This window comes from Mesorhizobium sp. 113-3-9 (assembly GCF_016756515.1).
Classification (GTDB): Bacteria; Pseudomonadota; Alphaproteobacteria; order Rhizobiales; family Rhizobiaceae; genus Mesorhizobium.
Window position 1 is genome coordinate 3,868,852 of record NZ_AP023246.1, and the last position, 56,544, is coordinate 3,925,395.

53 protein-coding genes, 1 tRNA gene and 1 riboswitch (2 of these 55 cut by a window edge) are annotated in these 56,544 nt (G+C 63.5%); of the genes, 31 read left to right on the forward strand and 23 right to left on the reverse strand.

Annotated elements, in window-relative coordinates; genetic code table 11:
• Nucleotides 1-253: the beginning of a precorrin-6y C5,15-methyltransferase (decarboxylating) subunit CbiE gene (cbiE, locus tag MesoLj_RS18760; RefSeq protein WP_202321702.1), read on the reverse strand. 989 nt of this gene lie to the left of the window's left edge; 253 of the gene's 1,242 nt are visible here — the first part of the coding sequence; it begins with the start codon at nt 251-253; its stop codon lies off the left edge, out of view.
• A 1-nt stretch (nt 254) separates the two neighbouring features.
• On the opposite strand from cbiE, the gene MesoLj_RS18765 reads away from it, so the two are divergent.
• Nucleotides 255-1,031, forward strand: a complete 777-nt coding sequence (locus MesoLj_RS18765) for a cobalt-precorrin-6A reductase (RefSeq protein WP_202321704.1) — start codon at nt 255-257, stop codon at nt 1,029-1,031.
• Here MesoLj_RS18765 and MesoLj_RS18770 read toward each other — a convergent pair.
• The 8 genes from MesoLj_RS18770 to MesoLj_RS18805 form a co-directional block, all read right to left on the reverse strand.
• A complete protein-coding gene (locus tag MesoLj_RS18770) occupies nt 995-1,759 on the reverse strand; it encodes a precorrin-3B C(17)-methyltransferase (RefSeq protein WP_140775913.1) in 765 nt (254 codons plus the stop codon). The genes MesoLj_RS18765 and MesoLj_RS18770 overlap by 37 nt on opposite strands.
• Nucleotides 1,756-2,514 carry a precorrin-2 C(20)-methyltransferase gene (locus MesoLj_RS18775; protein ID WP_202321706.1) on the reverse strand — a complete coding sequence of 253 codons (759 nt, stop codon included), beginning with the start codon at nt 2,512-2,514 and terminating at the stop codon, nt 1,756-1,758. Before MesoLj_RS18775 ends, MesoLj_RS18770 begins: the two co-directional genes overlap by 4 nt.
• Nucleotides 2,511-3,143, reverse strand: coding sequence for a precorrin-8X methylmutase (locus MesoLj_RS18780; RefSeq protein WP_202321708.1), 633 nt, complete (start codon nt 3,141-3,143; stop codon nt 2,511-2,513). The genes MesoLj_RS18775 and MesoLj_RS18780 overlap by 4 nt, the downstream gene beginning before the upstream one ends.
• Before the next feature lie 2 nt (nt 3,144-3,145).
• On the reverse strand, nt 3,146-4,633 hold the full coding sequence (gene cobG / locus MesoLj_RS18785; RefSeq protein WP_202321718.1) for a precorrin-3B synthase: 1,488 nt from the start codon (nt 4,631-4,633) through the stop codon (nt 3,146-3,148).
• The gene (locus tag MesoLj_RS18790; protein ID WP_202321727.1) at nt 4,630-8,388 is read right to left on the reverse strand and encodes a cobaltochelatase subunit CobN; all 3,759 of its coding nucleotides are present in this window, start codon (nt 8,386-8,388) and stop codon (nt 4,630-4,632) included. The genes cobG and MesoLj_RS18790 overlap by 4 nt, the downstream gene beginning before the upstream one ends.
• Before the next feature lie 18 nt (nt 8,389-8,406).
• Entirely contained in the window at nt 8,407-9,444 is a 1,038-nt protein-coding gene (gene cobW / locus MesoLj_RS18795; protein WP_202321729.1) for a cobalamin biosynthesis protein CobW, read from the reverse strand.
• Between the two features lie 2 nt (nt 9,445-9,446).
• Entirely contained in the window at nt 9,447-9,875 is a 429-nt protein-coding gene (locus MesoLj_RS18800) for a DUF1636 family protein (protein ID WP_202321731.1), read from the reverse strand.
• 40 nt (nt 9,876-9,915) lie between these two features.
• Nucleotides 9,916-10,120, reverse strand: a riboswitch (cobalamin riboswitch).
• Between the two features lie 29 nt (nt 10,121-10,149).
• On the reverse strand, nt 10,150-11,349 hold the full coding sequence (locus MesoLj_RS18805; protein ID WP_202321733.1) for a winged helix-turn-helix domain-containing protein: 1,200 nt from the start codon (nt 11,347-11,349) through the stop codon (nt 10,150-10,152).
• Between the two features lie 389 nt (nt 11,350-11,738).
• Here MesoLj_RS18805 and MesoLj_RS18810 point away from each other — a divergent pair, with 389 nt between their 5' ends.
• From MesoLj_RS18810 to MesoLj_RS18905, 20 genes are all read left to right on the forward strand, one after another.
• Nucleotides 11,739-12,104, forward strand: coding sequence for an NADH-quinone oxidoreductase subunit A (locus MesoLj_RS18810; protein ID WP_010910112.1), 366 nt, complete (start codon nt 11,739-11,741; stop codon nt 12,102-12,104).
• Complete coding sequence (locus MesoLj_RS18815; protein ID WP_202321734.1) at nt 12,095-12,676, forward strand: NuoB/complex I 20 kDa subunit family protein; 582 nt, start codon at nt 12,095-12,097, stop codon at nt 12,674-12,676. The genes MesoLj_RS18810 and MesoLj_RS18815 overlap by 10 nt, the downstream gene beginning before the upstream one ends.
• A gap of 4 nt (nt 12,677-12,680) precedes the next feature.
• The gene (locus tag MesoLj_RS18820; protein ID WP_140775921.1) at nt 12,681-13,283 is read left to right on the forward strand and encodes an NADH-quinone oxidoreductase subunit C; all 603 of its coding nucleotides are present in this window, start codon (nt 12,681-12,683) and stop codon (nt 13,281-13,283) included.
• 85 nt (nt 13,284-13,368) lie between these two features.
• A complete protein-coding gene (locus MesoLj_RS18825; RefSeq protein ID WP_446720331.1) occupies nt 13,369-13,695 on the forward strand; it encodes a four helix bundle protein in 327 nt (108 codons plus the stop codon).
• A gap of 66 nt (nt 13,696-13,761) precedes the next feature.
• Entirely contained in the window at nt 13,762-14,952 is a 1,191-nt protein-coding gene (locus tag MesoLj_RS18830) for an NADH-quinone oxidoreductase subunit D (protein WP_140775922.1), read from the forward strand.
• Nucleotides 14,953-16,233 carry an NADH-quinone oxidoreductase subunit E gene (locus MesoLj_RS18835; RefSeq protein WP_202321738.1) on the forward strand — a complete coding sequence of 427 codons (1,281 nt, stop codon included), beginning with the start codon at nt 14,953-14,955 and terminating at the stop codon, nt 16,231-16,233.
• Between the two features lie 10 nt (nt 16,234-16,243).
• Nucleotides 16,244-17,548 carry an NADH-quinone oxidoreductase subunit NuoF gene (gene nuoF, locus MesoLj_RS18840; RefSeq protein WP_202321740.1) on the forward strand — a complete coding sequence of 435 codons (1,305 nt, stop codon included), beginning with the start codon at nt 16,244-16,246 and terminating at the stop codon, nt 17,546-17,548.
• A gap of 59 nt (nt 17,549-17,607) precedes the next feature.
• Nucleotides 17,608-18,303, forward strand: a complete 696-nt coding sequence (locus MesoLj_RS18845) for an NADH-ubiquinone dehydrogenase (RefSeq protein ID WP_202321742.1) — start codon at nt 17,608-17,610, stop codon at nt 18,301-18,303.
• 73 nt (nt 18,304-18,376) lie between these two features.
• A complete protein-coding gene (gene nuoG, locus MesoLj_RS18850; RefSeq protein WP_202321744.1) occupies nt 18,377-20,458 on the forward strand; it encodes an NADH-quinone oxidoreductase subunit NuoG in 2,082 nt (693 codons plus the stop codon).
• A gap of 2 nt (nt 20,459-20,460) precedes the next feature.
• The gene (gene nuoH, locus MesoLj_RS18855) at nt 20,461-21,504 is read left to right on the forward strand and encodes an NADH-quinone oxidoreductase subunit NuoH (protein ID WP_140775927.1); all 1,044 of its coding nucleotides are present in this window, start codon (nt 20,461-20,463) and stop codon (nt 21,502-21,504) included.
• Complete coding sequence (gene nuoI, locus MesoLj_RS18860) at nt 21,504-21,995, forward strand: NADH-quinone oxidoreductase subunit NuoI (protein ID WP_023815530.1); 492 nt, start codon at nt 21,504-21,506, stop codon at nt 21,993-21,995. Before nuoH ends, nuoI begins: the two co-directional genes overlap by 1 nt.
• A gap of 129 nt (nt 21,996-22,124) precedes the next feature.
• Nucleotides 22,125-22,745: an NADH-quinone oxidoreductase subunit J gene (locus MesoLj_RS18865; protein WP_202321746.1), complete on the forward strand. Its 621-nt coding sequence runs from the start codon at nt 22,125-22,127 to the stop codon at nt 22,743-22,745.
• A gap of 1 nt (nt 22,746) precedes the next feature.
• Nucleotides 22,747-23,055: an NADH-quinone oxidoreductase subunit NuoK gene (nuoK, locus tag MesoLj_RS18870; protein ID WP_019858930.1), complete on the forward strand. Its 309-nt coding sequence runs from the start codon at nt 22,747-22,749 to the stop codon at nt 23,053-23,055.
• A gap of 10 nt (nt 23,056-23,065) precedes the next feature.
• The gene (nuoL, locus tag MesoLj_RS18875) at nt 23,066-25,039 is read left to right on the forward strand and encodes an NADH-quinone oxidoreductase subunit L (protein WP_140775929.1); all 1,974 of its coding nucleotides are present in this window, start codon (nt 23,066-23,068) and stop codon (nt 25,037-25,039) included.
• Nucleotides 25,039-26,544 carry an NADH-quinone oxidoreductase subunit M gene (locus MesoLj_RS18880; protein ID WP_140775930.1) on the forward strand — a complete coding sequence of 502 codons (1,506 nt, stop codon included), beginning with the start codon at nt 25,039-25,041 and terminating at the stop codon, nt 26,542-26,544. Before nuoL ends, MesoLj_RS18880 begins: the two co-directional genes overlap by 1 nt.
• Before the next feature lie 19 nt (nt 26,545-26,563).
• Complete coding sequence (gene nuoN / locus MesoLj_RS18885) at nt 26,564-28,000, forward strand: NADH-quinone oxidoreductase subunit NuoN (RefSeq protein ID WP_140775931.1); 1,437 nt, start codon at nt 26,564-26,566, stop codon at nt 27,998-28,000.
• Nucleotides 28,001-28,004: 4 nt separating this feature from the next.
• Nucleotides 28,005-28,826, forward strand: a complete 822-nt coding sequence (locus MesoLj_RS18890; protein ID WP_202321748.1) for a biotin--[acetyl-CoA-carboxylase] ligase — start codon at nt 28,005-28,007, stop codon at nt 28,824-28,826.
• Between the two features lie 93 nt (nt 28,827-28,919).
• Nucleotides 28,920-30,590 (forward strand): ribonuclease J, encoded by a 1,671-nt coding sequence (locus MesoLj_RS18895; protein ID WP_202321750.1) that lies wholly within the window; start codon nt 28,920-28,922, stop codon nt 30,588-30,590.
• Between the two features lie 103 nt (nt 30,591-30,693).
• A complete protein-coding gene (gene mce, locus MesoLj_RS18900) occupies nt 30,694-31,098 on the forward strand; it encodes a methylmalonyl-CoA epimerase (protein ID WP_202321752.1) in 405 nt (134 codons plus the stop codon).
• Nucleotides 31,095-31,379, forward strand: a complete 285-nt coding sequence (locus tag MesoLj_RS18905; RefSeq protein WP_010910093.1) for a DUF1467 family protein — start codon at nt 31,095-31,097, stop codon at nt 31,377-31,379. The genes mce and MesoLj_RS18905 overlap by 4 nt, the downstream gene beginning before the upstream one ends.
• 504 nt (nt 31,380-31,883) lie before the next feature.
• On the opposite strand, the gene MesoLj_RS18910 is transcribed toward MesoLj_RS18905, so the two are convergent.
• Nucleotides 31,884-34,397, reverse strand: coding sequence for a caspase family protein (locus tag MesoLj_RS18910; RefSeq protein WP_202321754.1), 2,514 nt, complete (start codon nt 34,395-34,397; stop codon nt 31,884-31,886).
• A 217-nt stretch (nt 34,398-34,614) separates the two neighbouring features.
• On the opposite strand from MesoLj_RS18910, the gene proS reads away from it, so the two are divergent.
• The 3 genes from proS to MesoLj_RS18925 are packed head-to-tail and all read left to right on the forward strand — an operon-like array spanning nt 34,615 to nt 37,915.
• Nucleotides 34,615-35,943, forward strand: a complete 1,329-nt coding sequence (gene proS, locus MesoLj_RS18915; protein ID WP_140775936.1) for a proline--tRNA ligase — start codon at nt 34,615-34,617, stop codon at nt 35,941-35,943.
• A complete protein-coding gene (locus tag MesoLj_RS18920; protein ID WP_202321755.1) occupies nt 35,940-37,226 on the forward strand; it encodes a lipoprotein-releasing ABC transporter permease subunit in 1,287 nt (428 codons plus the stop codon). The genes proS and MesoLj_RS18920 overlap by 4 nt, the downstream gene beginning before the upstream one ends.
• Nucleotides 37,226-37,915: an ABC transporter ATP-binding protein gene (locus MesoLj_RS18925; protein WP_202321756.1), complete on the forward strand. Its 690-nt coding sequence runs from the start codon at nt 37,226-37,228 to the stop codon at nt 37,913-37,915. Before MesoLj_RS18920 ends, MesoLj_RS18925 begins: the two co-directional genes overlap by 1 nt.
• 115 nt (nt 37,916-38,030) lie before the next feature.
• Here the strand turns inward: MesoLj_RS18925 and MesoLj_RS18930 are convergent, their stop codons facing one another.
• Entirely contained in the window at nt 38,031-38,243 is a 213-nt protein-coding gene (locus MesoLj_RS18930; protein WP_140775938.1) for a hypothetical protein, read from the reverse strand.
• Between the two features lie 372 nt (nt 38,244-38,615).
• Here MesoLj_RS18930 and MesoLj_RS18935 point away from each other — a divergent pair, with 372 nt between their 5' ends.
• The 3 genes from MesoLj_RS18935 (at nt 38,616) to MesoLj_RS36315 (ending at nt 41,066) form a co-directional block, all read left to right on the forward strand.
• Nucleotides 38,616-39,149 carry an STM3941 family protein gene (locus tag MesoLj_RS18935; RefSeq protein WP_202321757.1) on the forward strand — a complete coding sequence of 178 codons (534 nt, stop codon included), beginning with the start codon at nt 38,616-38,618 and terminating at the stop codon, nt 39,147-39,149.
• Nucleotides 39,150-39,919: 770 nt separating this feature from the next.
• Nucleotides 39,920-40,219: a hypothetical protein gene (locus MesoLj_RS36310; RefSeq protein WP_244735099.1), complete on the forward strand. Its 300-nt coding sequence runs from the start codon at nt 39,920-39,922 to the stop codon at nt 40,217-40,219.
• A gap of 172 nt (nt 40,220-40,391) precedes the next feature.
• On the forward strand, nt 40,392-41,066 hold the full coding sequence (locus MesoLj_RS36315; RefSeq protein ID WP_244735100.1) for a hypothetical protein: 675 nt from the start codon (nt 40,392-40,394) through the stop codon (nt 41,064-41,066).
• A 21-nt stretch (nt 41,067-41,087) separates the two neighbouring features.
• Here MesoLj_RS36315 and lipB read toward each other — a convergent pair whose 3' ends face one another.
• Nucleotides 41,088-41,831 carry a lipoyl(octanoyl) transferase LipB gene (gene lipB / locus MesoLj_RS18945; protein ID WP_202321758.1) on the reverse strand — a complete coding sequence of 248 codons (744 nt, stop codon included), beginning with the start codon at nt 41,829-41,831 and terminating at the stop codon, nt 41,088-41,090.
• Between the two features lie 226 nt (nt 41,832-42,057).
• Between lipB and MesoLj_RS18950 the strand changes: the two genes are divergently transcribed.
• Nucleotides 42,058-42,142, forward strand: a tRNA-Leu gene (locus tag MesoLj_RS18950).
• An 86-nt stretch (nt 42,143-42,228) separates the two neighbouring features.
• On the opposite strand, the gene MesoLj_RS18955 is transcribed toward MesoLj_RS18950, so the two are convergent.
• The 8 genes from MesoLj_RS18955 to MesoLj_RS18990 form a co-directional block, all read right to left on the reverse strand.
• Nucleotides 42,229-43,554, reverse strand: a complete 1,326-nt coding sequence (locus MesoLj_RS18955; protein ID WP_140772851.1) for a sensor histidine kinase — start codon at nt 43,552-43,554, stop codon at nt 42,229-42,231.
• A complete protein-coding gene (locus MesoLj_RS18960; protein WP_202327344.1) occupies nt 43,551-44,318 on the reverse strand; it encodes a response regulator in 768 nt (255 codons plus the stop codon). Before MesoLj_RS18960 ends, MesoLj_RS18955 begins: the two co-directional genes overlap by 4 nt.
• Before the next feature lie 17 nt (nt 44,319-44,335).
• Nucleotides 44,336-45,205: a MipA/OmpV family protein gene (locus MesoLj_RS18965; RefSeq protein ID WP_202321760.1), complete on the reverse strand. Its 870-nt coding sequence runs from the start codon at nt 45,203-45,205 to the stop codon at nt 44,336-44,338.
• A 651-nt stretch (nt 45,206-45,856) separates the two neighbouring features.
• Entirely contained in the window at nt 45,857-46,756 is a 900-nt protein-coding gene (gene sucD / locus MesoLj_RS18970; protein WP_202321762.1) for a succinate--CoA ligase subunit alpha, read from the reverse strand.
• Nucleotides 46,757-46,884: 128 nt separating this feature from the next.
• On the reverse strand, nt 46,885-48,069 hold the full coding sequence (locus tag MesoLj_RS18975) for a malate--CoA ligase subunit beta (protein ID WP_202321764.1): 1,185 nt from the start codon (nt 48,067-48,069) through the stop codon (nt 46,885-46,887).
• A gap of 38 nt (nt 48,070-48,107) precedes the next feature.
• On the reverse strand, nt 48,108-49,061 hold the full coding sequence (locus MesoLj_RS18980; protein WP_202321765.1) for an HpcH/HpaI aldolase/citrate lyase family protein: 954 nt from the start codon (nt 49,059-49,061) through the stop codon (nt 48,108-48,110).
• Nucleotides 49,062-49,072: 11 nt separating this feature from the next.
• On the reverse strand, nt 49,073-50,263 hold the full coding sequence (locus MesoLj_RS18985) for an aminotransferase class V-fold PLP-dependent enzyme (protein WP_202321766.1): 1,191 nt from the start codon (nt 50,261-50,263) through the stop codon (nt 49,073-49,075).
• 123 nt (nt 50,264-50,386) lie between these two features.
• Nucleotides 50,387-51,007 carry a response regulator transcription factor gene (locus MesoLj_RS18990; RefSeq protein ID WP_202321767.1) on the reverse strand — a complete coding sequence of 207 codons (621 nt, stop codon included), beginning with the start codon at nt 51,005-51,007 and terminating at the stop codon, nt 50,387-50,389.
• A 415-nt stretch (nt 51,008-51,422) separates the two neighbouring features.
• Between MesoLj_RS18990 and mgtE the strand changes: the two genes are divergently transcribed.
• Both mgtE and MesoLj_RS19000 read left to right on the forward strand, forming a co-directional pair.
• Nucleotides 51,423-52,835 (forward strand): magnesium transporter, encoded by a 1,413-nt coding sequence (mgtE, locus tag MesoLj_RS18995; RefSeq protein WP_140772865.1) that lies wholly within the window; start codon nt 51,423-51,425, stop codon nt 52,833-52,835.
• 137 nt (nt 52,836-52,972) lie between these two features.
• The gene (locus MesoLj_RS19000; protein ID WP_006203215.1) at nt 52,973-53,359 is read left to right on the forward strand and encodes a MerR family transcriptional regulator; all 387 of its coding nucleotides are present in this window, start codon (nt 52,973-52,975) and stop codon (nt 53,357-53,359) included.
• Between the two features lie 6 nt (nt 53,360-53,365).
• Here the strand turns inward: MesoLj_RS19000 and MesoLj_RS19005 are convergent, their stop codons facing one another.
• Nucleotides 53,366-53,842, reverse strand: coding sequence for a methyltransferase family protein (locus tag MesoLj_RS19005; RefSeq protein WP_202321768.1), 477 nt, complete (start codon nt 53,840-53,842; stop codon nt 53,366-53,368).
• Nucleotides 53,839-54,837 carry a heparan-alpha-glucosaminide N-acetyltransferase gene (locus MesoLj_RS19010; RefSeq protein WP_202321769.1) on the reverse strand — a complete coding sequence of 333 codons (999 nt, stop codon included), beginning with the start codon at nt 54,835-54,837 and terminating at the stop codon, nt 53,839-53,841. Before MesoLj_RS19010 ends, MesoLj_RS19005 begins: the two co-directional genes overlap by 4 nt.
• A gap of 209 nt (nt 54,838-55,046) precedes the next feature.
• Between MesoLj_RS19010 and MesoLj_RS19015 the strand changes: the two genes are divergently transcribed.
• Nucleotides 55,047-56,246 carry an MFS transporter gene (locus MesoLj_RS19015; RefSeq protein WP_140772871.1) on the forward strand — a complete coding sequence of 400 codons (1,200 nt, stop codon included), beginning with the start codon at nt 55,047-55,049 and terminating at the stop codon, nt 56,244-56,246.
• Between the two features lie 3 nt (nt 56,247-56,249).
• Here the strand turns inward: MesoLj_RS19015 and MesoLj_RS19020 are convergent, their stop codons facing one another.
• Nucleotides 56,250-56,544 carry the end of an aromatic ring-hydroxylating oxygenase subunit alpha gene (locus tag MesoLj_RS19020; RefSeq protein WP_202321770.1) on the reverse strand. It continues 875 nt past the right edge of the window, so 295 of the gene's 1,170 nt are visible here — the last part of the coding sequence; its start codon lies off the right edge, out of view — the gene reads right to left on this strand; its stop codon occupies nt 56,250-56,252.

A 56,544-nucleotide genomic window follows, 5' to 3' on the forward strand; every position in this document is an offset into this window, starting at 1 on the left:
CGCAGACTTTGCTGCCCACCAGCGCCAGCACGTCAGCCATCCCGGCATCAAAGGGCATCGGCCAGGGGCGCGGCTCGCCCTTGGCGAAGGACGCGACCAGCGCCAGATGACGCTTGCCACCGAAGATGAACTCCGCGTCGGCGATCCGCTGCTTGGCCTCGTCGCCGAGACCCGCTAAACCGTCCTCGCCGATGCCGATGATTGTAAGCCATTTTGGCGTATGGCCGGCTTCGCGCTGACTTTCAGCAGGCATGATGACCCACCGTATCCTGATCCTCGGCGGCACCACGGAAGCCCGGCAACTGGCCGGAAAGCTGGCGGTACGCGCTTCGGTCACGCTGTCGCTGGCCGGACGTACCGAAAGCCCGGTCGCGCAGGGCGTGCCGGTGCGCAGCGGCGGCTTTGGCGGCGCCGAGGGTCTGGCCGCCTACCTCAAGGAGACCAGCACCGACCTGCTGATCGACGCCACGCATCCCTATGCGGCGCGAATCTCCGCCAATGCCGCGCAAGCGGCGCGAGCGGCCGGCGTGCCGATCCTGGCTTTGCGCCGTCCCGGCTGGGAGCCCATCGAAGGCGACCGCTGGACTGAGGTCGATAGCGTCACCGATGCCGTGCGAGCGCTTGGACCGGCACCGCGCCGCGTCTTCCTGGCGCTTGGCCGGCAAGAGGTTGCCGCGTTCGAAGCCGCGCCCCAGCACCATTACCTCATCCGCAGCGTCGATCCGGTCGAGCCGAGGCTCGCCGTGCCCGACGCTGACTACCTGCTGGCGCGCGGTCCGTTCCGCGAAGCTGACGAGCGCGCGCTGCTGGAGAGACACAGCATCGATGTCGTGGTGTCCAAGAACAGCGGCGGCGCCGCCACCTACGGCAAGATTGCCGCCGCGCGGGCGCTTGGTGTCGAGGTGATCATGATCCGCAGGCCAATGTTGCCGGAGGTGCCTTCGGCTGAAACCGTCGAAGCGCTGGCCGCGATTGTCAACCAATTCGGGGCCGATCATTTTGCCGAACCTGATGCCGAACGCGGCGTGTAGACCAGCGCCGGCTTGTCTGCGCGCTTGATGATCCGGGTTTCCGGCGACCCGATGATGATGCAGGTCGCCATGTCGGCCTTTTGCGCGTCGACGTCGGCCAGCAGATAAACCTCGATGCGCTCGTCCGGACGGCCGGCGGCGCGGCCGAAAATGACCGGCGTGGTGCCGGGCAGGATCGCGGTCAGGCATTCGAAGGCGCGGCCAAGCTGCCAGGGGCGCGCCTTGCTGATGGGGTTGTAGAGCGCGATGACGAAACCCGCGCCGGCGGCAGCAAGCAGGCGCAGTTCGATCAGGTCCCACGGCTTCAGATTGTCGGACAGCGAGATGGCGCAGAAATCATGGCCGAGCGGTGCGCCGATGCGGGCGGCGACCGCCAGCATGGCGGTGACGCCGGGCACCACGGCAACGTCGACAGCCCGCCATTCAGCCGGGCCGGCCTCGATCGCCTCGCAAACCGCGGCCGCCATGGCAAAGACGCCGGGATCGCCGCCGGAAACCACGGCGACGTCGTGGCCTTCGGCGGCCTTGATCAAGGCGTCCTTGGAGCGGGCGAGTTCCTCGCGGTTGTCGGAGGCGACACGGATCTGATCCGGGCGCAGGTCCAGCCGGTCGAGATAAGGTTTGTAGCCGTAAAAGAACTTCGCTTCAGCCACGGCCCGGCTTGCTTGCGGCGTGACCTGATCGGCATTGCCGGGCCCGAGGCCGATGACGGTGAGGCGGCCGCTCATGCCTGTGCTCCCAATGCACCCGGCCGGCCGGACCAGCCGGCGACCAGCACGATGGCGAAATAGGGGGCCTTGTCGTCCTGCTTGTCGGCGAGCTTCATCGAAACGCTGCCGGCCATGGTGCCGCGCTCGACATAGACGGCGCGCGTCAGCTTGCCGGTGGCTTCGAGCGCCCGCCTGATCTTGGGCAGGTTGCGGCCGACCTTCATGATGACGGCGGCATCGGTATCGGCCAGCCGGCGCGTCAGTTCGAACTCGCTCATCGTGCCGGGCAAAACCGTCAGCACGTCATCGCCTTGGACGATCGGCACACCGGTCTGCGACCAGCAGCCGGACATTGCGGTGACGCCTGGAATGACCTCGGTCGGGAAGCGATGGGCGAGGCGGACATGCAGATGCATGTAGGAGCCGTAGAACAGCGGGTCGCCCTCGGATAACACGGCAACCATCCTGCCGGCTTCGAGGTGTTCTGCGACCTTTTCGGCGGACTCCTCGTAGAAACCGGTGATCTGCGAGCGGTAATCGTCGTGATCCTTGTCGATCTCGGTGGTCACGGGATAGAGCAACGGCAGTTCCAGCATGTCCGGCCGGAAGCGCGCCTCGACAATGGCGCGCGCATTGCTGTTGTTGCCGCGCTTGGCGAAATAGGCGACGACATCGGCCTCGGCCAGGGCGCGCGCGGCCTTCAACGTCAACAGTTCTGGATCGCCGGGACCGGTGCCGACGCCGACAAGTCGGCCTTTGGGGAGCGCGTTCACAGGCCGGGCCTCGCCAATGAATTGAGCGCGGCGGCGGTCATGGCGCTGCCGCCAAGCCGGCCGCGCACGATGGCATAGGGCACGCCATAAGAATTCTCGGCCAACGCATCCTTGGATTCGGCGGCCCCGACGAAGCCGACCGGCATGCCGATGATAGCCGCCGGCTTCGGCGCGCCGTCGCGCAATTTTTCCAGGAGATAGAACAGTGCGGTAGGCGCATTGCCGATGGCGACCACCGAACCGGCCATGCGCTCGCCCCACAGGTCGATCGCGGCGGCCGAGCGGGTGTTGCCGATCTCTTTGGCGATGTCGTGCGTGCGCGGATCGCGCAGCGTGCAGATCACCTCGTTGCCGGCCGGCAGCCGGGCGCGGGTGACGCCATGCGAGACCATTTCGGCATCGCAGAAGATCGGCGCGCCGGCGGCAAGCGCCTTGCGCGCGGAGGTGACGAAGTCAGGCGAGAAAACGAAATGGCTTGATGCTTCGACCTGGCCGCAGGCATGGATCATGCGGATGGCGACATCGGCCTCGGCGTCCGAGAAGCGCGAGAGGTTGGCCTCGGCGCGAATGATGGCGAAGGAGCGCTCGTAGATCGCCGTGCCGTCGTGGATGTAGTCGTAGGCGGCCATGCTCATTTCCGTTTTTTAGTTTGGGCCTGTCGGTAAGTCTCGGCGATTGCCGCCGGCCCGAGCCTTGTCAGGCAAGCAGCGGCGGTCTCGCCCTGAAATCGTGCGCTGCGGATCATCGCCGCGACGCGACTGAAGCCGCGCGCGGCGTCATAGCCCGGCCTGTAGCCGGCAGGAAGAGCCTTTGCCGTCGCGTTCACGACAAGTCCGGCTCCATTTTCGCCGCCGACGATTGTGAGCGCCGCCGGGCCGGGATGCGCACAGCCCTTGGCGCAGCCGGAAATGTGCAGGGTGAAGTCGAGAATGTCTGCGTTTTCGGTTGCGATCGTCTCGGCGATGTCACGCGTTGCGATGCGGCCGGAGGCGCAGGCCGGCGTGCCGGGGCAGGCGGCGATTCGGGTGCGCGGATCGGTGGGGGAGGTGACGAAGCCGAGGGCGGTGGCTGTTTGCTGGAGGCTTGTGCAATCGGCGTCTGGCTGGCCAACGAAGAGCAGGGCGCGGCCCGGTGCGAGACGGATTTCGGTGGTGCCGACAGCGCTTTTCGCGAGGGCGATGATTTTGTCAGCAGGCATGCTGCCGTAGGGAAGAGCGATGCCGAGGGCGAAAGTGTCACCGGCCAAAGGGAAAAGGCCGATAGGTTTGCGCGAGGCGCCCCCCTCTGTCCTGCCGGACATCTCCCCCACAGGTGGGGAGATTGAGCTGCCATCTCCGCTTTCGCCAATCTCAAAGGCCGCGGGAGTGGTGCCGACGACCGAACTGCCAATCTCTCCCCTTGTGGGGGAGATGTCCGGCAGGACAGAGGGGGGCGCCTCGCACAAACCTGTCCAGCATGACCAGCCTGCGAGAGACACCAACTGCCGCTCCGACAAATCCCTCGCATGTGCCTCACGGCCCTTTTCGGCGACCATCCTGAGTGCCGCGACGGCTATGTCTCTCGCGGCATCCGCGTCGACCTTTGCCAATGCTTTCGCGTTTAGGCCGTCGCCGGCAACCGATACACTCCAAACGATGTCGTTGTCGGCTCGCACCGCCTTCAGCCTGATATCCGCCGTCACCGCGTCCATCGTCAATTGCCCGCCGCCATCGACAACAACCGAAACCTTCGGCCCCAGCCTTGGCGCCAGCCCGGCCTCTTCAATCGCCATCCTGATCCGCTCTGCCAGCGGTCGCGGATCGGCGATCTCCTTCGGATCGATACCCGCCAGCGGTCCTGTTTCCACCGGCACGCCGGTCCGCACCGCAATGCCCAGCGCATCGACCTCCGCCGCCAGCAGCGCGGCGCTCTCCGCTGTCAGCCCACGTATCTGCAGGCTGCCGCGCGCTGTCACTTCCATGATGCCGTTGCCATGCCGCAGGGCGGATTCGGCCAGCCCGATCAAAAGCTTCGGCGTCAGTGCTCCGGCAACCGGGTTGAGCCGCACCAGGAGGCCATCGCCGGTCTGCATCGGTGCCGACAGGGCCGGACAGGCGCCCCGGCGCGAGAAGGCGTTCATGCCGCCACTCCCAGCGCCTCGGCCTCCGCAATCAGGGCAACAAGATCGTCGTCGATGGAATTGCGCAGGGGATGCCAGAGGCCGCGCCGGCGCGCCGAGAGAAAACGCTCGGCGATGATTTTCGCGGCGGCCGGGTTTTCGCGCAGGATGAAGGCGCGAACTTCCTCGTCGCCGACATAGGCGTCGTGTACGGCCCCGATCAGCGCGCCCGAAATGGCATGGGTGGTCTCGGCGAAGCCGACCAGCCGGTCGACTGTCTCGGCGAATTCGGAGGCGCCGCGCGGGCCGTGCCGCATCTGTCCGGCAATGAAACGCGCGTTGACGGCGCGGGCGCGTACCACGCGCGAGACGGCCTCGCCGACCGAACGCGGCTTCGGCTTTTGCGGGTCCGTCGTGTCGAGGACGATGACGTCGGCATTCCGGCCAAGTGCTGCAAGTGCTGCCGAAAAGCCGCCGATGAAGGCGACGTCGGCGGAGCCTTCGAGAATGTCGCGGCCGGGGTCGTCGCCGGTGTGGACCAGAAGATCGGCTTCGGCGATGCGGGTTTCGAACGCGCCGGGCGCCGAGATGCCTTCGCCGCCGGCACCGCCATAGGCATGCGAGGTGGCGTCGAGATAGGCGCGGCCGATTTCTTCGCGCGCCGCCCAGTCGCCGCTCGAGAGGAGATTCTCGACGCCGGCGCCATAAGTGCCGGGCGAGGTACCGAAGATGCGCGGGCTGATCTTGCCGTCGGCTCGGGTCCGGGCCGCGAGCGGGTTTTCCGAATCCTCTTCGTCGCGCGCGGCGACGGCATTGGCGGCGGCGTCGATCAGCGCGATCTGGGTCGGGAACATGTCGCGGAACAGGCCCGATATGCGCCAGGTGACATCGACGCGCGGGCGGCCGAGCGTTGCCGGCGGCAGCACTTCGATGCCGGTGATGCGGCCGGTGGCGGCATCCCATTGCGGCCGGCAGCCCATCAGCGCCAGGCCTTGCGCGATTTCCTCGCCGCCGGTGCGCAGCGAGGCCGAGCCCCAGAGGTCTATCACCAGAGAGCGCGGCCAGTCGCCATGTGACTGGAGGTAGCCGCGCACGACCTCTTCCGCCGCCGCCTTGCCCAGATCATAAGCGGTCGGTGTCGGCATGGTACGTGGATCCGACGTGAACAGGTTGCGGCCGGTGGGCAGCACGTCGGAACGTCCGCGCGCCGGCGCGCCGGCCGGCCCGGCCTTGACGTGGCGGCCATCGAGCGCGGCGAGCAGCGCCGACCTTTCAGCCTCGGCACTTTGGCGGCGCATGGCGTCGGACTCATCGTCGGGCGCGCGGCCGTAGATATGCAACCCGTCCTTGATGGCGAAGTCCTTGAGGTCGCAGAGCCAGGCGTCGATGCGGCGTAGCGCCTCGTCGGGCGCGTCGGTCCTGGCGACACCGGCTTCCGAGGCAAGGCCGGTTTTTTGCGCCGTCTCGACGATCAGTTTTGCCAGGCGGTCGCGGCGGCGACGGTCGAGGCCGTCCGCCTGGGCATATTCGTCAACTAGGCGTTCGAGTTTGTGCTGGTCTTCGTCCAGTCCCGCGCCGGCCAGCGGCGGCGGCAGATGGCCAAGCGTGACGGCGGCGACGCGCCGCTTGGCCTGCGCCGCTTCGCCTGGGTTGGAGACGATGAAGGGATAGATGACGGGCAAGGGACCGGTGACGATCTCGGGAAAGCAGCTTTGCGAGAGTGCAACCGTCTTGCCCGGCAACCATTCCAGCGTGCCGTGCGCGCCGACATGGATGAGCGCATGGATGCCGAGGGATTTGCGCAGCCACAGGCCAAACGCGATCAGGGCGTGGCGCGGAGGCAAGGTTGGATCGTGGTAGTCGGCGCGGCGGTCGGCGGAGCGGCCACGGTCGGGGGCGAGGGCTACGGTGATGTTGCCGAAGGTCGCGGCGCGGAAGGGGAAGTGTTTTCTGCTTGATAGTGAAGGTTGGCGCGAGGCGCCCCCCTCTGTCCTGCCGGACATCTCCCCCACGAGGGGGGAGATTGAGCTGTCATCCGCGCTTTCGCCAATCTCGAACGTTGCAGGAAGGGTGCCAGCGACGAAACTGCCAATCTCCCCCCCTGTGGGGGAGATGTCCGGCAGGACAGAGGGGGGCGCCTCGCGCAAAGCTATCTCTTTGGCCTTCCCCCACGCCGCCTCAACGGCAGTCATAGCCTCAACCGGCAATTCCTTCGAGAAGGTAAGGTACTCCTCCAGCCCCAGCCCGTCGGCACTCCGCTCCAGCAAATCCAGTAACCCACGCGGCGTTTGCGGAATCCCCTCAACCGCATAACCCTGCTCCTTCAGGTCATGCAGCATTGCCAGCACGCTGGACGGTACATCGAGGCCGACGGCATAGCCGGTTCGGCCCGGTGCGCTTGGATAGTCCGGAATCAGGATGACAAGCTTGCGCTCGGCGCGTGGTGCCCCCTGCAGCTTGATGAAGGCCGCCACGCGATCCGCCACCTGAACTACGCGATCCGGCTCCGGCCGGTTGGCGAAGGCGCGATGGCCAAGTGCCGGATCGACATCGCTTTCGCCCTTGAAGGAAATGGCGCCGGCGAGGATGCGGCCGTCCAGTTCTGGCAGCACGACATGCATGGCGAGGTCGGCGGGCGCCAGGCCGCGCTGGTTGTTTTCCCAGACGTCGCGGCGTGTGGTGGCGACGATGACCTGGAAGACGGGCACGCCGGCACGGTCGAACAGGGTTTCGACGCCGGGTTCGGCACCGGAGGCGAAGGCGGTCGCGGTGATGATGGCGGCGGGTTTCAGCGCGGCGAACGCGGTTTCCACAAAGGCGAGTGACGCCGGCTCTTTCAGGCTGGAGACGAAGATGGGGACTGGGAGCATGCCGCGTTGGCGCAGTGCTTCAAAAAGGGCATCAATCGGCGCGACATCGGCGGCGAGCAGCATCGAGCGGTAGAAGAGGATTGGGATGGTGGGGGCGCTGAGGTTCCCAGCGTCGAGTTCCGTCGCCCCCCTCTCTGTCCTGCCGGACATCTCCCCCTCAAGGGGGGAGATTGCTCTGTCGTTGACGGCCTCGCCAATCACAGACGTTGCAGATGGCTCTTTTTTCGTCGGGGAAGAAAAAGCGCCGAGGCCGGCGACGGCTGATCTCCCCCCTTGAGGGGGAGATGTCCGGCAGGACAGAGGGGGGGGCGAAGGATCGTCGACCTCCAAAAGGTCTAGCTTCTCTACAACCCCCACTCCAGGCTGATAGTACCCGGCCTTTGGCACCGCCATCGGCTCAACAACGGCCGCGTCCTGTCCGGCCAAACCCGCAAGGCGCTGTACCAGCGCGCTCATATTGGCCGGGCCGCCTTCGCGGAAATAGCCGAGCAGCGCGTCCAATTCCTGGCGCGGCAGCGTCGAGGCTTCGATCAGCCTGAGATCCTCGTCGTGGCTTTCACCGGGAAGCAGCGCCAGTTTTATGCCGCGCTCGCGGGCGATCGAGGCCAGCTGGTCGCAGCCATAGCGCCACCAGTCGTAGCCGCCGAGGATGCGGACCAGGACGATTTTGGCGTGGCGGGCGACGCTGTCGATCCAGAGGTCGACGGACATGGGATGGCGTAGGTCGCGCAGCGCCGCCAGCCGCATCGAGGGCAGGCGGCCGGCATCCGCCTTCCACGCGGCCGCCAGTCCGGCGAGATCGCTGTCGGTGAAGGACAGGGCCACGATATCCGCCGGCGTCTGCCGCAGATCGACCGGCTCGGCGAGATCGTCGAGCGAGGCGGAGGTCGTGGTGAGGATATGCATCGCGGCCCGTGTCTGAAATCAGCCGGCGAGTATACGCTCGATTGCCGGGCGGTTCAGCCCCTTGAGGCCGATGACGACCAGGCGCGAGCGGCGATCATCCTCGGCGGTCCAGGCGCGGTCATAGTAGTGATTGACGCGCGGTCCGACGGCCTGCAGCAGGAGCCGCATCGGCTTGCCGCCGACCTCGACGAAGCCTTTCACGCGCAGCACGTTTTCTTGTTCGGCGGCGGTGGCAACGCGCTTTGCCAGCTCGTCCGGATTGGCGATCGAGGGGATGTCGACGATGAAGGTGTCGAAGTCGTCATGCTCATGGTCGAACGCGCCGTCATGATGGGATTTGCGGTTCTCGATATCGTCCTCGACGGCGAGACCGAGGCCGAGCAGCACCGAGGGATCGACCTTGCCATGCGAGGTCGGCACGATCTTCACGGCGCGGGCGGAATGTTCGTTGACGATGGCATTGGCGCGGGCCGAGCCGGCGGCGTCCATCAGGTCGCTCTTCGAGAGGATGATCAGGTCCGCGCAGGCGATCTGGTCCTCGAACACTTCCTCGACCGGGTCGTCATGGTCGAGGCTCTCATCCCCGGCGCGCTGCGCCTGCAGGGCGTCCATGTCGTTGGCGACGCGGCCTTCTGCCAATGCCGGACCGTCGACCACGGCGATCACGCCATCGACGGTGACGCGGCTCTTCACGCTCGGCCATTGGAACGCCTGGACCAGCGGCTTGGGCAGAGCGAGGCCCGAGGTTTCGATCAGGATGTGGTCGACCTTCGGCGTCAACGACAGGATCTGGTCGAGCGCCGGCACGAAATCGTCGGCCACGGTGCAGCAGATGCAGCCATTGGCGAGTTCAACGATGTTCTCCTCCGGGCAGGTGTCGATGCCGCAACCCTTCAAAATCTCGCCGTCAATGCCGATGTCGCCGAACTCGTTGACGATGATGGCAATACGCTTGCCGCCGGCGTTTTCCAGGAGATGGCGGACCAGCGTCGTCTTGCCGGCGCCGAGGAAGCCGGTGACGACGGTGCAGGGGACGCGGGATACGGAAGCGCTCATGATCAGTCCTTCAGCATGTCGAGGGGAGGGATGCGGGCAACAAGGCCGCGCTTGAGGGAATCGGGGCGGCCGCGCCACGGGATGAGGCCGTCGGTCGAGGTGGCGAAGAGTTTGGCGCCGGTGACGAGGTCGGCGCCGCTGGCCGCGGTCAGGTCGCCGAACACATAGCTCCAGCAGCCATCGCGCAGGATCGCAGCGCTCAGCCGGCGCTTGCAGTTGCCGAGACATTCCACCGTGCGGACGCGGATGTTGTCATCGGCTGCGGCGCGGCGCGTGTCCTCCGCCAACAGTTCGCCGGCGCGGGGATGGGCGTCGGAACCGGTCTCGTCGCGACAGGAGGCGCAGACGATGACCGTGACGCCGGCCAAGGCTTCGCTGTCGGCGGACGAATTGTCCGCTGTGCCAGCCGAAAAACTGCCGTTCTGGTCCAAAAAGCCGGGCTCCTTGCCCGGAAACCCGCCGGGCGATCGGATTCTCTTGTCGCAGACGGCAGGTCTCCTGGCTCGCGGGTCATCGCCTTGGGTGCCGCCTTCCCGGGAATTCCCAGTGGCTTTCGGCCTTGGCTCTTCGCTTACAGTTGCGGGGACAGCCGCGGATTTGAGATTTTTCACCTCGCACCGCATTCCCTCTTAGCCCCTGCCGTTGCGGGCAGGGGACCGTCTGGACCGGATTTAGGCTTTTGCAGGCAGCGGTGTCAACGCGGGCTTACGACACGGCGATGTCGGCCAGCGCCGGACCCAGATCGCCTGCCGGAGTCACGTCCATGCGTTCAAGGCCAAGCCAGCCCTGCATCTGCTTCAATTCCTCGAAGAGCTGCGCGGCGGTTTCAGGCGGCGCGCCGGGCTCGGGGTAGGCGGCATGGACGCGCAGGACGCTGGCCGGCCGGTCCGCCTTGAGGTCGACACGCGCGACGATCCGATCGCCGAGCAGGAAGGGGAGGACGTAATAGCCGTATTGGCGCTTTTCAGCCGGCGTGTAGATCTCGATGCGGTAGTGGAAATCGAACAGCCGCTCCGAGCGCGAGCGCTCGAAGACGACCGGATCGAAGGGCGCCAGCAAAGCACGCGCCTCGATTTTCCGGGGCAGGCGCGCGTCCTTGTGAAGGTAGGCCGGCTTGTCCCAGCCTTCGACGCGTACCGGCAGCAATTCGCCCGACTCGACCAGTTCCTCCAGCCGACCCTTCATGTCGGCCGGCGACAGCCGGAAATAGTCGCGCAGGTCTCCTGATGTCGCCACGCCATGGGCGCGGGCCGAGATGCGCAGCAATTCGCGGTGCGCGTCCTCGGCCGGGGGCACCGGCAGGTCGAGGATCGCCTGGGGCAGCACGCGCTCCGGCAGATCGTAGAAGCGCTCGAAGCCGCGGCGGTGCGCCGTGGTGATGCGCCCGGCCCAGAACAGCCATTCGAAGGCGTGCTTGGCATGGCTCCAGCCCCACCAGCCGCCCGAACCTTTCTGGCCTTCGAGCGCCGAAGCGGCGATCGGGCCGCGCTCGACGACCGCGCGGTAGATGTCTTCTATATAGGCGGCGTGTTCGCGGCCCCATTTGGCCAGTCCCAGATACATTTCATCGCCTTGCTCGGCTCGCTGCATGCGCCAGCGCATCAGCGGGTAGGTCTCGACCGGCAGGAACGAGGCCTCGTGCGCCCAGTATTCGAAGACAGTGCGCTTGCGCGTCACGGCGGCATTGTCGAGCAGCGTGAGCGGGTAGGGACCCAGGCGCGAATAGAGCGGCATATAATGAGCACGCACCACCGCACTGACGGAATCGATCTGCAGCAGGCCGGTGCGGGAGAGCACACGGGCGAAATGGCGGCGGTCAGGTGTGCCATTTGGGCGCGGATCGAGAAACCCTTGAGCGGCGAGTGCAATGCGGCGGGCGGCGGCAAGCGAGATTTTTTCCTTCATGCAGGGATCACTCTGAGGGGCTTCGGCTGTGGGTCGCGTCTTTGTCTGGGCAGGTTCTTGTCGCAAAACCGGGGTCCACTTTTGCGGAACCTGCGTGGTGATTCCAACCCATGCTAGCAGGGTTTTGGCGGCAACCATGTCAGGAGAGAAAAGTGGAGTAAAAAGCGAAGGAAATCAAACAGGAGCGGATCGGACCAGTTTCTCCGGATATGCCGTCCAGGTCGGCGTTTTGAACAAGGTTTGACTTGCTTCGCTGGAAGTGCTGCGCTAACCCTCGCCGCGTTGCAGCATAGGCCCCTTAAAACGGTTCAGCGGTTAAACTGTCACGCTTCCGCATTAAGGTCCGGTGCTGTAATCAAAGTGGATTGGCGCCAACGGAAAGCCGCTGCATGAACGCACTCCTCAGTTCGTACCTGCCTATCGTCCTGTTCATAGGCGTGGCACTGGTCGTCGGCCTGGCGCTGCTGGCCGCCCCGTTCCTGGTGGCCTACCGCAATCCCGATCCCGAAAAGCTTTCCGCCTACGAGTGCGGTTTCAACTCGTTCGACGATGCCCGCATGAAATTCGACATCCGTTTCTACCTGGTGTCGATCCTGTTCATCATCTTCGACCTGGAAGTGGCCTTCCTGTTCCCCTGGGCCGTGTCCTTCTCGAAGATCGGCATGCTCGGCTTCTGGTCGATGATGGTGTTTTTGGCAGTGCTGACCATCGGCTTTGCCTATGAATGGAAAAAAGGAGCGCTGGAATGGGATTGAACGACAGTTCAGGCACCATCGTCGCGCCGAAGCCGAAGGGCATTATCGATCCCAATACCGGCAGGCCGGTGGGGGAGGACGATCCCTTCTTCCTCGAAATCAACAATGAGCTTGCCGACAAGGGCTTTCTGGTCACCTCGACCGAGGCGCTGATCACCTGGGCGCGCTCGGGCTCGCTGATGTTCATGACCTTTGGTCTGGCGTGCTGCGCGGTCGAGATGATCCACACCTCGATGCCGCGCTACGACTCGGAACGGTTCGGCGTCGCGCCGCGCGCGTCTCCGCGCCAGTCCGACATCATGATCGTCGCCGGCACGCTGACCAACAAGATGGCGCCGGCGCTGCGCAAGGTCTACGACCAGATGCCGGAGCCTCGCTACGTCATCTCGATGGGCTCCTGCGCCAATGGCGGCGGCTACTACCACTATTCCTATTCGGTGGTGCGCGGCTGCGACCGCGTCGTGCCTGTCGACATCTATGTGCCCGGCTGCCCGCCGAGCGCCGAAGCTTTGCTCTACGGCATTCTTCTCCTGCAGAAGAAAATCCGCCGCACCGGCACGATCGAACGGTAAATCCATGGCCGCATCCCTGAGCGAACTGTCGACCTATCTCGGCGAAAAGCTGATCGGTCGCGTCAACGACGCGGTGCTCGCCTATGGCGAGCTCACCATCCATGTCGAGCCGCGCGACCTCATCGAAGTGGTGACCTTCCTGCGCGACGATGCGCGCTGCCAGTTCATCTCGATCATCGATGTCTGTGGGGCCGATTATCCGTCGCGGGCCAAGCGCTTCGACGTCGTCTACCACCTGTTGTCGCCGAAGCAGAATGTGCGCATCCGCGTCAAGGTGCAGGCCGACGAGGAGACGATGGTGCCATCGATCACCGGCGTCTATCCGGGCGCCGACTGGTTCGAACGGGAGACCTACGATCTCTATGGCGTGCTGTTCTCGGGCCATCCCGACCTGCGCCGCCTGTTGACCGATTACGGTTTCGAAGGCCATCCGCTGCGCAAGGATTTCCCGCTGACCGGCTTTGTCGAGGTGCGTTACGACGACGAAGCCAAGCGGGTCATCTACGAGCCTGTGGAATTGAAGCAGGAATTCCGCAATTTCGATTTTCTTTCCCCTTGGGAAGGCACGGATTACGTGCTGCCCGGGGACGAAAAAGCGAAACAGTGAGTAGGGAAGTAGTGAGTAGTCAGTAGGGAAAGAATTGGAGCAACGGATCGAATCTTATCGCGACTTGAAGGTGTGGCAATCGGCGATGACGCTCGCCGAAGATTGTTACCGCTTCACCAAAGAGTTTCCGAGGGATGAGATTTACGGCATGACCTCTCAGATGCGCCGATCAGCAGTTTCGATCGCGGCGAACATCGCAGAGGGATACGGTCGGGAAAACAGAGGGTCGTTCATTCAATTTTTGCGCGTGGCGCAAGGCTCGTTGAAGGAACTGGAAACGCACACACTGCTGGCATGCCGGGTTGGCTTGCTGCGAAAAGACAATGAGACTGAGCTGCTGCTGCGATGCGAAGAGATTGGAAAAATGATGAGATCTCTTATCCGAACGGTGCAGGCCAAGCAGGCGGAATGAAGCAGGCATTGAGATTGATGATCACTACTCACTACTCACTACTGACTCTTCGCCAGAGGCGCCACAATGGCTGAGACCTCCGTCCGCAATTTCAACATCAATTTTGGACCTCAACACCCTGCGGCGCATGGTGTTTTGAGGTTGGTTCTCGAGCTGGACGGCGAAGTCGTCGATCGCGTCGATCCGCATATCGGGCTCTTGCATCGCGGCACGGAGAAGCTGATCGAGGCCAAGACCTATCTGCAGGCTGTGCCCTATCTCGACCGGCTCGATTATTGCGCGCCGATGAACCAGGAACATGCATTCGCTCTTGCCGCCGAGCGCCTGCTCGGCATCGAGGTGCCGAAGCGCGGCCAGCTGATCCGCGTGCTCTATTGCGAAATCGGCCGCATCATGTCGCACATCCTCAATGTGACGACGCAGGCCATGGACGTCGGCGCGCTGACGCCGCCGCTGTGGGGTTTCGTCGAGCGCGAAAAGCTGATGGTGTTCTATGAGCGCGCCTCCGGCTCGCGCATGCATGCCGCCTATTTCCGCCCCGGCGGCGTCCATCAGGACCTGCCGCGTCAGCTGGTCGAGGACATCGGCAAGTGGATCGACCCGTTCCTGAAGTCGATCGATGATCTCGACAAGTTGCTGACCGGCAACCGCATCTTCAAGCAGCGCAATGTCGATATCGGCATTGTTTCGCTGGCCGATGCCTGGGCCTGGGGCTTTTCGGGCGTCATGGTGCGTGGTTCGGGCGCGGCATGGGACCTGCGCAAGTCGCAGCCCTACGAATGCTATTCGGAAATGGACTTCGACATTCCGATCGGCAAGAACGGCGACTGCTACGACCGTTATCTCGTGCGCATGGAAGAAATGCGCCAGTCGGCCCGTATCATGCGCCAGTGCGTCGATCTCTTGCTCGGCAAGGAAAGCACCGGACCGGTGTCGAATCTCGACGGCAAGGTCGTGCCGCCCAAGCGCGCGGCAATGAAGCGCTCGATGGAAGCGCTGATCCACCACTTCAAGCTCTACACCGAGGGCTATCGCGTTCCGGCCGGCGAGGTCTACGCGGCCGTCGAGGCGCCGAAGGGCGAGTTCGGCGTCTATCTGGTCTCCGACGGCTCCAACAAGCCTTATCGCTGCAAGCTGCGCGCGCCCGGCTTCGCGCATTTGCAGGCCATGGATTTCCTCTGCCGCGGCCACATGCTGGCCGACGTCACCGCCGTTCTCGGCTCCCTCGACATCGTGTTTGGTGAGGTCGATCGCTAAATGTCAGTCCGCCGTCTCGCAGAAGCCAGCGTCCAGCCCGCGTCCTTCGCCTTCAACAAGGCGAACGCGGCAGCTGCGAAGCAATGGATCAAGAAGTACCCGAAGGGCCGTGAGCAGTCGGCGATCATTCCCCTGCTGATGATAGCGCAGGAGCAGGAAGGCTGGGTCACCAAGGCGGCGATCGAGACGATCTCGGACATGCTCGACATGCCCCGCATCCGCGGGCTCGAGGTCGCGACCTTCTACACGCAGTACCAGCTCAATCCGGTCGGCACGCGTGCGCATATCCAGGTCTGCGGCACCACGCCCTGCATGCTGCGCGGCTCGGAAGCGCTGATGGATGTCTGCCGCTCCCGGATCCATCACGACCAGTTCCATACCAACGACCAGGGCACCTTGTCGTGGGAAGAGGTCGAGTGCCTCGGCGCTTGCGTCAACGCACCGATGGTGATGATCTTCAAGGACACGTTCGAGGATCTGACACCGGAACGGCTGGCCGAAATCATCGATCTTTACGATGCGGGCAAGGGCGCTTCGGTGGCGCCCGGGCCGCAGAATGGCCGCACCGGCTCGGAGCCGGCTTCCGGTCTGACAACGCTGAAGAGCGAAAAGGCGATCCTCAAGTCGACTCGTGACAGGGAGGCGAGGGAGGCCGCAAAGGCTGCCAAGGCGGCACCCGATGCGATCATTGCCGAGCCTGTTCCGGCACCCGCCGCCGCGCCCGTCGCGCCGTCCAATGCCAGCAAGCCGAAGACCGACGCGCCCGAAACCAGCCCGGCCTTGAAGACGCCTTCGGCGACCAAGGTGGCGCCTGCGGCGGAGAAGGCGGCGAGCGTTTCGGCGCCGCTGCATTCGGCCGCCAACGCCAACAAGGCAGCGCCCGAAGTCGAGCAGGTTGCCAAGCAGCGCAATGGGCCCAAGGCCAAGGCCGAGCCGGCCGCAGCCTTCAAGGCGCCGGAAGCCAAGGCGCCAGCGGCCAAGCCGGCGAAACCGTCGCTGGACGACAAGAACCGTCCGGCCGGTATCGACAGGCCGGCCGCGGTCGACGATCTCAAGCTGATCTCCGGCGTCGGCCCGAAGATCGAGGGCATCCTGCATACGCTGGGCATCTTCACCTTCGCGCAGGTCGCGTCGTGGAAGAAGGCGGAGCGCGAGTGGGTGGACGGCTATCTTTCCTTCCACGGCCGCATCGACCGCGACGACTGGGTCAAGCAGGCCAAGGCGCTCGCCAAGGGCGGCGTCGCCGAATACATCCGCGTTTTCGGCAAGAAGCCGGTCTGAGGGACGAAAAATGCTTCAGGACAAAGACCGCATTTTCACCAACATCTACGGCCTCTTCGACAAGTCGCTGGCCGGCGCGATGGCGCGCGGCGCCTGGGACAACACGCCCGGCATCGTCGCCAAGGGACGCGAATGGATCGTCAACGAGATGAAGGCGTCCGGCCTGCGCGGCCGTGGCGGCGCCGGCTTCCCGACGGGCCTCAAATGGTCGTTCATGCCCAAGCAGAGCGACGGCCGGCCGAGCTATCTCGTCATCAATGCCGACGAATCCGAGCCCGGTACCTGCAAGGACCGCGACATCCTGCGCAACGACCCGCACACGCTGGTCGAGGGGGCGCTGCTGGCCGGCTTCGCCATGGGCGCGATCGCGGCCTACATCTATGTGCGCGGCGAGTTCATCCGCGAGCGCGAGGCGCTGCAGCGCGCCATCGAGGAGGCCTATGAGGCCAAGCTGATCGGCAAGAACAACACATCCGGCTACGACTTCGACGTCTACATGCATCATGGCGCCGGCGCCTATATCTGCGGCGAGGAAACCGCGCTGCTGGAAAGCCTCGAAGGCAAGAAGGGCCAGCCCAGGCTGAAGCCGCCATTCCCGGCCAATGTCGGCCTCTATGGCTGCCCGACCACCGTCAACAACGTCGAATCGATCGCGGTGGCGCCGACCATCCTGCGCCGGGGCGCGGCCTGGTTCTCGTCCTTCGGCCGGCCCAACAATGTCGGCACCAAGCTGTTTTGCATCTCCGGCCACGTCAACAATCCGTGCACCGTCGAAGAGGCGATGTCGATCCCGTTCCGCGAGCTGATCGAGACGCATTGCGGCGGCATTCGCGGCGGCTGGGACAATCTCCTGGCGGTCATTCCCGGCGGCGCCTCGGTGCCGCTGGTGCCGGCCGAGCAGATCATCGACACGCCGATGGATTTCGATGCGCTGCGCGACCTCAAATCCGGCCTCGGCACGGCCGCCGTCATCGTCATGGACAAGTCGACCGACGTCGTGAAGGCGATCGCGCGCCTGTCCTACTTCTACAAGCACGAGAGCTGCGGCCAGTGCACGCCGTGCCGCGAAGGCACCGGCTGGATGTGGCGCGTGATGGAGCGGCTGGTGCGTGGCGAGGCGCAGAAGCGCGAGATCGACATGCTGCTCGACGTCACCAAGCAGGTCGAGGGCCACACGATCTGCGCGCTGGGCGACGCCGCCGCGTGGCCGATCCAGGGCCTGATGCGGCATTTCCGCGGCGAGGTGGAGCGGCGCATCGACGAGTTTTCGCGCAACGCGCACCGGACCGAGCCGGTGATGGTGGCGGCGGAATAGAATTTGTGACTGCGGGAATAACGGGGCGGGGCGAACGAAGAAACGACCAGGAGAATTCTATGGCGCCGTATTCGACACCCAACCCATTGATGCCCAATTTGGACCAGCTCGAGAAGATGAACCAGGACCTGACCAGGATGATGCCGAAGGAGATGGCCAGCGCCGTCAACCTTTTCGTGCACCCTGTCGCGGGTGCGGCGGCCATGTCGGCGCTCGGCATCGGGCTCGCCAACCATGCGTTCGGCGTCTGGATGGGCGCGCTCTCGGGAGCCGCCGAGGCATCACAGCGGCTCATGCAGCCGCTGATCGAGGATTTCGAGGCACGCATCGAACAGTTCGAGGACGCGAACTCGTCGTCCATCAAGGCGCGGGCGACGGCGAAGACGATGATTGCCGAGGCGCAGTCCTTCGCGCAGGAGGTCACCGACATCGCCGCAAAGGAAGCCGCCACCACGGCGCCGGCGGTGAATGCCGCTCCGGCAGCCGGCGAGGCCGCGGATGTGCTGCTGCCCGAAGATTTCAGGCAGCCCAAGACCATGGACAGGCCTGCGAAACCGTCCAACCTCAAGGCGATATCGGGCATCGGCCCGAAGCTGGAGAAGGTGCTGAACGGGCTTGGCATCTGGACATATGCCCAGATCGCTGCCTGGTCGCCGCAAGAGATCGCCTGGGTCGACGACTATCTGTCGTTCAACGGCCGCATCGGCCGCGACGACTGGACTGCCCAGGCGGCGGCGCTGGCCGCGAAGAAGTGAATGAAATGTCGGGCGCTGCGTCTGTCGCGCCCGGAAAATGAGATTGCGGGAAATCCGCAGGGGTTTGAAGCGAATGGCAAAGCTCAAGGTCGACGGGAAAGAGATCACTGTACCCGACCACTACACGCTGCTGCAGGCGGCGGAAGACGCGGGCGCGGAAGTGCCGCGCTTCTGCTTCCACGAGCGGCTGTCGATCGCCGGCAATTGCCGCATGTGCCTGATCGAGGTGAAAGGCGGACCGCCCAAGCCGCAGGCCTCCTGCGCCATGGGCGTGCGCGACCTGCGCCCCGGCCCCAATGGCGAGCCGCCGGAAATCTTCACCAACACGCCGATGGTCAAGAAGGCCCGGGAAGGCGTGATGGAATTCCTGCTGATCAACCATCCGCTGGACTGCCCGATCTGCGATCAGGGCGGCGAGTGCGACCTGCAGGACCAGGCGATGGCATTCGGCGTCGATTCCTCGCGCTATCACGAGAACAAGCGTGCGGTCGAAGACAAGTATATCGGCCCGCTGGTCAAGACGGTGATGAACCGCTGCATCCATTGCACGCGCTGCGTCCGCTTCACCACCGAGGTTGCCGGCATTTCCGAACTCGGCCTGATCGGCCGCGGCGAGGACGCCGAAATCACCACCTATCTCGAACAGGCGATGACCTCGGAGCTGCAGGGCAATGTCATCGATCTTTGCCCGGTCGGCGCGCTGACTTCCAAGCCCTTCGCCTTCCAGGCGCGGCCGTGGGAGCTGACCAAGACCGAATCCATCGACGTGATGGATGCGGTCGGCTCGGCGATCCGCATCGATAGCCGTGGCCGCGAAGTGATGCGCATCCTGCCGCGTGTCAACGAGCAGGTGAACGAGGAGTGGATTTCCGACAAGACCCGCTTCATCTGGGACGGCTTGCGCACGCAGCGCCTCGACCGCCCTTATGTGCGCAAGGACGGCAGACTGGTTCCGGCAAGCTGGGCAGATGCGTTCGCGGCGATCAAGGATGCGGTATCGAAGACGACGCCCGAGAAGATCGGTGCCATTGCAGGCGATCTCGCGGCGGTCGAAGAGATCTACGCCCTGAAGCTCTTGATGGCTTCGCTCGGCTCGAAGAACATCGACTGCCGCCAGGATGGCGCCGCGCTCGACCCGTCGCTCGGACGCGCCAGCTATATCTTCAACCCGACCATCGAGGGCATCGAGCAGGCCGACGCGGTGCTGATCATCGGCGCCAATCCGCGCTTCGAAGCCTCGGTGCTCAATGCCCGCATCCGCAAGCGCTGGCGGGTGGGCAATCTGCCGGTCGGCGTCATCGGCGATGTCGGCGACACGCGCTATGACTATGAATTGCTGGGTGCCGGTCCGGATTCGCTTAAGGATCTGGCCGACGGCAATGGCAAGTTCTTCCAGACGCTGAAGAAGGCGACGCATCCGCTGATCATCGTGGGCCAGGGCGCACTGGCGCGCGCCGACGGCGCGGCCGTGCTCGGCCAGGCAGCCAAGCTCGCTGCGGCGGTCAATGCCGCTCGCTCGGACTGGAACGGCTTTGCGGTGCTGCACAATGCGGCAGCCAGAGTCGGCGGCCTCGATCTCGGCTTCGTGCCGGGCGAGGGCGGCAAGGACGTTGCCGGCATGCTGGGCGAAACGGACGTGCTGTTCCTCCTCGGTGCCGACGAGATCGACATGGGCAAGACCGGCGGCGCCTTCGTCGTCTACATCGGTACGCATGGTGATGCCGGCGCGCACCGCGCCAATGTCATCCTGCCGGCCGCGGCCTACACCGAAAAGTCGGCCACCTACGTCAACACCGAAGGGCGCGTGCAGCAGACCAACCGCGCCGGCTTCGCGCCGGGCGACGCGCGCGAGGACTGGGCGATCCTGCGGGCACTGTCCGACGTTCTGGGCAAGAAACTGCCGTTCGATTCGCTGCCGCAACTGCGGGCGAAGCTCTACGGCGAATACCCGCATCTGGCCCGCATCGACCAGGTCGCGGCCGGCAATGCCGAGGACGTCGCCGGCGTGGCGAAGCTCGGCGGGCGGCTGAACAAGGGAACCTTCACGTCGCCGGTCAAGGATTTCTACCTGACCAACCCGATCGCGCGGGCATCGGCCGTGATGGCGGAATGCTCGGCACTGGCCAAGAGCGGCTTCAAGCAGGCGGCGGAATAAGCATGGACACCTTCTTCTCCTTCTACGTGCTGCCGGCGCTGATCATCCTGCTGAAGTCAGTGGTGCTGATCGTGATCTTGCTGGTCTTTGTCGCGTATATTCTCTACGCCGACCGCAAGATCTGGGCGGCGGTGCAGCTGCGCCGTGGCCCGAACGTGGTCGGCCCCTGGGGCACACTGCAGGCTTTCGCCGATCTGTTGAAATTCGTCTTCAAGGAACCGGTCATCCCGTCAGGCGCCAACAAGGGCGTGTTCCTTTTGGCGCCGCTGGTGTCGGCCGTGCTGGCGATCTCGGCCTGGGCGGTCATTCCGGTCAACCAGGGTTGGGCGATCGCCAACGTCAATGTCGGCATCCTCTATGTCTTCGCCATCTCCTCGCTCGAGGTCTATGGCGTGATCATGGGCGGCTGGGCGTCCAACTCGAAATATCCGTTCCTCGGCGCGCTGCGTTCGGCCGCGCAGATGGTGTCCTACGAAGTCTCGATCGGCTTTGTCATCGTAACCGTGCTGCTGACGGCCGGCTCGCTCAACCTCAGCGATATCGTGCTGTCGCAGCAAGGTGGGCTTGGCACGCGGCTTGGCCTGCCCAACACCTTCCTCGACTGGAACTGGCTGGCCCTGTTCCCGATGTTCATCATCTTCTTCATCTCGGCGCTGGCCGAGACGAACCGGCCGCCCTTCGACCTGGTCGAAGCCGAATCGGAACTGGTCGCCGGCCACATGGTCGAATATTCGTCGACGCCGTTCCTGCTGTTCTTCCTCGGTGAGTATGTCGCCATCGTGCTGATGTGCGCGCTGGCCACCATCCTGTTCCTCGGCGGCTGGCTGCCCCCCTTCGACTTCGCGCCCTTTACCTGGGTGCCCGGCGTGATCTGGTTCGTGCTGAAGGTCTGTTTCGTGTTCTTCGGCATTTCGATGGTGAAGGCCTTCGTGCCACGCTACCGCTACGACCAGCTGATGCGGCTGGGCTGGAAAGTGTTCCTGCCGATCTCGCTGTTCATGGTGGTCGCCACCGCAGCCTTCCTCAAGATCACGGGGTTTGCGTGATGTCCGCTCTCGGCCAAGCCGCCAAATCGCTGCTGCTGCAGGATTTCGTCAGCGCCTTCTTCCTGTCGATGCGCCAGTTCTTCGCGCCGAAGGAAACGATCAACTATCCGCACGAGAAGGGGCCGATCAGCCCACGCTTCCGTGGCGAGCACGCGCTGCGCCGCTATCCCAATGGCGAGGAGCGCTGCATCGCCTGCAAATTGTGCGAGGCGATCTGCCCGGCGCAGGCCATCACCATCGAGGCCGGCCCGCGCCGCAATGACGGCACGCGCCGCACGGTGCGCTACGACATCGACATGGTGAAGTGCATCTATTGCGGCTTCTGCCAGGAGGCCTGCCCGGTCGACGCCATCGTCGAGGGGCCGAATTTCGAGTTCGCGACGGAGACGCGCGAGGAACTCTACTACGACAAGGACAGGCTGCTGGCGAATGGCGACCGGTGGGAGCGCGAACTGGCGCGCAACATCTCGCTGGACTCGCCCTACCGCTGATATTGACGCATGGACGGGGCGAGGGGCCTCGTCTAAGGACAACGCGGCTTCGATACCGGAGGCGGGACGAAGCCAGAGATAACAAACAGGACGAGTGTCCTGTTTGGACAGGAACCCGGGGGAACCCCAATGCTGAGTGGACTAGAGGCGGCCTTTTTCTACCTCTTCGCCTTTGTCGCCGTGGCGTCGGCGTTCATGGTCATTTCATCGCGCAACCCCGTGCATTCGGTGCTGTTCCTGATCCTGACCTTCTTCAACGCCGCCGGCCTGTTCATGCTGACCGGCGCCGAATTCCTGGCGATGATCCTGCTCGTCGTCTATGTCGGTGCGGTCATGGTGCTGTTCCTGTTCGTCGTCATGATGCTCGACGTCGATTTCGCCGAACTGAAGAGCGGCGCGCTGCAATATGCGCCGATCGGCGCCTTCGTCGGGCTGATCCTGGCGGCGGAACTGATCGTGGTTCTGGGCGGCTACACCTTCGCGCCGCGGCTCGCCTCGACGATCTCAAAACCCATTCCGGATCTCGCCACGCGCTCGAACACGGCCGCACTCGGCGACATCCTCTATACCGACTACCTCTACTACTTCCAGATTTCGGGCCTCATCCTGCTGGTCGCCATGATCGGTGCCATCGTGCTGACGCTGCGCCACAAGGAAGGGGTCAAGCGGCAGTCGATCGCAGCCCAGGTCGGCCGCACGCCGGCCACCGGCATGGAAATCCGCAAGGTCAAGTCGGGCGAAGGAGTCTGAGATGGTCGTCGGCATCGCACATTATCTGACCGTATCGGCGATCCTGTTCACGCTCGGCGTGTTCGGTATCTTCCTGAACCGCAAGAATGTCATCGTCATCCTGATGTCGGTCGAACTGATCCTGCTTGCGGTCAACATCAATTTTGTCGCCTTCTCGGCGGCGCTCGGCGATCTGGTCGGCCAGGTGTTCGCACTGTTCGTGCTGACGGTCGCGGCAGCCGAGGCGGCAATCGGACTTGCCATTCTCGTCGTCTTCTTCCGCAACCGCGGCTCGATCGCGGTCGAAGACGTGAACATGATGAAGGGTTGACGGAACCACCATGTATCAGGCCATCGTCTTCCTTCCACTGCTCGGCTTCCTGATCGTCGGCCTGTTCGGCACGTCGCTCGGCGCCAAGGCGTCCGAATACATCACCTCCGGCTTCCTGGTGATTTCGGCTGTTCTGTCGTGGGTTGCCTTCTTCAGCGTCGGCTTCGGCCATGGCGAGGTGTTCACCGTGCCGGTGCTGCACTGGATCCAGTCCGGCGGGCTGGACGTTTCCTGGGCGCTGCGCATCGACACGCTGACGGTGGTGATGCTGGTGGTGGTCAACACCGTGTCGGCGCTGGTTCACATCTATTCGATCGGCTACATGCACCACGATCCGAACCGGCCGCGCTTCTTCGCCTACCTGTCGCTGTTCACCTTCGCCATGCTGATGCTGGTGACGGCCGACAATCTGGTGCAGATGTTCTTCGGCTGGGAAGGGGTGGGCCTGGCGTCCTACCTGCTGATCGGCTTCTGGTACAAGAAGCCGTCGGCCAATGCCGCGGCCATCAAGGCCTTCGTCGTCAACCGCGTCGGCGATTTCGGCTTCGCGCTCGGCATTTTCGGCGTCTTCGTGCTGTTCGGCTCGGTCAATCTCGGCACGATCTTCGCCAATGCGGCGACATTCATTCCGGCTGAAGGCGCCCCGCAAGGTGCTGCCGTGCTGACCTTCCTCGGCCATGCGCTGGACAAGCAGTCGGCAATGACCGTCGTCTGCCTGCTCCTGTTCATGGGCGCCATGGGCAAGTCGGCGCAAGTGCCGCTGCACACCTGGCTGCCGGACGCCATGGAAGGCCCGACGCCGGTCTCCGCGCTGATCCACGCCGCCACCATGGTGACGGCGGGCGTGTTCATGCTGGCGCGGCTGTCGCCGCTGTTCGAATTGTCGCATTCGGCGCTGACTGTGGTGACCTTCATCGGCGCCTTCACCGCCTTCTTCGCGGCAACCGTCGGCCTGGTCCAGAACGACATCAAGCGCGTCATCGCGTATTCGACCTGCTCGCAGCTCGGCTACATGTTCGTTGCGCTCGGCGTCGGCGCCTATGGGGCGGCGATCTTCCACCTGTTCACGCATGCCTTCTTCAAGGCGCTGCTGTTCCTCGGTTCGGGCTCGGTCATCCACGCCGTCTCCGACGAGCAGGACATGCGCAAGATGGGCGGGCTGCGGTCGCTGATCCCGACAACCTACTGGATGATGGTGATCGGCACGCTGGCGCTGACCGGCGTCGGCATTCCGGTGACCGTCATCGGCACCGCCGGTTTCTTCTCCAAGGACGCCATCATCGAGAGCGCCTTTGCCGGCCACAATTCGGTCGCCGGCCTTGCCTTCGTGCTGCTGGTCATCGCCGCATGCTTCACCTCCTTCTATTCCTGGCGGCTGATCTTCATGACCTTCCACGGCAAGCCGCGGGCGAGCCATGAGGTGATGCACCACGTGCATGAATCGCCGCCGGTGATGCTGGTGCCGCTGTTCGTGCTGGCCGCCGGCGCGCTGTTTGCCGGCGTCATCTTCCACAATTCGTTTATCGGCGAAGGCTATGCCGAGTTCTGGAAGGCGTCGCTGTTCACGCTGCCGGACAACCACATCCTGCACGAGATCCATGAATTGCCGCTGTGGGTCGAGCTCTCGCCCTTCATCGCCATGCTGATCGGTTTCGCGCTGGCCTGGAAGTTCTACATCCGCTCGCCGGAAATGCCCGTCAATCTCGCCGCTCGGCATCGCGGGCTCTACGCCTTCCTGCTCAACAAGTGGTATTTCGACGAGCTTTACGACTTCCTGTTCGTGCGGCCGGCCAAGCGCCTCGGCCATTTCCTGTGGAAGACCGGTGATGGCACCATCATCGATGGCCTGGGGCCGGACGGCATTTCGGCGCGCGTCGTCGATGTCACCAACCGTGTCGTCAAGCTGCAGACCGGCTACCTCTACCACTACGCCTTCGCCATGCTGATCGGCGTTGCCGCACTCGTCACCTGGATGATGCTCTGATGACCGCCTGGCCAATCCTCTCGCTGGTCACCTTCCTGCCGCTGGTTGGTGTGCTGCTGATCCTGTTCATCAACGATGACAGCGAAAACGCACGCCGCAACATCCGCGCCATTGCGCTGTTGACCACGACGTTCACGTTCATCATCTCGCTGTTCATCTGGACCGGCTTCGACAATTCGCAGGCGGGCTTCCAGTTCGTCGAAAAGGTCGCGTGGCTCGACTCCGGCATCTCCTACCACATGGGCGTCGACGGCATTTCGATGCTGTTCGTCATCCTGACGACCTTCCTGATGCCGCTCTGCATCCTGGCGTCGTGGGAATCGATCGAGAAGCGCGTCAAGGCCTACATGATCGCCTTCCTGCTGCTCGAGACGCTGATGATCGGCGTGTTCTGCGCGCTGGATATCGTGCTGTTCTACGTCTTTTTCGAAGCCGGCCTGATCCCGATGTTCATCATCATCGGCGTCTGGGGCGGCAAGCGTCGCGTCTACGCCTCGTTCAAGTTCTTCCTCTACACGCTCGCCGGCTCGGTGCTGATGCTGCTCGCCATCATGGCGATGTTCTATCAGTCCGGCACCACCGACATCCCGACGCTGTTGACCCACAACTTCCCGGCCAACATGCAGACCTGGCTATGGCTCGCCTTCTTCGCTTCCTTCGCGGTGAAGATGCCGATGTGGCCGGTGCATACCTGGCTGCCGGATGCACACGTCGAGGCGCCAACGGCCGGCTCGGTCATCCTGGCCGCCATCCTCCTGAAGATGGGTGGATACGGCTTCCTGCGCTTCTCCCTGCCGATGTTCCCGCTGGCGTCCGAAATGTTCGCGCCGCTGGTCTTCACGCTCTCCGTCGTCGCCATCATCTACACCTCGCTGGTGGCGCTGATGCAGGAGGACATGAAGAAGCTGATCGCCTATTCGTCGGTCGCCCATATGGGCTTCGTCACCATGGGCATCTTCGCCATGAACCAGGAAGGCGTGCAGGGCGCGATCTTCCAGATGCTCAGCCACGGCCTCGTCTCGGGCGCGCTGTTCCTGTGCGTCGGCGTCATCTACGACCGCATGCACACGCGTGAGATCGCCGCCTATGGCGGCCTGGTCAACAACATGCCGAAATACGCCACTGTGTTCCTGATCTTCACCATGGCCAATGTCGGCCTGCCGGGCACCTCAGGCTTTGTCGGCGAGTTCCTGACCATGCTTGGCGTGTTCCGGGTCAACACCTGGGTGGCGTTCTTCGCCGCCACCGGCGTCATCCTGTCGGCGGCTTACGCGCTCTGGCTCTATCGCCGGGTGATCTTCGGCGCGCTGACCAAGGACAGCCTGAAGGGCCTGCTCGATCTGTCGCCGCGCGAGAAGTTCATCATCTACCCGCTGGTGGTGCTGGTCATCTTCTTCGGCGTCTATCCCGCTCCCGTCTTCGATGCGACGGCCCAATCGGTCAAGTCGCTCGTCACCAATGTCACCGCATCCATCGGCGCCGCGCAGACCGCGGCGGCGAACTGACCCAGGGGTTTTGCGAACCATGACGCCGGACCTTCTCTCCAGCCTGTCGCTCTCGACGCCCGAGCTGATCCTTGCCATCGGCGCGCTCGCGCTGCTGATGGTCGGGGCCTATTCGCGCTCCAATACCGCCAATACGGTGAGCGGCCTTGCGGTCGCCGTGCTGGTTATCGCAGGCGTCTGGCTGATCTTCCGGACCGGGCAGGGCAACGCCTATGGCAATGCCTTCATCCAGGATCCCTTCGCGCGCTTCATGAAGGTGCTGTCGCTGGTCGGTTCGGCGGTGACGCTGATCATGTCGATGCGCTTTGCCAAGGCGGAACGTTTCGACAAGTTCGAGTATCCGGTGCTGATCCTGCTGTGCACGCTGGGCATGATGCTGATGATCTCGGCTAACGGCATGATCGGGCTCTATCTCGGCCTCGAGCTGCAGTCGCTGGCGATCTACGTGCTGGCGGCGATCAACCGCGACAATCTGCGTTCGACCGAAGCCGGCCTGAAATACTTCGTCCTCGGCGCGTTGTCGTCGGGCATGCTGCTCTATGGCATCAGCCTGGTCTATGGCTACACCGGCAACACCGGCTTCCAGGAGATCGCCTCAGCACTGGGCAGCGGCGAGCGCCAGCTTGGCCTGGTCTTCGGCCTGGTCTTCGTGCTGGCCGGCCTTGCCTTCAAGATCTCGGCGGTGCCGTTCCACATGTGGACGCCCGACGTCTATGAAGGCGCGCCGACACCGGTGACCGCGTTCCTGGCGGCGGCCCCCAAGATGGCGGCGATGGCGCTGATCGTGCGCGTCACCATGGGCGCGTTCAAGCCGATCGCCGCCGACTGGCAGCAGATCATCGTCTTCATCTCGATCGCCTCGATGGCGCTCGGCGCCTTTGCCGCGATCGGCCAGACCAACATCAAGCGGCTGATGGCCTATTCCTCGATCGGCCATATGGGCTACGCGCTGGTAGGCCTTGCCGCCAACAGCCAGGCTGGCGTGCGTGGCGTCGCCATCTACATGCTGATCTATCTGGTGATGACGCTGGGCACGTTCGCCTTCATCCTCGCCATGCGGCGCAAGGAAGGCAATGTGGAACAGATCAGCGACCTGGCCGGCCTTGCCTCGACCAACCCGATCATGGCGACGATCCTGACCATCCTGATGTTCTCGCTGGCCGGCATCCCGCCGCTCGCCGGCTTCTGGGGGAAGTGGTACGTCTTCCTCGCCGCCATCAACGCCAACCTCTACGCGCTGGCGATCATCGGCGTGCTGGCCTCGGTGGTGGGCGCTTACTACTACCTGCGCATCATCAAGATCATGTGGTTCGACGAACCGGTCGGCGGCTTCGTCCCGATGGCCAGCGAATTGCGCCTCGTGCTCGGCGTCTCCGGCGCCTTCGTGCTGTTCTATGTGCTGATCGGCGGGCCGATCGGCACCTATGCCGAAGCAGCCGCCAAGACATTTTTCTGACGGGATGGCATTTCGGCTGGCTCCAACCTCGGCGTCGGAAGGGTTCCGGCTCGAGGCCCATGACAGCGTCGGCTCCACCAATACTGTGGCGCTGGACCACGCAAGGGCAGGCGACCCGGGCAGGCTGTGGGTCGTTTCCAAAAAGCAGGAAAGCGGGCGTGGCCGGCGCGGCCGCGCCTGGGTCTCGCCCGAAGGCAATCTGGCGGCGACCCTGCTTGTCATCACCGGCGGTGAACTTCGCCTTGCCGCGACGCTGGGTTTCGTCGCCGGCCTGTCGCTTGCCGATGCACTGGATGCCGTGGTGCCGAAAGGCCGCATCGCCATCGGGCTTGATGGCGCAAGCCAGGGACAAAACCGTTTCGAGTTGAAATGGCCGAACGACGTTCTGGCCTCCGGCGCCAAGCTGGCCGGCATCCTGCTGGAGTCAGCGATGCTGGACGGCGACCGTTTCGCCGTGGCGGTGGGCATCGGCGTCAATGTGGTGGCGTATCCCACGGATTTGCCGTATCCCGCGACATCGCTCCAAGCGCTCGGCGCGACATGCGATGCCGAAACGCTGTTCCTGGCGCTGTCGGATGCCTGGAGCGAGAATGCCCGCCTGTGGGATGAGGGGCGCGGGCTTTCAGCCATCAGGAGACGCTGGCTGGCGCGCGCGGCGGGACTCGGCGGCGAGGTTGCTGTCAGAATTGACGGTAATGTGGTGCGTGGGGTGTTCGAGACCATTGACGAGGATTGCCGTTTCGTGATCCGCGACGATGAAGGGGCGGTTCTGACGATCGCTGCCGGCGATGTGCATTTCGGCGCGGTGGCATCCGCCCGGGTATAGTTTGTTTTTGCGCAATTCCGGACGGAAAATCGTTAGACGCTTTTCCTGGAATTGCTTTAACGGCTTGGCCTGAGGGCCAGGAAGGGAAAAATCATGGCGAAAGCGGAAAACGCCGAACTCGTCTTCGTGCCGCTCGGCGGCGTCGGCGAGATCGGTATGAACTTCGCCCTCTACGGCTACGGCCCGCCGAGCGCGCGCGAATGGATTGTCATCGATGTCGGTGTCACCTTTCCAGACGCGGCGCATCCGGGCGTCGACCTGATCCTGCCCGACACGCGCTTCATCGAGGAGAACCTCGCCAATCTGCGCGGCATCATCATCACCCACGCGCATGAGGATCATTACGGCGCGCTGCTCGACATCTGGCCGAAGCTGAAGGCGCCGGTGTGGATGACGCCGTTCAGCGCGGGGCTGCTGGAAGCCAAGCGCCAGGGCGAGCAGGGGGCAGCCAAGATCCCGCTGACGATCTACCGGGCTGGCGAGAAATTCACCGTCGGTCCGTTCGAGATCGAAGCCATTCCGGTGGCGCACTCCATCCCCGAGCCGATGTCGCTGGCCATCACCACGCCAGCCGGTACGGTCATCCACACCGGCGACTGGAAGATCGATCCGGAGCCGACGATCGGACCCAAGACCGACGAGGCGCGTTTCCGCGCCTATGGCGACAAGGGCGTGCTGGCGCTGATCTGCGATTCGACCAATGCGCTGCGCGAAGGCGAATCGCCTTCGGAAGTCGCCGTCGGCGAGGGATTGAAGGGCGTCATCCAGGCCGCCAAGGGCCGCGTCGCCGTCACCACCTTCTCCTCCAATGTCGGGCGCATCGTTTCGATCGCCAGGGCGGCACGCGATGCAGGCCGCCAGTGTCTGGTGCTTGGCCGTTCGCTGAAGCGGGTCATCGATGTCGCCGACGAACTCGGTTACATGGACGGCCTGCCGGAGTTCATCGCCGAGGAGGATTTCGGCTTCATTCCGCGCGAAAACCTGGTCATCATCTGCACCGGCAGCCAGGGCGAGCCGCTGGCGGCTCTTGCAAAACTATCGCGCGACGAGATGAAGTCGGTATCGCTGACGGCGGGCGACACGGTGGTGTTCTCCTCGCGCACCATCCCCGGCAATGAGAAGGCGATCCTCGAGATCAAGAATCGCCTTATCGATCTCGGCATCAAGATCATCGAGGACGGCGACGCGCTGGTGCATGTCTCCGGCCACCCCCGGCGCAGCGAGCTGCGCAAGATGTATGAATGGGTGCGCCCGCAGATCGGCGTTCCCGTGCATGGCGAGGCGGCGCATCTGGTGGCGCAAGGATCGCTTATGTCGACCTCAGGCATCGGCCAGGTGGCGCAGGTGCGCGACGGCGATATGCTGAGGCTCGCCCCCGGTCCCGCCACCATCATCGACCAGGTGCCGTTCGGCCGCATCTACAAGGACGGCAACCTGATCGGTACCGACCAGGCGATGGGCATCCGCGACCGGCGCAAATTGTCCTTTGCCGGCCATGTCGCGGTCAATGTCGTGCTGGACGACAAATATGAGCTGGCCGGTGACCCCGACCTGGTCGCCATCGGCGTCGCCGAGGCCGATGCCAGCGGCGAGACGCTCGAAGACCTGATGATCGATGCGGCGGTCGGCGCGGTCGAGTCGATTCCCCGTCAGCGCCGGAAAGACCTGGACCTCGTGCAGGAGGCCGTGCGGCGCGCGGTGCGCGGTGCGGCCAACGAGGCCTGGGGTAAGAAGCCGCTGGTGACGGTGTTTGTTACGCGATGAAGGCAGTAGGGCAGTAGGGCAGTAGGAATGCGATCACCTCTAATCCGTCTTCCCCTATTGCCATACTGCCTTATTGCCATACTGCCCTGATACGGAGCATTTCATGCTTGGACGGTTGAACCATGTCGCGCTTGCGGTGCCGGATCTGGCGGCGGCGGTTGCCGCCTACCGCAATAAGCTCGGCGCCGAAGTGACGGAGCCGCAGGCTTTGCCGGAGCATGGCGTCACGGTGGTGTTCGTCAATGTCGGCAACACCAAGATCGAATTGCTGGAGCCCTTGGGCGAAAGCTCGCCCGTCGCGGCGTTCCTCGCGAAGAACCCGTCCGGCGGCATGCATCACCTCTGCTACGAGGTCGACGACATACTGGCCGCGCGTGATCAGCTCAAGGCCGCCGGCGCTCGCGTGCTGGGCGACGGCAACCCGAAGACCGGTGCCCATGGCAAGCCTGTGCTGTTCCTGCATCCGAAGGATTTCTTCGGCACGCTGATCGAACTGGAGCAATCATGAGCTGGGTTTCGTTCACCGCCCTGTTTTTCGCGACGTGGTGGGTGGTGCTGTTCGCCGTCCTGCCGTTCAGCGTCAGGACACAGGACGACGATCATGACGTGACGCTGGGCACGGTTCCAAGCGCGCCGCGCGGCCCGCACATGCTGCGTGCCGTCATCCGCACCACCATCGCCACGGCGATCCTGATGGGCATTTTCTATGGCCTGACGCATGGCCTGGGATACAGCCTCAACGACATCCCGCACATCGTTCCGGATTTCGGCCAGACACCCGCAAAATAGAGCGCCCGGCAAGGGCGCTTCGATACCGTAAAGCGCGACGGATCGGATCGAGACGCCGCCATGGTTGGCGCGGCTGAATGCTTGCTGACGCTGGGTAATGTAGCTTGGCAGCTCGCCGCGCTAACCAGATGATTGCACAAAAAAAATGCAAGGCACGAGGCCTTGCAATTAAACGCGTCCGATCTGTTTCCGGTTTCCGGCGGCAGCGAGTAACCGCGCCTAGATCGCATCCTCCCAAGACTTTGACCGCGTAGGAGAGCAGATTTTTCTCCGCCCTCTCGGTTATCGCGGCACACTAGCCTAAGCCGAATGAAAATGTCACGAAGAATTTTGCCTCGAAACAGGCATTCTCGTGCTGCACTGCACAATAGTATGGCATGCTTTGCTTTCTAAACGACCAGCAAGGTTCGACGGAGCCTTTGCGGCAGGTTCTGAATTGACGCGCGCAAAGAATTGGCGGCCAAACCCGAAGACGTTCGGGCCTCCCGCACAGCCGGCTGGACCCTACTTCGCGATGCCGGCCTCAGCCATCGCCTTCTCGACCATGCCGATCCAGCCTTCGTTGGCACCGGGCAGTCGACCTTGCGCTTTCAGCCCCGTCAGCATGGCCAGCGCGGCCTTGAGGTTTGCCGGCGTGTCGACACTGGCAATCGCCATCTTGTAGTGGCTGAAGGCGGCATCGACCGTGCGTTGCGCGCTGCCCGGATCAGCCTTGAGCTGCGCGTCGGCAATGGCGAATCCGGCCTGGTATTCGGCAGCCGCCCCGGGTTTGTCGCCCTTGCTCATCAGCATGTCGCCGATGCGGTTATGGCCGACGGCAAGGTCGCGCTGCCATTCGGCGTTGTCGCGGTCGAGTTCGGCCAGATATTCCGCAATGGCTTGCGACGAACGGCGGTCGGCGAGCGCGCCATCGATATCTCCGGCCTCGGCGCGGGCGTCGGAAATCTTGCCCAATGCAAGCGCGAGGTCACGCCGCCACAGTGTGTTGCCGGGGTCCCGCGCCACCAGCTTTTGCGCGATGTCGACGCTGCGCCTGTAGGGTTCGAAAGCTTTTTCATTATGCCCGGTCAGCCGCTGCAGGTCGCCGATGGCGCTGAGGCTGACGGTGATGTCGCGCTGCAGTTCCGTGTCGTCAGGCATCTTCTTCGCCAGCGCCTCGGTGATCTGCAAGGACACTTCATATTCGGCGATCGAACCTTCCAGATCGTTGGTCAGCCTGAGCGCCAGCCCGATCTTGGAGTGGCTGACGGCAAGGTCGCGCCGAAAGCCTTCATCATCAGGCGCCTGCTCGACCAGGAATTCAGCCACCTTGAGCGCCGAACGGTAATTAGCCAGCGCGCCTAGTCCGTCGCCCGAAACCCGCATGGCGTCGCCGATGCGGTTGAAGCAGATTGCGTAGTCGCGAAGATAGCCAAAGGTAGGCTCTTTTTGGAGGATCGCTTTCATCGTGGCGAGAGCCTGTTGGTAGAGCGCGATCGCGCCGGCGCTATCGCCCATCGCCTTCTTGACGTCGGCCACCTTGTTCTGCGCCACGGCAAGGTCGCGCTGATGGTCGATCTTGTCGGGCTCTGCGGCCGCGCGTTTCTCCGCGGACCGGACCATCGAATCATAGGCTTTGCCGGCTTCCTGCAGATTGCCGACGGTCGTTTGCAGCGTGCCGATCAGTTCCCACGACAGTGTCTGCTGGTAGCGTGCCTCGTCCGGTATTGGGAAACCCTCGACATCGGCATAAAGCGCCACGGCCTTGCGGTAGTCCTCGATGGCGAGGTCGTAGCGCAATTGCGCCTGCGAAGCGCCGCCGGCGAGGTAATGCGTCGTCGCCTCCGACAGCGTGCGCTCGATGAAGCGGGTTTTCAGATCGTCGCGCGATTTGCCATCGATATCCGCCGCCTTGCCAAGCAGCGCCCGTGCTTCGTCGAATGAGCCGAGTGCCAGTTGCGCCTCCGCCTGTTGGCGCAGCGCCGTGACTTCAGGATCGGAGGAGGCGAAATTGCGCAGATCGGCCCGCACCTTGACGAAAGCGTCGGCCGCCTCCTGCAGCTTCTGCTGGCGCTGCCGCGGCGCCATCGCCTTGCCGTCCGAGGTAATGAGCGCTGCGTACAGCGGTGCCAGCGGCATGTCGGCACTGGCCGCAACCGTCTCGACCTCGACACGCAAATCCGGCGTGACATCGGCCATGGCAAGCAGCAGCCGGTCACGCTCGGGCAGTGCGTCCTTGCTGGTCTGCGCGGCGAAGAAGAGTTGCGGCAGACCGCTCTCCACATAAGGCAGTTGCCTGCCGCGCGACAGATCGTAGACCTGCTGCTGAACCAGCGTCAGGACGGAACGTATTTCAAGGCCGTCGGTGGGCAGGAATTTGGCCAATGCTGCGGAAAAATCGGAGTTGCCGGACGCACCGTCCGACGCCGTCTGCCCAGGCGCCGCGGAAAAGGCGAACAGCACGTTCTCCGCGCGCCCCATGCGCCCGAGCCCCGGCTTGGCCTCGGCTTTAACCTCCGGCGCGATGGACATCACGCCGCGTCCTTCACCAGCCTTGCTGTCTTCCGATTGGTCGCCGCCGGATTGGCCAAAGGGATCGTTGCGGCACGCATCAAGCACGACGAGGCCGATCTTGCCGACTGCGGTCACTGCCTCACGCACCTCTTCGAGCGCAAGGGTTGTTGCCTTCAACCGGTCCAGCGACGACGGATCGGCATCGACCGGCAGAAGGCGGTTGTCGCCCGCGATCTCGACGCCATGGCCTGAGAAATAGATCAGCGCGACATCGGCCCCGGCCGCATCGTCGCGAAAATCCTCCAGCGCACGGCGCATACGCTTCAGGTCACGATTTGCTTCGGTGGTGACGTCGAAACCGAGTTTTTGCAGCGCGGCTTCGATCGTGCGGCTGTCGTTCACCGCATTCTTCAGGGGACGCACATTGCGGTACTCGTCGGCCGCGATGATGAGCGCGACACGCCGCTCGGCGTGTGCCGCCGAGACGAAAAAGACCGCCAGGATGACTGTCAGAAAAAAGCGCAATGCCCCAATCCGCCCCGAGCGGACAGCGTCCCACGGCTTTTCGACCCAGGCAAGCCTGCTCGATATGATCTGGGAACCTAGTGATTGCGGGCATGACGGCGTCAATGTGCCGCCATGGCCGGGTTCCCATTGCGCCATGAAATGGCTATGAAGCCGGGTCAAGCAAGCCTGCGTCGCACCGATTCTGGCGCGACCATTCTCATTCACGGACCAGTCCATGCGTTTGTCGCGCTATTTCCTGCCTATCCTCAAAGAAAATCCGCGTGAGGCCGAGATCGTCTCGCACCGGCTGATGCTGCGTGCCGGCATGATCCGCCAGCAGGGGCAGGGCAGTTTTTCCTGGCTGCCACTCGGCAAGCGCGTGCTGGACAAGGTTTGCCAGATCATCCGCGAGGAGCAGAACCGCGCCGGCGCGCTGGAGATCCTGATGCCGACCATCCAGTCGGCCGATCTGTGGCGCGAAAGCGGCCGCTATGACGACTACGGCAAGGAGATGCTGCGCATCAAGGATCGGCAGGACCGCGACATGCTCTACGGCCCGACCAATGAGGAAGTGGTCACCGAAATCGTTCGCGCCTACGTCAAGTCCTACAAGGACCTGCCGCTCAATCTCTACCATATCCAGTGGAAGTTCCGTGACGAGGTGCGGCCGCGCTTCGGCGTCATGCGCTCACGCGAATTCCTGATGAAGGACGCCTATTCCTTCGACCTTAACTTCGAAGGCGCGAGGGCCGCCTACAACAGGATGTTCGTGTCCTATCTCAGGACCTTCACGCGCATGGGCCTGCAGGCCATCCCGATGCGGGCCGATACCGGGCCGATCGGCGGCGATCTCAGCCACGAATTCATCATCCTGGCGGACACCGGCGAGAGCCAGGTCTATTGCGATCGCGATTATCTGTCACTCCAGGTGCCTGACGAAAACACCGACTTCGCCAATGACGCGGAGATATCAGACATCGTCAAAACCTGGACGACGCCTTACGCCGCTACCGACGAGATGCATGATGAGGCGGCGTGGGACAAACTCGGCGAAGCGGACCGGGTCTCGGCGCGGGGCATCGAGGTTGGCCACATCTTCCATTTCGGCGACAAATATTCCAAGCCCATGGGCGCCAAGGTGACCGGACCTGACGGCAAGGACCATTTCGTCTCCGGCGGTTCCTATGGCATCGGCCCGTCACGGCTGGTCGCGGCGATCATCGAGGCCAGCCACGACGAGAACGGCATCATCTGGCCCGATGCCGTGGCGCCGTTCGACATCGGCCTGATCAACATGAAGGTGGGTGACGCCGAGTGCGATCGCGTCAGTGACGAGCTCGATGCCGCCTTCACCGCCGCCGGCAAGGATGTGCTCTATGACGACACCGACCAGCGGCCGGGCGGCAAGTTCGCCACCGCCGACCTGATCGGCCTGCCCTGGCAGGTAATCGTCGGGCCGCGCGGCGTGGCCGCCGGCGAGGTCGAGATCAAGAATCGCAAGACCGGCGAGCGCGTGACGCTGCCGATCGCCGATGCGAAAAAACGCTTCGGTGCCGCCGCATGAGCGAGGCGGCCGCGGCAAGATCGGCGGGTGCCGGCCCGTTCTCCATCTTCGAACGCATGGTGGCTTGGCGCTATTTGCGCTCGCGGCGCAAGGAGACGGTCATCTCGGTCATCGCCTCGATTTCTTTCCTCGGCATCATGCTGGGGGTGGCGACGCTGATCGTCGTCATGGCGGTGATGAACGGGTTCCGGGCCGAGCTGTTGACCCGCATCCTCGGCGTCAACGGCCATCTGATCGTGCAGCCGCTTGATTCGCCGCTTGAGGATTACGCCCAGGTCGCCGGCCGCATCAACGGCGTGCCCGGCATCAAATACGCCATCCCGCTGATCGACGGCCAGGTGCTGGCGCAAGGCAATGTCGGTGGCGGCACCGGTGCGCTGGTGCGCGGCATACGCGGAGAGGATCTCGGCAAGATCGCCATCGTCGCCAGCAACGTCAAACAAGGCACGCTCACCGATTTCGACTCGGGCGAAGGCGTCGCCATCGGCAAGCGCATGGCCGAGAATCTCGGGCTGACGCTCGGCGATACCATCACCTTGATCTCGCCCGATGGCGACGTGACGCCGCTGGGCACCACGCCGCGCATGAAGGGCTACAAGATCGCTGCGATCTTCGAAGTCGGCATGTCGGAATATGACAGTTCCATCGTCTACATGCCGTTCTCGGAAGCGCAGCTCTACTTCAACATGGATGGACGCGCGCAGACGATCGAGATCTATGTCGACAATCCCGACAATGTCGACGCGCTGAAATCGAAGGTGGAAGAGGCGGCGCAACGGCCCATCGACATCGTCGACTGGCGCCAGCGTAACGAGACCTTCTTTTCCGCCCTGCAGGTCGAGCGCAACGTCATGTTCATGATCCTGACGCTGATCGTGCTGGTGGCGGCGCTCAACATCATTTCCGGGCTGATCATGCTGGTGAAGGACAAGGGGCACGATATCGCCATCCTGCGCACCATGGGCGCCTCGCGCGGCGCGATCTTGCGTATCTTCCTGATGACCGGCGCGGCGATCGGCGTCACCGGCACGCTCGCCGGCGTGCTGCTCGGGGTGCTGATCTGCACCAACATCGAATCGATCCGGCAGTTCTTTTCGTGGATGACCGGCAAGGTGCTGTTCAATCCGGAGCTCTATTTCCTCAGCCAGCTGCCGGCGAAGATGGATCCGCGCGAGACCACCTATGTCATCATCATGGCGCTCGGCCTGTCGTTCCTGGCGACCGTGTTTCCGGCGTGGCGGGCCGCCCGCCTCGATCCGGTCGAAGCGTTGAGGTACGAGTAGTGGCCGAGGTCATTATCGAGCTGAAGAGCGTCGAGCGGCACTATGTCCAGGGGCCGCGCAAGCTCACCATCCTGAACGGCGCCGATTTCTCGCTGAAGCGCGGCGAGATGGTGGCGCTGGTGGCGCCGTCGGGCACCGGCAAGTCGACGCTGCTGCATACGGCCGGCCTGCTGGAGCGCCCCGACGCCGGCGACGTGATCCTGTCCGGCCGGGCCTGCGGCCGGCTGTCCGACGACGAGCGCACGTCGATCCGCCGCAACGATGTCGGCTTCGTCTACCAGTTCCATCATCTGCTGCCGGAGTTTTCCGCGCTGGAAAACATCATGATGCCGCAGCTGATCAAGGGCCTGCCGCGCAAGGAAGCATCCGAGCGCGCCGCCCAACTGCTCGATTACATGCAGATCGGCAAGCGCGCTTCGCACCGGCCGGCCGAATTGTCCGGTGGCGAGCAGCAGCGCGTCGCCATCGCTCGTGCCGTTGCCAATGCGCCGCTGGTGCTGCTGGCCGACGAGCCGACCGGCAATCTCGATCCGGTCACCGCTTCCTATGTGTTCGAAGCGCTGGAGGCGCTGGTGCGGCAATCGGGTCTCGCGGCGCTGATCGCCACCCACAATCACGAGCTGGCATCGCGCATGGACCGGCGCGTCACGCTGGCCGACGGTAAGGTGGTGCCGCTCGGCTCGGGCTGACCTCAGCCTCGACAGTCCCAGGCGGCTCATCGACAATCCGCGCTACGGAATGTGTTTCCGCACCATAGGTGCCCGCTGCACCCGTCAACCTTTTCCTGGCCCTGCCGATTTCCTCCTATCGCCTGCGGCGCATAATCGACGAAGCAAGATAGCCCAGTGCAAGCGTCATGGCGGCGACCGCGATCCCGGTGCTGATCACGCCTGCCGGCGTTATCCTGGCACTGCCTTGCAAGGTAACATGCTTGCCTAGGCGCAGATCGAAAACGGACTTGATTTCCTCAGGATGTGAGGGGACCGCGGGCGAGGGGTCTTCCTGGACAACTGACATTTGAGCCTCCGGTTCGTGCCTGCTATGCGGCTGCTGGAGCGAACCGTGTTTCTACACAACCTCCATCCGTTGCGGAAGTTCAGTTGCGAGCATCCGTGGACCGTAGACCTCAACGCTCGCCAGTGTATTCCGCCACGGCAACGCTGAGTTTCAACCTCGATGGCGCAGAGACGAATCGACAACGCCGCCGCGAATCCGTCTGGCAGCGGTCGGCCGCAATGGCGCGGGTTGGAAAGAACGGGCGGCATTCGCGAGCAAGCACGCGAACAAGTAAAGTTGAAGTTGAACTGATTTTCTACCGCGTGGAAAACGTGCATAGCCTGCGATGGAAGGCGGGTGTGCGCCAAGCTCGTTAGCTGCCATGAGGTTGTGATGTTGGCTGACCACTCAGACAGTTTCGTCGCCTATCCGTCACGCTGGCAGTGCGCATTTCTTGCATTTGGTTCATTAGCTTTTGTTATCGTGGGGCTGTGGATGTTAGGCGCCTTTGGTGCTGCGCCTACCCCTACTATCCAATACTCTCATCTGAAAATACTTATTGCCGGCTGGATTGCTGTGACAGTGGGTCCGCTTGCTGCGATGAAGTGGATTTCAAAATTGTTCGTGACGGCGGAGCAATTGCGTATCGATGCGGCGGGTATTCGCTATTCGCCTTGGTCCGATAAAACCATACCCTGGTCTGAGATAGCAGACGTAACGACTTGGTCCCGAAACGCGCAGAAGAGAATAGTTTTACATCTACGACACCCCAACAACTTCCCAGGCAAAGGATTAGCTGGTCGTTTGGCTAGTGCCAGCCGCAAGTTGACCGGAGGTGATGTAACCATAACCATTTTGCTGACCGGCACAGACCGTAGCTTCGATGAGGCTATGTCAGCGATCATGCGTTACAGGCGGTCGAGCTAACGCCCCGTTGCCCGCTTTGGCTGCCTGATCAGTCGAGAAGCGGCATGTATTTACGTCGCCTATTTAGCCTACTGCTTTCTCGCCGCTTCTTGCCTGCGTATTCCTCCGAAAGCCCTTCGCATAGGCGGCCTTTTCGTCACTGCCATGCCGATCTTCACTGGATACATCTTGGGGGCCGTCGGCTGGCCGGGGCTGGCGTGGATCGCGCTTGACGCCTCTGACCCACCGAAGCGGATGAGCGCTGGTGTTGTTTGCAGCATTACCTATTGGGACTTGGCCGCGGGCGACTGCGGCTACCGGGATATCGAGACGGACTATGCCAGGGCGATCATAGCTACCGCGCCACCTGGAACCGGTTAACCTTTCGCTAACCGTGCCAAATTTCCCGCATTATCTCCATACCCCGTGGTCGTTGACATTGAAACAAAATTAGAACAAATTGCGAACATATCAACAACAGGAGAGAGTTATGACCGATCTGGTTCAGGATGTCATCTCGCTGGTTTGCATGAGTGCGTTTCTCGTTTCCATGGCGATCTGGATCGGAGCCATGTGATTTGGCGGCTTCTCGCCGCCTTGGTTCCGCGGGCGAAACCCGCTCCGCCGTTAAGCCTTTCTTGCCGTCGCGACGCTAGGGTGCGCTTCCAAGGCAGGGAGCAACGTCCAGGTGTCGCCCATCGTCACTGCCATTCTCGTGGCCAGCAACCTCGGGCTGATCTTTCTCTTGATGAACCGCGCCGCTCGGTTTGCGCACGGTCAGGATGGGCCGCTTGATTGCGGTGGACCGTCAGCGCCTCTGGCAGGCGCTGTGGCAGCTTGGCGGCGATGCCGGCTGGTCCGGAGAGATCCTGTCGGTGGGGCCGCTGGACGGGGAGGGCGTGTCCCGCATCATGCTGTCGCGAGAGGGCCGCGACGGCAAGCCGATCGAACGCAAGGCACGGTTTGACGATGTCGTCGAAGGCAGTCGCTTCTCGATGCGTGTCGTCGAGGATACCGCGCTCGATGCCTCGTTCTGGAAGACTATCGCGAAACCGCCGAACTCGTCCGCGAAGGCGGCGGCACGCGGGTGACGCTCGGCCAGACGGACCGTTACCGCGGCGTTGCCTTTCTGGTGTTCCGTTACTTCGCCATGCGCCGCGAGCTGTCCAAGCTGCAACGCTGGGCGCTACCGGTCAGTATCGCAAGGGCGGCTGGTTCGAGCATCCGCTCAGCCAGGTCGGCTTTGCCGTACTTTCGGCATTGATGCTGTGGCCGTTCTTCGGGCTCCACCTCGGCGGACTGGCGCTCGCCTCGATCCTCACCTCGGTCGTGGCCCTGCATGAGCTCGGCCATATGGCGGCGTTCCGGCTGATGGGCCACCGCAAGGCGCGGATGATCTTCATTCCGCTGCTCGGCGGCATCGCCATTGGCGGCCGGCCTTACAACAGCCGTTTCGAAGTGGCCTTCGTGGCGCTGATGGGGGCGGGCTTCTCCGCCTTCCTGGTGCCGATCGTCATTGCCGCCAGTGCGCTTGCGGGCGGCGAGGGACACAAGGCCGCAGCAGCGCTGCTGGCTGCGCTGGCGGGCTGCGCCGCCCTGTTCAACATCGCCAATCTGGTGCCGGTGTGGAAGTTCGACGGCGGCCAGGTGCTGCGCCAGATCTGCCCGGGGCCGGTCGCGCTGGCGCTGGCTTCTTTCTTCCTGCTCTCGGCCTTCCTGGCGGTCGGGTGGCGGGCCGGCTTTTCTTCCGGCTTCCTGCTCGCGGCGGGGGCGGTCTTTTCAATCCTCAGCCTGCTGACCATGGGCAGCGGGGGCAAGCCACGCCACGAGCTGGAGCCGATCCGCACGGTCGACCGCTTCGCCATCGCCGGTGCGCTGCTGGCGGTGTTCGTCATCCATGGCTGCGGCATCCTGTGGGCGTCGGCGCAGCTGCTTTGAGCCATGTTGAGCCCGAAGGGTTCAACCGGTCTTTCGGGCTGGCTCGGCGGGTGCGGCCACGGCGGGACCAAAAACGTCCTCGAAGGCTGATTTCAGCGCCAGATCGAGGTCGGCCATGCCGATGGGAAGGCCGAGATCGACGAGGCTGGTGACACCGTGGTCCTGCACACCGCAGGGCACGATGCCGCTGAAATGGCCGAGATCAGGCTCGACATTGATGGCGATGCCGTGAAAACTCACCCAGCGCCGCAGCCTTATGCCTATTGCCGCGATCTTGTCCTCGGCCGGCGAACCGTCCGGCAAGGCAGGACGATCCGGCCGCACCACCCAGACGCCGACCCGGTCCTCGCGGCGTTCGCCGCGCACGTTGAAGGCGGCGAGCGTGCCGATGATCCACTGTTCGAGCGCGGCGACGAAGGCGCGCACGTCCTCGCGTCGCCGTTTCAGGTCGAGCATGACATAAGCGACCCGCTGGCCCGGCCCGTGATAGGTGTATTCGCCGCCGCGACCGGCCGAAAAGACCGGGAACCGGTCGGGATCGATCAGGTCCTCGACGCGCGCACTGGTGCCGGCGGTGTAGAGCGGCGGATGTTCGACCAGCCAGACCATTTCGCCGGCGGCCCCGCCGCGTATCGCTTCGGCGCGCGCCTCCATGAAAGCAAGCGCATCGGGATAGGGGGTAAGGCCAGGCTCGATGCGCCACTCGACCGGTGCTGAAGCGGGGAGCGGCAGGAACGACGTGGCGATCTGGCTGCGTTCTGTCATGGCTTTTCGTTTTTCACTTATGCCGTCGCGATCCGCTTGCACTTCCGGGCGACATGCATCTGTCTCCATATGGCGTTATCAGCTGGAAACGTCCAGTTCCGGCCCTTCATTCCAATCCTGTGGACCGTTATACCAATCGCTTGAGATTATTGCGTGCGGCGCACTTGTTTCACCGGAAACGATTTGCTACACGCCGCGAGCCGGTCGGTTCCGGCTCCTACCACGTGCGGTCGTGGCGGAATTGGTAGACGCGCAGCGTTGAGGTCGCTGTGGGGCAACCCGTGGAAGTTCGAGTCTTCTCGACCGCACCAAAATTTCCCGAAGCGGGCCTTCGGATCTCGTAAAATCACCTCCGGCAATCCGGCGATCATCAGACCCCGAGTACCGCGCCGCCGCCCTATAGCGGCTGGACCTTTGGTCCGTTCGGCAGATCGACGGTAACGACGAGGCCGGTTGGCTGGTTGTCGTGCAACTCGATCTTGCCGCCATGGCCCTGGATGATGTCCGCTACGATCGAGAGGCCCAGACCAAAACCGTGCTTCGAGGCGACGCCGCGTGACATGTCCTCCTTGAAGAAGGGTTCGAAAACGCGGGAGCGCGCCGTCATCGAAATGCCCGGCCCGTCGTCGCCGACCGCAATGCGCGCCGTCGTGCCGGTCTGCGTCAATGCGACGGTGACATTGCCGGCGAATTTGACCCCATTGTCGCATAGGTTGGTGATCGCACGCGCCAGCGCATTGGGTTTGCACCAGCCCAGAAGCCTGTCCGGCCCGGAATAGGAAACCGAAAACCCGACATCGGAGAATTCGGCACAGACGGTTTGCAGCACGCTGGCAATATCGGCCCGCTGCAGCTTTTCCGTCGACACGTCGTTACGCAGATAGGTCAGAGTCTCGTCGATCAGATCTTCGATGTGCCGGACGTCGGACAGTATGGCGGTTCGAAGGAGACCATCATCCATGCGCTCGGCGCGAAGCCGCAGCCGTGTCAAAGGCGTGCGCAGATCATGACTGACGCTGCGCAACATGCGAGTGCGGTTTTCGATCATCGTGCGGATACGCTCCCGCATCCTGTTCAGCGCGCGCGCCAGACCGACCATTTCGATGGAGCCGTGTTCGGCGAAGAGCTCATTGCCATTCTCGATCTCGGCTTCCCCCACTGCCGCCGAGATGCGCCTTAGCGGGTCGGTCACGGCCCATACGGCAAACAGCCAGATCAGGATGGGCAAGGCGACGAAAGCCATGAACCTGTAGAACGAGACACGGACGAAGCCTGATGTCAGCCAGGAATCGGGCATGCCGAAATGCGCCAGGACGCTCTGCTGGTCCAGATCGATGACAAACGCGTACCTGCCGCCGGTCCTTATCCAGCGCCCGGCGATCGAGCTGCTCTCGATCTGGAGAAGCCATGTGATGCTTCGCCATTGCAGATAGGAATCTGGAATATTGCTGATCTGCTCCCTGGGCAGGATCTTGAAATCAAAGCCGGCGCGTGTCGCCGCGGCCAGAACAGCGCTGCGGGCTTCGACCGATGTCTGGCGCAACAAGGCAGCGACAACGGCAGCCTGCCTGGCGCTGTCTTCCACGACGGGAAGGTCGGCATTTTCGATCAAATCCTCGAAGGCCGATCCGGAGGACATGATCACGATCACGGCGATGAAAATAATTGCCGCGAACTGCCCACGCACCGACTGCGGCAGGAAACGACGGACCAAGCGCCTCACGCTTCCTCCACCGTGGCGGTGAAGATGTAGCCACCCAGGCGGACAGTCCTGAGAAGAACCGGATCGCGCGCGTCCTTTTCGATTTTCTGGCGGATCCGGCTGACATGGACATCGACGCTTCGCTCGATCGGGCCGGCAAGCCCCGCATGGGTGACGCTGAGAAGTTCCTCGCGCGACAGAACCCGACCCGCATTGCGGCAGAACGCAAGCAGCAGATCGAATTCATGCGTCGTGGTCGCGACCCGCGCATTGCTGGGATCATGCAATTGCCGGCGAACGGGATCGAGGCGCCAGCCGTTGAAGCGAAGCACCTTTGTCCGGTCCCGTTCGTCGGGAGCGTAAGCCGTGCGGCGCAGCAACGCGCGTATCCTTGCCGTCAATTCGCGCGCGCTGAACGGTTTCGTCACATAGTCGTCGGCACCGATCTCCAGTCCGAAGATACGGTCAATTTCCTCGCCAAGCGCGGTCAGCATCAGGATCGGAACGTTCGTTTGCGCACGAAGCCGGCGGCAGATGCTGAGGCCATTTTCACCAGGCAGCATGATATCGAGCACGATGAGATCGAATTTCTGGCTGCGAAGCGCGGCGTTCATGCGCACGCCGTTGGCGGCGATTTCCACGATCATGCCGTTTTCCGTGAGCGTCTCGCCCAGCATGCGCGCGATCTCGATATCGTCTTCGACAATGAGGATCTGCGGGCCTTGCCTCGGCGATTTGAACTCGGCGTTCAGATCGATCCGGCCGGAGCCTGCCGCAGCCTGCATTGCACTGTGTGTTGGCATCAAAACCGATATCCGACGAGAAGCATTCCCGAGGGCTGGATCTTGTCGACGACAACAGGGCTGTCGGCAGCGTCCCCCACAAGAATGCCGACCCCCGCCTGGCCACGCACCATCCAGTTGCGATTGAGCATATATGTGGCGGAAATCGAAAAATCGGCGCGCTTCAACCCGGCGCCGGCATCGTAACGCGCCAGCCCCGAGCGAGCCGATTGCTCCGGCGTGACGCCAAAATAGGCCTGCATGTATTTTTCGTCGGCGAAGACGACCGATGCGGCGGCGCCGACCATCCATGACGGGGACAGAGGCTGGGTCACCTCAATACCAAGCGTGCCCTCCAGGCCGTCGCTGCCGCCGATGGTCTTGTCCAGTTGCGCGAAGATTTCCGCCGGACCGAATTTCACCGCCGCCTTGGCGCCGACGACCGCGCCCATGTCGACATCCCCCAGGCCGCGCAGGTGATCGGCATCGTCTTCCTTGCGGCCCATGTCGTAGCCAAGCCGCGCACTGAGCTCGAACGGCCCTTGTTCATAGACGGCGATGTTGGCGCCCGTCGGATCGATCGTCACCGTGTCGAGGAATGTCGCCGATATGAAAGGCACCGGCATGACCTTGAACTCGTTGCTGCCCTCGTATTTGGGAACGATGATGGCGCCGCCGCCAAGGACGACATGCCAGTCGGCCAATTTCTGTTCGAAGCGCCCGAAACGTGAAGGATTGGGCGGCGGGGTCGGATCCCCGGTGTCGTCGGCATCGGTGTCGACGGCAATGGCATCCGCCGCCAGCACGATCTCAGAATGCGTTGAAAACAGGATTGCCATCGCCGCGAGGGAGGCCCGGCCGGCGAAGAGTCCAGAAACCATTTTGTACATGCATGCTCCAGAGCAGGGAGGCAGTAAGAGCCTCCGATGCCCGGACTATTTCAGGTGAAAATGGCTGCATGCATGAAGTGATATTAAGTTTTGTTGCGCAATCTTGGCCTGATCTTGGCTCCGTGCGTGCGCGCCTCTGGAACGGCGAAGCGTCAGACTCGGGAGTGTTTGATAGTCCCGCTCGTCAGGACGATGGGCCGGCCTGACCGCTGTCGAGGGATTATTTGTCGGCCAATTAAAGTTCATCAGCGGCGGGCTGCTTCCTAAACTGAGCTGCCAAACAAGGCTGTCACTGTTTCGTTATTGGTGGTTGCTGACAGCTCGCTTGACAATGCGATCCAGGCAACGGCAAGGGTCGCTTCGTGGGTTTTGGCAAAGGGGAGATACCATGAAGAAGACTTATGTGAAGCCGGTGTTCGTAAGGCGCGAAAAGCTGTCCGCCGTGACGGCGATAGCTTGTCCTAGCTTCGGCTGCCCGACCTAAGGGCTGGGCCGAACCGGCTTCTGCCAGATTCCCCGCCGTCGAAAGCGGGCGGGCTCCCATCGTGGCGTGGGCTGTTCGACTGTTTGGAAGGGACCGCTGGGCGGCGCATTCAGATCGCGCCGCCTCGTGTTTCGGCAACTGCCCTTAGGGCAGCCTGTTCCCAGAGGTTATGCCGCCCTCTTCATCCGCGCCAGCGTATCGGCCACCACCTCGCCAAATGACGACGGCGTCGGCACGATGATGACGCCTGCCTCCTTCAGGATTTCGACCTTCTCCTGCGCCGACTCGCCGAAGGCGGAGATGATGGCGCCGGCGTGGCCCATGCGGCGGCCTTTCGGGGCGGAGAGGCCGGCGATGTAGGCGATGAGCGGCTTGCGCATGTTGTCGCGTGCCCAGATCGCGGCTTCGGCTTCCTGCGGTCCGCCGATCTCGCCGATCATCACCACGGCGTCGGTCTCGTCGTCCTGTTCGAACAGCTTCAGCATGTCCTTGAAGGAGGAGCCGTTGATCGGGTCGCCGCCGATGCCGACGCTGGTCGACACGCCAATGCCGAGCGCCTTCATCTGCGAGGCCGCTTCGTAGCCGAGCGTGCCGGAACGGCCGACAATGCCGACGCGGCCGGGCAGGTAGATCGAGCCGGGCATGATGCCCATCAGCGCCTGTCCCGGGGTGATCATGCCGGCGCAGTTCGGGCCGATCAGCCGCATGCGGTCCTCGAAGCGGTAGCGGCGCATGTACCGCTTGACCTGCATCATATCCTGCGAGGGGATGCCGTCGGTGATGCAGACGCAGAGTTTTATCCCCGCGTCGGCGGCCTCCATGATCGAATCGGCGGCGAAGGGCGGCGGCACGAAGACGATGCTCGCCTCCGCGCGGGTCTCGCGCACCGCGCCCTTGACGGTGTTGAAGACGGGCAGGCCGAGATGCGTCTGGCCGCCCTTGCCGGGGGTGACGCCGCCGACAAGCTTGGTCCCGTAGCGTTTCATGTCCTCGGCATGGAAGCTGCCGATCTTGCCGGTGAAACCCTGGACGATGACCCGGGTGCTGCGGTTGAGCAGGATTGCCATTTTTTCGACCTCCCTAGAGCATGATGCCGAAAAGTGTGAAGCGGTTTTCGGACGACATCATGCTCTATCTGTTTGATTTTAGAGACGGATTCAGATTTCAGGTCGATTCGACCTGAAATCATCCGGCTCTAGGCTGCTTTTTTCTTGGTGGCCGTTCGCCAGGCGGCGACGGCTTTTTCGGCGGCTTCGGCCAGCGTGTCGGCGACGATCACGGCCTCGCCGGAATCGGCCAGGATGCGGCGTCCTTCCTCAGCCTTGGTGCCGGAGAGCCGCACCACCAGCGGTACGGTCACGCCGACCTCGCGTATCGCCTTGATGACGCCCTCCGCGACCCAGTCGCAGCGGTTGATGCCGGCGAAGATGTTGACCAGGATGGTCTCGACATTCTTGTCGCCGAGCACGGCGCGGAAGGATTTCGCCACCCGCTCGGGCGAGGCGCCGCCGCCAATGTCAAGGAAATTGGCCGGCTCGCCGCCGGCGATCTTGATCATGTCCATGGTCGCCATGGCGAGCCCGGCGCCATTGATGATGCAGCCGATGTTGCCGTCGAGGCCGACATAGGAGAGACCACGGTCGCTGGCAAAGGTTTCGCGCGGGTCTTCCTGGCTCTTGTCGCGCAGTTCGGAGATTTCCGGCCGCCGGAACAGCGCGTTCTCGTCGAACGACATCTTGGCGTCGAGCGCGATCAGATTGCCGTCGCGGGTCACCACCAGCGGATTGATCTCCAGCATCGAGGCATCGTAGTCGCGGAACACCTGGTAGCAGCTGAAAATGGTCTCGGTCGCCTTGCCGATCAGGTCGTGATCGAGGCCGAGCCCAAAGGCGATTTCGCGGGCCTGGAAACGCTGCATGCCGACGCCGGGATCGACCGAGGTGCGCAGGATGGAATCGGGGGCCTTCTCGACAATGTCCTCGATCTCCATGCCGCCGGCGGCCGAGGCCACGATCATCACGCGCTCTTCCTTGCGGTCGAGGACGAAGCCGACATAGAGCTCCTGCGCGATGTCGACGGCTTCCTCGAGATAGAGCCTGGAGATCAGCTTGCCGCGCGGGCCGGTCTGCTGGGTCACCAGCTTGCGCCCGAGCATTGCTTCGGCGGCGCTGGAGATCTCTTCGTCATTGGCGCACAGTTTTATGCCGCCAGCCTTGCCGCGGGCGCCTGAGTGAACCTGCGCCTTCAAGACCCATTTGCCGCCGCCGATCTCGCGCGCCCGGTAGGTTGCCTGTTCGGGGCTGTAGGCCAGCCCGCCGCGCGGCACATGCACGCCATGCCGGGCGAGCAGTTCCTTGGCCTGATATTCGTGGATGTCCATTGTTGTCCTCCCTGAACCGTCAATGCGTGGCGCGGCCGTTAGCTGGTCAGTTGGCCGGCGCGTTCGATGGCCTCGTTGACCACCAGAACATTGCGCGCCATGCGTTCCGACGCGGCGTCGATCATCTTGCCGTCGAGTGCGGCGGCGCCTTTTCCCAGGGCCTCGGCTTCCTTGAGCACCTCAAGGATGCGCCTGGCCCGCGCGACTTCCTTTTCCGGCGGCGAGAAGACGTCGTTGGCAAGCGTGATCTGCGAGGGGTGGATCGCCCATTTGCCTTCGATGCCGAGCGCCGCCGCGCGCTTCGCACCGGCGATGTAGCCCTCCGGATCGGAGAAATCGCCGAACGGTCCGTCGATGGCGCGCAGGCCGTAGGCCCGGCAGGCGACGGTCATGCGCGACAGTGCGAAATGCCACTGGTCGCCGGGATAGTCGGGGTTGAGGCCGCCAATGTTGACGGTGCGTGCCTTGCAGCTTGCCGCATAGTCGGCGACGCCGAAATGCATCGCCTCGAGCCTGCCGGGTGTCGCGGCAATCGCCTCGACATTGGCCATGCCGAGCGCGGTCTCGATCAGGGCTTCCAAGCCGACACGGGTCTTGAAGCCCTTGGCCATCTCGATCTGGTTGACCATGGCCTCGACCATGTAGAGATCGGCCGGCACGCCGACTTTCGGCACCAGGATGGTGTCCAGCCGGTCGCCGGCCTGTTCCATCACATCGACCACGTCGCGGTACATGTAATGGGTGTCCAGCCCGTTGATGCGCACCGAGACGGTCTTGCCCTTGGCGCGCCAGTCGATGTCGTTGAGCGCCTGGATGATGTTCTTGCGGGCGCGTTCCTTGTCGGGCGGGGCGACCGCGTCCTCGATGTCGAGGAAGACGAAGTCGGCGGCGCTGTTTGCCGCCTTGTCGATCATCTCCGGGCTGGAGCCGGGAACCGCCAGTTCACTGCGCTGGAGCCTCAATTTCCTGAGGTGGTTGATGGTGTGGCTCATCGTCGGCTCCCTCAGGCGGCTTCGGCGACCGGCACGGCGGCCGAGGCGCGGAAATGCTGGATGGCGGCGCCGACGCCGGAACCAGGCGCCAGGCGCACGCCGCAATCGAGCAGCGCCATTTCGGCCGCCGACAGCGAGGCGAGCACCATCACCTCGTTCAGCCAGCCGAGATGGCCGATGCGGAAGACCTTGCCCATCACCTTGTTGAGGCCGCCGCCGAGCGAGGTCTGGTAGGTGCGGTAGGCGCGCTTGACGACGTCGCCGCTGTCGATGCCTTCGGGAACCAGAATGGCGCTCACTGTATCGGAATGCCATTTCGGCGCCTTGGCGCACAGCTTCAGGCCCCAGGCATCGACCGCCTTGCGCACGCCTTCGGCGAGGCGATGGTGGCGGGCGAAGATGTTGTCCAGCCCTTCCTCGGCGATCAGGTCGAGCGAGGCGCGCAGGCCGCGCAAAAGCTGCGTGGCCGGCGTGTAGGGGAAATAACCGGCATCGTTGGCGCGGATCATGTCCTCGAAGGAGAAAAAGCAGCGCCGGTGGGTGGCGCTTCGCGAAGCAACGAGCGCCTTTTTGCTGACCGAGAGGAAACCGAGGCCGGCGGGCAGCATGAAGCCCTTCTGCGAACCGCTGACGGCGCAGTCGACGCCCCATTCCTCCTGGCGGAAGTCGATCGAGCCGATCGACGACACGCCGTCGACGAAGAGCAGGGCAGGGTGTTTTGCGTCGTCGAGAATGGCACGGCAGCCGGCAACGTCGCTGGTCACGCCGGTCGCCGTTTCGTTCTGCGTGCAGAAGATTGCCTTGATGCGGTGCGTCTTGTCCGCCTTCAGCCTCTCGGCATAGAGCTCGAGCGGGACGCCGGTTCCCCATTCGCAGTCGATGACGTCGACCTCGAAGCCGAGGCGCTCGGCCATGTCCACCCACAGATGCGAGAACTGGCCGAAGCGCGACATCAGCACGCGGTCGCCGGGGCTGAGCACATTGGTCATCGCCGCTTCCCAGGCGCCGGTGCCGGAGGACGGGTAGATGAAGACGCGGCCGGTCTCGTTCTTGAAGACTTTTTTGATGTCCTCGAACAGCGGCAAGGTGAGATCGGGGAACGACGCGGCGCGCATGTCCTCCATCGGCAGGTTCATCGCCTGCCGGACCTGTTCGGGGATGTTGGTCGGCCCGGGAATGAAAAGATGGGTGAAACCGGCCATGGTGCGAACTCCTCCTGATCCAGCAAAGCGGTGGGGGGAGTTTCTTTTCGACGGCTAAAGCCAACAACACCTTGGCGGGTAAGATCTCGCCGCGCGCGGGTGGGGGAAGCCTACCCGCTCAGCCTACCCGAAAGGCTGCTTCTGGGTACGCCTCTCTCGCGCATAGAGCGCGACAGCCATCGCCCGGTTGCGGACGTCGAGCTTGTCGTAGAGATTCTTGAGGTGATACTTCACCGTGTTCTCGGAAATGCCGGTCCGCGTGGCGATCTGCAGATTGGTCCAGCCGTCGGAAAGCACCGCCAGCAGCTCGCGTTCACGCACGGTGAGCTGCGCCAGCGGCGTGTCGTTGACCTTGTTGATGTCGATATAGGGGATGCAGATGCGTCCATGCGCGACCGCCAGGATCGTGTCGAAGATGATGGCTGGGTCGTCGAACTGGAAACAGTAGCCCTGGGCGCCGAGCCGCACGCATTGCTTCAGGATGCCGATGTCATGGTCGTTGGAAAAGACGGTGATGCGCACGTCGAGCTTGCGGCTCTGGACCTCGGCCAGCACATCAGCGCCGTCCATGTCGGCGAGCTTCCAGCCGATGACGGCGACGTCGAACCCGCCCCTATCAGCCAGATCCAGGAATTGCCTGCCGCTCTGCACGGTGCTCAACAATTCGAAACGGCCGTCGCATTCGAGCATTTCGCGCAGCGCCGATATGACGAATGGATTGCGCTCGGCGACGACAATGCGCATGCGCCGGTCGCCAACTGCCTTGCTCGTTTTCCCGGGCTTGCTGTTCAAGGGCCGTTTTTGTCCTGGGCTGCAACTCCGAGGTCAGGCTTCAGGCCTGGACCCGTATGATGACAATTCTGCCCCAATCGCGCCGGGGTGCTCTTTCCCCAGCGACATCGGCTGTCGCGCCGTCTGAAGCCCGGATTGGCTGGTTATCGATGGGATAGGCATTGCCAGGTCACCCATCCGCGATACACTCACCGGGCGATGTGGAGCAGGCGTTTCGTTTGATATTCCGTGCCTTAGAGCGATAAGTTCTTGAATCGAATCGCGTCTGTGCGCGAGATGCATCGGATTTCCGCGAAACCGGTTTCCGCTTTAGGGGCCGATGTTCTAGACCTGAGGCACAATTTTTCCGGGATGGCGGGAGGCGCTGGTGGAGGACAAGCAGACGACCTCCGCCAAGGCGGCTGACGATGCCCGCGCCGATATCTATGGCGAGGACGGTGCGGTCCTCCCGTCCTTCCTTGCCCAGATCGGGGCCGCGATCGCCGATCGCGATACGCCGACCCTCAAGCATGAAGTCGACCATCTGCACCAGTCGGAACTGGGCGACCTGATCGAGGCGCTGCATCCCGAACAGCGGCAGGCCCTGGTCGAGCTGCTGGGCGCCGATTTCGACTTTTCCGCCCTGACCGAGGTCGACGAGGCGATCCGCATGGAGATCGTCGATCATTTGCCCAATGCGCAGATCGCGCAGGCGGTGCAGGAACTCGATTCCGATGACGCGGTCTACATTCTCGAAGATCTCGAAAAGGAGGACCAGGACGAGATCCTGTCGCAGCTGCCTTTCACCGAACGGATCAGGCTGCGCCGCTCGCTCGACTATCCCGAAGAGACCGCCGGGCGACGCATGCAGACCGAGTTCGTCGCGGTGCCGCCGTTCTGGACCATCGGCCAGACAATCGACTACATGCGCGAGGACAAGAACCTGCCTGAGCGCTTCAGCCAGATCTTCGTCATCGATCCGACCTTCAAGCTGCTGGGGGCCATCGACCTCGACCAGATCCTGCGCACCAAGCGCGCGGTCAAGGTCGAGGATGTCATGCACGAGACGCGCCACGCAATTCCGGCCACCATGGACCAGGAAGAGGCGGCGCGGGAGTTCGAGCAGTACGATCTTTTGTCAGCCGCGGTCGTCGACGAGAATGAGCGGCTGGTCGGCGTGCTGACCATCGACGATGTCGTCGACGTCATCCAGCAGGAAGCGGAGGAAGATCTGCTGCGCATGGGCGGCGTCGGCGACGAGGAACTCTCCGACACAGTGTTTGCGACCTCGCGCTCGCGCGTTCCCTGGCTGCTGGTCAACCTTGTCACGGCATTTCTGGCGGCATCGGTGATCGGCCTGTTCGACCACACGATCGAGCGGATCGTGGCGCTCGCCGTGCTGATGCCGATCGTGGCCGGCATGGGCGGCAATGCCGGTTCGCAGACCATGACCGTCACCGTGCGGGCGCTGGCGACCAAGGACCTCGACATCTACAATGCCGCCCGCATCATCCGCCGCGAAATGGGTGTGGGCTTCATCAACGGCATCGTCTTTGCCGTTCTGATCGGCATCGTCGCCGCCGTCTGGTTTCGTGATCCCAACCTGGGCGGGATCATCGGAGCGGCGATGATCATCAATATGTTCGCGGCCGCACTTGCCGGCATCCTGATCCCGCTGCTGCTCGATCGGTTCAAGATCGACCCGGCCGTGGCGTCGGCGGTTTTCGTCACCACCGTCACCGACTGCGTCGGCTTTTTCGCTTTCCTTGGCCTTGCAAGCTGGTGGTTCGGCGTGAGGTAGTGGCCTCAATTGACTTTTACGTAAATGCCGTGCGAGGCTCGCGCGGGGGCCATGTCGATTCCGGCGGCCAAGGGTTTGGTTCGGGACAGAAGGCGGCGCCACGTGGCGGTCGCCCGGAATTCCGACTTGGAGTGACAATGCGGGAATATTATTCGATCACCGAACTGACCCGCGAATTCGACGTGTCGACGCGGACGCTGCGTTTCTATGAGGACGAAGGCCTGGTGCAGCCGGTGCGGCGCGGCCGCACGCGGCTGTTTCGTCCCTCCGACCGCCATCTCATCCGGCAGATCATGCGCGGCAAAAGGCTCGGCTTCTCGATCAACGAGATCCGCGAAATCATCCAGATGTACAAGGAGCCGCCGGGCGAGGTCGGGCAGCTCAAGCTGATGATCAAGCGCATCGAGGAAAAGCGCGAGGATCTGAGGCAGAAGCGCCGCGACCTCGAGGAGACGCTGGCCGAGCTCGACCAGGCCGAGGAATCCTGCGTCGAGCGGCTCGTGGAGCTTGGCGTCAACACCTGAAGCTGTTCAAATCCAGCGCCGCACCCGCTTCGCGTAGTCGCGGTATTTCTTGCCGAATTTCGCTGCCAGTATCTTTTCCTCGCCCTCGATCGCCAGTTTCTGGGTGAGGAAGGCGGCGATGAAGGCAAAGAGCAGGAACCAGGCTATCCCCGAGACAAAGGCGACGCCGATCAACAGCAGTGTGTTGGCGAGATACATCGGGTTGCGGGTGACGCCGAAGGGGCCGGTCGTGACGAGATGGTCGGGCACGGCATTGGGATTGAGCGTTGTCCTGGCCCGCATCATGGTGCGGATGGCGGTGAACCAGAGCACGGCGACGCCGAACAATGCCACCCAGCCCGCCGCGAACAGGATGTCGCCCAGGAGATCGCCGATCCAGGGCAGGGGATAGAGCATGCCGAGGATGATGCTGACGGCGATCGCCGCGGTGTAGATAACCGGCGGCCACGGTATCACTCCGGGCTTCGGCTGGGTTTCGGTCATTGCGTTCCTCCCTCATCCATCTTGTCTTCGGTCTGGGCCGTGCAGCTGCCGGCCAGATCGCCCAGATGCGCCCGGAATTCCGCAGTCTGGTCGTTGTTCTCGAGCCGATCAAGAGAGGCTTCGCCCTCAAGCGTCGTCAGCATGCAGCCGCAATAGCTCGAACAGAAGGTTGCGTTGCGCGTCTGCTCGCACGAGCGCTGGCAGGTTTTGAGGAAATTGACCTGCGGGGTTTCGACCTGGGCCGGCATCACTTGCGAGAATAGCCAGACGCAGCCGATCAGCAGGGGCTGGTGGATCAGGTAGAAGGCGAGGCTGTGGCGGCCGATGAAGACCAGCGGATTGGCCCAGCGGCCGGGTTTGAGGCTCGCAAGGCGGGCTCGCATGCCGGATGCGGAGGCGAGTTTCGCCACGCCGATGCCGACAAGCACCGCGCCGAACCATGGAAACAGCGGCACATAATCGTTGGATCGCGGATTGATCGCCGACAGGCCGATCCACCACAGCCAGGGATGATCCAGCGCCTCGAAGCGCAGGTGGATGGGCGCCGCGATGACGAGCGCGGCAATGACAAGCGTCAGCAGTGCGGGCAGGCGCAGGAAGGCGAGGCCGAGCAGGCTGGCGAGCGCGATCTGGTGCAGGATGCCGAAGAAGATGAAGCCGTCAGGGGTGGCGATTCGCGTGACGATCGAAATGGCGATCGCCGCTCCGGCAACCATGGCGAACCGCTTCCAGAAGCCGTTCCAGCGGATTTGCCGGCCATGGGCGAGATACAGGCTGATGCCGACCAGGAATAGGAAGGTCGAGGCAATGCAGCGTGCGTAGATCTTCCACCAGCCGAAAGCGGTGAGGCCCGGATCGGTATAGCCGAAGAATTCCAGGTCCCAGGTGAAATGGTAGCTCGCCATGGCCAGCAGCGCGACGCCGCGCACGATGTCGATGGCGACGATGCGCCTGGATGGCTCCGAAACGGGTACGGTCGGCGTATGGATGGTCATGGTCTCGCGATCTGATTCAGCCCCGCCTGAGGACTATCACGGTTGGACGGGACAGAAGAAGGCCAGGGGGTGGATCAAGCGACGCTTTAGGCCAGAGCCGGGAAGCCTTTGACCGGCTTCGCTTTTGGCCGGTAACGGGTCGGTTTCCTCTTAATCGCCCGGGGATGACCAAGGCAGGATTTGGCCGGTGATTCTGCTTTGGGGAAGCAATGTCCACCCATGTGCGCCATCCGATCTGGCTCCCGGCCCTCAAGGCCGCGGATGCGCGCACCTTCGCCTCGCTCTACGCGGTGGAGTCCTTTGCCCGCGCCACGGTGTCGAGCGTCATCCCGATCCAGGCCTACGAGATCCTGCACAACGAGCAGATCGTCTCGATCCTCTACACCATCGTGGCGCTGCTCGGCCTGTCGGTGACCTTGTTCATGCCGATGCTGATCCGCCGCTTTGCCCGGCGCTGGGTCTATACGGCGGGCGCCTGCCTGCTCGCCATCGGCTCGCTGTTCTTCGTCACCCATACGCTTGCCGGGCAACTGGCCGGGATGCTGTGCCGGGTGATGGGCGCCAGCGCGCTGTCGATCACCCTCAATCTCTACATCATGGACCACATCCGCAAGACCGACTTCATGCAGGCCGAATCGCTGCGCATGGCGTGGTCGATGGTCGCCTGGACCGGCGGGCCGACGCTCGGCATCTTCCTCTATACACGCTTCGGCATCTATGCGGCGCATGGCGCGGTGGCGGTGTTCGCGCTGGCCTTGCTGGCGCTGTTCTGGACCTATCGGCTGGGCGACAACCAGTCTATCCGGCCCGGCAAGACCCGGCCGGCCAATCCGCTCGCCAATATCGGCCGCTTCGTCGCGCAGCCCAGATTGAGGCTCGCCTGGCTGATCGCCTTCGGCCGCTCCTGCTTCTGGACGACGTTCTTCGTCTATGGGCCGCTGTTCATGGTGATCACCGGGCAGGGCGATATCGCCGGCGGCCTCCTTGTCTCGGCCGGCAATGCGCTTTTGTTCATGGCGATCTTCTGGGGCAAGGCTGGAAAACGCTTTGGCGGCCGGCGCACCATGACATTTGCCTATTTCGCCATGTCGGCCATGCTGCTGGCCGCGGGCACGGTGGGCGCGACCGCGCCATTGCTGACCGGCGCTTTCCTGCTTGGTGGCGCGTTCTTCACCATCGCGCTCGATGCCTTGGGCTCGACCGCCTTCATGCGTTCTGTACGATCTTATGAACGGCCGCAGATGGCTGCGGTCTATCGCACCTATCTCGATTTTTCCGAACTGACGCCGCCGCTTGTCTATTCGGTGGTGCTGATCTTCTTCGGGCTGGGGTCGGTGTTCGTCACGCTCAGCCTGCTGGCGGCGGCGTGCGGCTTCGTGACCTGGCGCTATCTGCCGAAGTCGCTGTGAGGATCACGGTGAAAGTGCCGCGTGGCGCTCGCGCACCCAGTTGTGGAAGCGGTGCAGTTCATATTCCTCCGGCATCAGCACGCCGGCGGCGTGGCGCATCGAGCGCAGGCCTTTCTGGTTGACCTCGCAGATCGCCGCATCCTCCTCCAGCACCTGTGTGCCGAAGGCGATGATGTTGTCGATGTCGGTCGCGGCCAGCGCCTCGGGCGCGAACAGCCATTCGGCGACAAGTTCCGTCTGTTCCGGCCCGAGCGGTACCAGCCGGACGGTCCTGACATAGTCGACATGGCCGACGATG

Coding starts and splice junctions, on each gene's coding strand:
- MesoLj_RS18810 (WP_010910112.1), top strand. CDS start 11,739: ATGAACGCACTCCTCAGTTCGTACCTGCCTATCGTCCTGTTCATAGGC.
- MesoLj_RS18935 (WP_202321757.1), top strand. CDS start 38,616: ATGTTGGCTGACCACTCAGACAGTTTCGTCGCCTATCCGTCACGCTGG.
- MesoLj_RS18845 (WP_202321742.1), top strand. CDS start 17,608: ATGGCGCCGTATTCGACACCCAACCCATTGATGCCCAATTTGGACCAG.
- MesoLj_RS19015 (WP_140772871.1), top strand. CDS start 55,047: ATGTCCACCCATGTGCGCCATCCGATCTGGCTCCCGGCCCTCAAGGCC.
- MesoLj_RS18890 (WP_202321748.1), top strand. CDS start 28,005: ATGGCATTTCGGCTGGCTCCAACCTCGGCGTCGGAAGGGTTCCGGCTC.
- MesoLj_RS19000 (WP_006203215.1), top strand. CDS start 52,973: ATGCGGGAATATTATTCGATCACCGAACTGACCCGCGAATTCGACGTG.
- MesoLj_RS18770 (WP_140775913.1), bottom strand. CDS start 1,759: ATGAGCGGCCGCCTCACCGTCATCGGCCTCGGGCCCGGCAATGCCGAT.
- sucD (WP_202321762.1), bottom strand. CDS start 46,756: ATGGCAATCCTGCTCAACCGCAGCACCCGGGTCATCGTCCAGGGTTTC.
- nuoG (WP_202321744.1), top strand. CDS start 18,377: ATGGCAAAGCTCAAGGTCGACGGGAAAGAGATCACTGTACCCGACCAC.
- MesoLj_RS18765 (WP_202321704.1), top strand. CDS start 255: ATGACCCACCGTATCCTGATCCTCGGCGGCACCACGGAAGCCCGGCAA.
- MesoLj_RS18975 (WP_202321764.1), bottom strand. CDS start 48,069: ATGGACATCCACGAATATCAGGCCAAGGAACTGCTCGCCCGGCATGGC.
- MesoLj_RS19005 (WP_202321768.1), bottom strand. CDS start 53,842: ATGACCGAAACCCAGCCGAAGCCCGGAGTGATACCGTGGCCGCCGGTT.
- MesoLj_RS18805 (WP_202321733.1), bottom strand. CDS start 11,349: ATGAAGGAAAAAATCTCGCTTGCCGCCGCCCGCCGCATTGCACTCGCC.
- lipB (WP_202321758.1), bottom strand. CDS start 41,831: ATGACAGAACGCAGCCAGATCGCCACGTCGTTCCTGCCGCTCCCCGCT.
- MesoLj_RS18965 (WP_202321760.1), bottom strand. CDS start 45,205: ATGTACAAAATGGTTTCTGGACTCTTCGCCGGCCGGGCCTCCCTCGCG.
- nuoF (WP_202321740.1), top strand. CDS start 16,244: ATGCTTCAGGACAAAGACCGCATTTTCACCAACATCTACGGCCTCTTC.
- MesoLj_RS18895 (WP_202321750.1), top strand. CDS start 28,920: ATGGCGAAAGCGGAAAACGCCGAACTCGTCTTCGTGCCGCTCGGCGGC.
- mce (WP_202321752.1), top strand. CDS start 30,694: ATGCTTGGACGGTTGAACCATGTCGCGCTTGCGGTGCCGGATCTGGCG.
- nuoH (WP_140775927.1), top strand. CDS start 20,461: ATGGACACCTTCTTCTCCTTCTACGTGCTGCCGGCGCTGATCATCCTG.
- MesoLj_RS18930 (WP_140775938.1), bottom strand. CDS start 38,243: ATGTCAGTTGTCCAGGAAGACCCCTCGCCCGCGGTCCCCTCACATCCT.
- MesoLj_RS18980 (WP_202321765.1), bottom strand. CDS start 49,061: ATGAGCCACACCATCAACCACCTCAGGAAATTGAGGCTCCAGCGCAGT.
- MesoLj_RS18920 (WP_202321755.1), top strand. CDS start 35,940: ATGAGCGAGGCGGCCGCGGCAAGATCGGCGGGTGCCGGCCCGTTCTCC.
- MesoLj_RS18815 (WP_202321734.1), top strand. CDS start 12,095: ATGGGATTGAACGACAGTTCAGGCACCATCGTCGCGCCGAAGCCGAAG.
- MesoLj_RS18825 (WP_446720331.1), top strand. CDS start 13,369: ATGACGCTCGCCGAAGATTGTTACCGCTTCACCAAAGAGTTTCCGAGG.
- MesoLj_RS18960 (WP_202327344.1), bottom strand. CDS start 44,318: ATGCAGGCTGCGGCAGGCTCCGGCCGGATCGATCTGAACGCCGAGTTC.
- nuoN (WP_140775931.1), top strand. CDS start 26,564: ATGACGCCGGACCTTCTCTCCAGCCTGTCGCTCTCGACGCCCGAGCTG.
- MesoLj_RS18990 (WP_202321767.1), bottom strand. CDS start 51,007: ATGCGCATTGTCGTCGCCGAGCGCAATCCATTCGTCATATCGGCGCTG.
- MesoLj_RS18830 (WP_140775922.1), top strand. CDS start 13,762: ATGGCTGAGACCTCCGTCCGCAATTTCAACATCAATTTTGGACCTCAA.
- proS (WP_140775936.1), top strand. CDS start 34,615: ATGCGTTTGTCGCGCTATTTCCTGCCTATCCTCAAAGAAAATCCGCGT.
- nuoK (WP_019858930.1), top strand. CDS start 22,747: ATGGTCGTCGGCATCGCACATTATCTGACCGTATCGGCGATCCTGTTC.
- MesoLj_RS36315 (WP_244735100.1), top strand. CDS start 40,392: ATGCTGTGGCCGTTCTTCGGGCTCCACCTCGGCGGACTGGCGCTCGCC.
- MesoLj_RS18985 (WP_202321766.1), bottom strand. CDS start 50,263: ATGGCCGGTTTCACCCATCTTTTCATTCCCGGGCCGACCAACATCCCC.
- cobW (WP_202321729.1), bottom strand. CDS start 9,444: ATGAGCGCTTCCGTATCCCGCGTCCCCTGCACCGTCGTCACCGGCTTC.
- MesoLj_RS18880 (WP_140775930.1), top strand. CDS start 25,039: ATGACCGCCTGGCCAATCCTCTCGCTGGTCACCTTCCTGCCGCTGGTT.
- MesoLj_RS18835 (WP_202321738.1), top strand. CDS start 14,953: ATGTCAGTCCGCCGTCTCGCAGAAGCCAGCGTCCAGCCCGCGTCCTTC.
- MesoLj_RS18780 (WP_202321708.1), bottom strand. CDS start 3,143: ATGGCCGCCTACGACTACATCCACGACGGCACGGCGATCTACGAGCGC.
- MesoLj_RS18905 (WP_010910093.1), top strand. CDS start 31,095: ATGAGCTGGGTTTCGTTCACCGCCCTGTTTTTCGCGACGTGGTGGGTG.
- MesoLj_RS19010 (WP_202321769.1), bottom strand. CDS start 54,837: ATGACCATCCATACGCCGACCGTACCCGTTTCGGAGCCATCCAGGCGC.
- MesoLj_RS18820 (WP_140775921.1), top strand. CDS start 12,681: ATGGCCGCATCCCTGAGCGAACTGTCGACCTATCTCGGCGAAAAGCTG.
- nuoL (WP_140775929.1), top strand. CDS start 23,066: ATGTATCAGGCCATCGTCTTCCTTCCACTGCTCGGCTTCCTGATCGTC.
- nuoI (WP_023815530.1), top strand. CDS start 21,504: ATGTCCGCTCTCGGCCAAGCCGCCAAATCGCTGCTGCTGCAGGATTTC.
- MesoLj_RS18865 (WP_202321746.1), top strand. CDS start 22,125: ATGCTGAGTGGACTAGAGGCGGCCTTTTTCTACCTCTTCGCCTTTGTC.
- MesoLj_RS18790 (WP_202321727.1), bottom strand. CDS start 8,388: ATGCATATCCTCACCACGACCTCCGCCTCGCTCGACGATCTCGCCGAG.
- cobG (WP_202321718.1), bottom strand. CDS start 4,633: ATGAACGCCTTCTCGCGCCGGGGCGCCTGTCCGGCCCTGTCGGCACCG.